The organism is Arenibacter aquaticus (assembly GCF_003957295.1).
GTDB lineage: Bacteria > Bacteroidota > Bacteroidia > Flavobacteriales > Flavobacteriaceae > Arenibacter > Arenibacter aquaticus.
The window spans coordinates 692058-749728 of the sequence record NZ_RQPJ01000001.1 but is presented as its reverse complement, the minus strand read 5'-3'; the positions used below and the strand labels follow the sequence as shown (position 1 = coordinate 749728).

The 57671-nt window shown below is 40.8% G+C and carries 44 protein-coding genes and 1 tRNA gene (2 of these 45 cut by a window edge); 22 read left to right on the top strand and 23 right to left on the bottom strand.

The window, feature by feature from the left end:
- A protein-coding gene (locus EHW67_RS02825; protein WP_126160817.1) for a porin crosses the window boundary here: on the bottom strand, positions 1-865 show its 5' portion. Its footprint begins 341 nt before the window's first position; only the first 865 of its 1206 coding nucleotides appear in the window; its start codon is at positions 863-865; its stop codon lies beyond the left edge, outside the window.
- A gap of 338 nt (positions 866-1203) precedes the next feature.
- Here EHW67_RS02825 and dgt point away from each other — a divergent pair, with 338 nt between their 5' ends.
- Positions 1204-2547: a dGTP triphosphohydrolase gene (gene dgt / locus EHW67_RS02820; protein WP_126160816.1), complete on the top strand. Its 1344-nt coding sequence runs from the start codon at positions 1204-1206 to the stop codon at positions 2545-2547.
- A 110-nt stretch (positions 2548-2657) separates the two neighbouring features.
- Here dgt and EHW67_RS02815 read toward each other — a convergent pair whose 3' ends face one another.
- Together EHW67_RS02815 and EHW67_RS02810 are read right to left on the bottom strand one after the other, a co-directional pair.
- Positions 2658-3785, bottom strand: coding sequence for a DUF3078 domain-containing protein (locus EHW67_RS02815; RefSeq protein ID WP_126160815.1), 1128 nt, complete (start codon positions 3783-3785; stop codon positions 2658-2660).
- Positions 3775-5565 carry a 1-deoxy-D-xylulose-5-phosphate synthase gene (locus EHW67_RS02810; protein WP_126160814.1) on the bottom strand — a complete coding sequence of 597 codons (1791 nt, stop codon included), beginning with the start codon at positions 5563-5565 and terminating at the stop codon, positions 3775-3777. Before EHW67_RS02810 ends, EHW67_RS02815 begins: the two co-directional genes overlap by 11 nt.
- A gap of 174 nt (positions 5566-5739) precedes the next feature.
- Here EHW67_RS02810 and EHW67_RS02805 point away from each other — a divergent pair, with 174 nt between their 5' ends.
- Positions 5740-6189, top strand: a complete 450-nt coding sequence (locus EHW67_RS02805) for a nucleoside deaminase (RefSeq protein ID WP_126160813.1) — start codon at positions 5740-5742, stop codon at positions 6187-6189.
- 83 nt (positions 6190-6272) lie between these two features.
- Positions 6273-6692 (top strand): hypothetical protein, encoded by a 420-nt coding sequence (locus tag EHW67_RS02800; RefSeq protein ID WP_126160812.1) that lies wholly within the window; start codon positions 6273-6275, stop codon positions 6690-6692.
- A gap of 84 nt (positions 6693-6776) precedes the next feature.
- Here EHW67_RS02800 and EHW67_RS02795 read toward each other — a convergent pair whose 3' ends face one another.
- From EHW67_RS02795 to aspS, 4 genes are all read right to left on the bottom strand, one after another.
- Positions 6777-6971, bottom strand: coding sequence for a cold-shock protein (locus EHW67_RS02795; RefSeq protein ID WP_126160811.1), 195 nt, complete (start codon positions 6969-6971; stop codon positions 6777-6779).
- A gap of 91 nt (positions 6972-7062) precedes the next feature.
- Positions 7063-7314 (bottom strand): hypothetical protein, encoded by a 252-nt coding sequence (locus tag EHW67_RS02790; protein WP_126160810.1) that lies wholly within the window; start codon positions 7312-7314, stop codon positions 7063-7065.
- Between the two features lie 13 nt (positions 7315-7327).
- Positions 7328-9121, bottom strand: a complete 1794-nt coding sequence (locus EHW67_RS02785; RefSeq protein WP_126160809.1) for a chloride channel protein — start codon at positions 9119-9121, stop codon at positions 7328-7330.
- Between the two features lie 54 nt (positions 9122-9175).
- Positions 9176-10924 (bottom strand): aspartate--tRNA ligase, encoded by a 1749-nt coding sequence (gene aspS, locus EHW67_RS02780; protein WP_126160808.1) that lies wholly within the window; start codon positions 10922-10924, stop codon positions 9176-9178.
- 177 nt (positions 10925-11101) lie between these two features.
- Between aspS and EHW67_RS02775 the strand changes: the two genes are divergently transcribed.
- From EHW67_RS02775 to EHW67_RS02765, 3 genes are all read left to right on the top strand, one after another.
- Complete coding sequence (locus EHW67_RS02775) at positions 11102-14074, top strand: SusC/RagA family TonB-linked outer membrane protein (protein WP_126160807.1); 2973 nt, start codon at positions 11102-11104, stop codon at positions 14072-14074.
- Positions 14075-14091: 17 nt separating this feature from the next.
- Positions 14092-15372, top strand: a complete 1281-nt coding sequence (locus EHW67_RS02770) for a RagB/SusD family nutrient uptake outer membrane protein (RefSeq protein WP_126160806.1) — start codon at positions 14092-14094, stop codon at positions 15370-15372.
- A gap of 204 nt (positions 15373-15576) precedes the next feature.
- Entirely contained in the window at positions 15577-15927 is a 351-nt protein-coding gene (locus tag EHW67_RS02765; protein WP_126160805.1) for a toxin-antitoxin system YwqK family antitoxin, read from the top strand.
- A 250-nt stretch (positions 15928-16177) separates the two neighbouring features.
- Here the strand turns inward: EHW67_RS02765 and EHW67_RS02760 are convergent, their stop codons facing one another.
- From EHW67_RS02760 to EHW67_RS02745, 4 genes are read right to left on the bottom strand one after another with little or no spacing between them, the layout of a single operon-like run.
- Positions 16178-19678, bottom strand: coding sequence for an efflux RND transporter permease subunit (locus EHW67_RS02760; protein WP_126160804.1), 3501 nt, complete (start codon positions 19676-19678; stop codon positions 16178-16180).
- Between the two features lie 7 nt (positions 19679-19685).
- A complete protein-coding gene (locus EHW67_RS02755; RefSeq protein WP_126160803.1) occupies positions 19686-20855 on the bottom strand; it encodes an efflux RND transporter periplasmic adaptor subunit in 1170 nt (389 codons plus the stop codon).
- Between the two features lie 21 nt (positions 20856-20876).
- Positions 20877-22217 carry a TolC family protein gene (locus EHW67_RS02750; RefSeq protein WP_126160802.1) on the bottom strand — a complete coding sequence of 447 codons (1341 nt, stop codon included), beginning with the start codon at positions 22215-22217 and terminating at the stop codon, positions 20877-20879.
- 38 nt (positions 22218-22255) lie between these two features.
- Complete coding sequence (locus tag EHW67_RS02745; RefSeq protein WP_126160801.1) at positions 22256-22861, bottom strand: TetR/AcrR family transcriptional regulator; 606 nt, start codon at positions 22859-22861, stop codon at positions 22256-22258.
- A gap of 161 nt (positions 22862-23022) precedes the next feature.
- On the opposite strand from EHW67_RS02745, the gene EHW67_RS02740 reads away from it, so the two are divergent.
- Complete coding sequence (locus EHW67_RS02740; protein WP_126160800.1) at positions 23023-23997, top strand: polyprenyl synthetase family protein; 975 nt, start codon at positions 23023-23025, stop codon at positions 23995-23997.
- Between the two features lie 73 nt (positions 23998-24070).
- On the opposite strand, the gene EHW67_RS02735 is transcribed toward EHW67_RS02740, so the two are convergent.
- Together EHW67_RS02735 and EHW67_RS02730 are read right to left on the bottom strand one after the other, a co-directional pair.
- Positions 24071-27478, bottom strand: coding sequence for a HEAT repeat domain-containing protein (locus EHW67_RS02735; protein ID WP_126160799.1), 3408 nt, complete (start codon positions 27476-27478; stop codon positions 24071-24073).
- Positions 27479-27546: 68 nt separating this feature from the next.
- Positions 27547-28728, bottom strand: coding sequence for a lycopene cyclase family protein (locus EHW67_RS02730; protein ID WP_238389824.1), 1182 nt, complete (start codon positions 28726-28728; stop codon positions 27547-27549).
- Between the two features lie 388 nt (positions 28729-29116).
- On the opposite strand from EHW67_RS02730, the gene EHW67_RS02725 reads away from it, so the two are divergent.
- The 5 genes from EHW67_RS02725 to EHW67_RS02705 all read left to right on the top strand — a co-directional run bounded on the left by EHW67_RS02725 (position 29117) and on the right by EHW67_RS02705 (position 32152).
- Positions 29117-29770 (top strand): metal-dependent transcriptional regulator, encoded by a 654-nt coding sequence (locus tag EHW67_RS02725; RefSeq protein WP_126160798.1) that lies wholly within the window; start codon positions 29117-29119, stop codon positions 29768-29770.
- Positions 29771-29931: 161 nt separating this feature from the next.
- Positions 29932-30753, top strand: coding sequence for a ZIP family metal transporter (locus EHW67_RS02720; protein WP_126160797.1), 822 nt, complete (start codon positions 29932-29934; stop codon positions 30751-30753).
- A gap of 105 nt (positions 30754-30858) precedes the next feature.
- Positions 30859-31290 (top strand): hypothetical protein, encoded by a 432-nt coding sequence (locus tag EHW67_RS02715; protein ID WP_126160796.1) that lies wholly within the window; start codon positions 30859-30861, stop codon positions 31288-31290.
- A 26-nt stretch (positions 31291-31316) separates the two neighbouring features.
- The gene (locus EHW67_RS02710; protein ID WP_126160795.1) at positions 31317-31730 is read left to right on the top strand and encodes a DUF2141 domain-containing protein; all 414 of its coding nucleotides are present in this window, start codon (positions 31317-31319) and stop codon (positions 31728-31730) included.
- 35 nt (positions 31731-31765) lie between these two features.
- On the top strand, positions 31766-32152 hold the full coding sequence (locus EHW67_RS02705; RefSeq protein WP_126160794.1) for a DUF423 domain-containing protein: 387 nt from the start codon (positions 31766-31768) through the stop codon (positions 32150-32152).
- A gap of 307 nt (positions 32153-32459) precedes the next feature.
- Here EHW67_RS02705 and EHW67_RS20440 read toward each other — a convergent pair whose 3' ends face one another.
- From EHW67_RS20440 to EHW67_RS02690, 4 genes are all read right to left on the bottom strand, one after another.
- Positions 32460-32609: a hypothetical protein gene (locus EHW67_RS20440; protein ID WP_202911903.1), complete on the bottom strand. Its 150-nt coding sequence runs from the start codon at positions 32607-32609 to the stop codon at positions 32460-32462.
- Between the two features lie 44 nt (positions 32610-32653).
- A complete protein-coding gene (feoB, locus tag EHW67_RS02700) occupies positions 32654-34891 on the bottom strand; it encodes a ferrous iron transport protein B (RefSeq protein WP_126160793.1) in 2238 nt (745 codons plus the stop codon).
- A complete protein-coding gene (locus EHW67_RS02695) occupies positions 34888-35130 on the bottom strand; it encodes a FeoA family protein (protein WP_126160792.1) in 243 nt (80 codons plus the stop codon). The genes feoB and EHW67_RS02695 overlap by 4 nt, the downstream gene beginning before the upstream one ends.
- Positions 35131-35348: 218 nt before the next feature.
- Complete coding sequence (locus EHW67_RS02690) at positions 35349-36023, bottom strand: SCO family protein (protein WP_126160791.1); 675 nt, start codon at positions 36021-36023, stop codon at positions 35349-35351.
- 162 nt (positions 36024-36185) lie between these two features.
- On the opposite strand from EHW67_RS02690, the gene rseP reads away from it, so the two are divergent.
- The 5 genes from rseP to EHW67_RS20305 all read left to right on the top strand — a co-directional run bounded on the left by rseP (position 36186) and on the right by EHW67_RS20305 (position 42884).
- Positions 36186-37502: an RIP metalloprotease RseP gene (gene rseP, locus EHW67_RS02685; RefSeq protein WP_126160790.1), complete on the top strand. Its 1317-nt coding sequence runs from the start codon at positions 36186-36188 to the stop codon at positions 37500-37502.
- A gap of 178 nt (positions 37503-37680) precedes the next feature.
- A tRNA-Asn gene (locus tag EHW67_RS02680) sits at positions 37681-37754 on the top strand.
- A 245-nt stretch (positions 37755-37999) separates the two neighbouring features.
- Positions 38000-39856 carry a tetratricopeptide repeat protein gene (locus EHW67_RS02675; RefSeq protein WP_126160789.1) on the top strand — a complete coding sequence of 619 codons (1857 nt, stop codon included), beginning with the start codon at positions 38000-38002 and terminating at the stop codon, positions 39854-39856.
- 228 nt (positions 39857-40084) lie between these two features.
- Positions 40085-42382, top strand: a complete 2298-nt coding sequence (locus EHW67_RS02670; RefSeq protein WP_126160788.1) for a hypothetical protein — start codon at positions 40085-40087, stop codon at positions 42380-42382.
- Between the two features lie 343 nt (positions 42383-42725).
- Positions 42726-42884, top strand: a complete 159-nt coding sequence (locus tag EHW67_RS20305) for an Arm DNA-binding domain-containing protein (RefSeq protein ID WP_158285060.1) — start codon at positions 42726-42728, stop codon at positions 42882-42884.
- 248 nt (positions 42885-43132) lie between these two features.
- Here EHW67_RS20305 and EHW67_RS02665 read toward each other — a convergent pair whose 3' ends face one another.
- The 3 genes from EHW67_RS02665 to EHW67_RS02655 all read right to left on the bottom strand — a co-directional run bounded on the left by EHW67_RS02665 (position 43133) and on the right by EHW67_RS02655 (position 48072).
- Positions 43133-43852, bottom strand: a complete 720-nt coding sequence (locus tag EHW67_RS02665) for a DUF6503 family protein (RefSeq protein WP_126160787.1) — start codon at positions 43850-43852, stop codon at positions 43133-43135.
- A 42-nt stretch (positions 43853-43894) separates the two neighbouring features.
- On the bottom strand, positions 43895-46285 hold the full coding sequence (locus tag EHW67_RS02660; RefSeq protein ID WP_126160786.1) for an outer membrane beta-barrel protein: 2391 nt from the start codon (positions 46283-46285) through the stop codon (positions 43895-43897).
- 95 nt (positions 46286-46380) lie between these two features.
- A complete protein-coding gene (locus EHW67_RS02655; protein WP_126160785.1) occupies positions 46381-48072 on the bottom strand; it encodes a serine hydrolase domain-containing protein in 1692 nt (563 codons plus the stop codon).
- Positions 48073-48352: 280 nt separating this feature from the next.
- On the opposite strand from EHW67_RS02655, the gene EHW67_RS02650 reads away from it, so the two are divergent.
- Together EHW67_RS02650 and EHW67_RS02645 are read left to right on the top strand one after the other, a co-directional pair.
- On the top strand, positions 48353-49426 hold the full coding sequence (locus EHW67_RS02650; protein WP_126160784.1) for a sensor histidine kinase: 1074 nt from the start codon (positions 48353-48355) through the stop codon (positions 49424-49426).
- Positions 49419-50129, top strand: a complete 711-nt coding sequence (locus EHW67_RS02645; protein ID WP_126160783.1) for a LytR/AlgR family response regulator transcription factor — start codon at positions 49419-49421, stop codon at positions 50127-50129. The genes EHW67_RS02650 and EHW67_RS02645 overlap by 8 nt, the downstream gene beginning before the upstream one ends.
- Positions 50130-50508: 379 nt before the next feature.
- Here the strand turns inward: EHW67_RS02645 and EHW67_RS20300 are convergent, their stop codons facing one another.
- Entirely contained in the window at positions 50509-50664 is a 156-nt protein-coding gene (locus EHW67_RS20300; RefSeq protein ID WP_158285059.1) for a hypothetical protein, read from the bottom strand.
- 3 nt (positions 50665-50667) lie between these two features.
- The gene (gene ppsA / locus EHW67_RS02640; protein ID WP_126160782.1) at positions 50668-53097 is read right to left on the bottom strand and encodes a phosphoenolpyruvate synthase; all 2430 of its coding nucleotides are present in this window, start codon (positions 53095-53097) and stop codon (positions 50668-50670) included.
- Between the two features lie 199 nt (positions 53098-53296).
- Here ppsA and EHW67_RS02635 point away from each other — a divergent pair, with 199 nt between their 5' ends.
- Complete coding sequence (locus EHW67_RS02635) at positions 53297-54178, top strand: AraC family transcriptional regulator (protein ID WP_126160781.1); 882 nt, start codon at positions 53297-53299, stop codon at positions 54176-54178.
- A gap of 51 nt (positions 54179-54229) precedes the next feature.
- On the opposite strand, the gene EHW67_RS02630 is transcribed toward EHW67_RS02635, so the two are convergent.
- On the bottom strand, positions 54230-54841 hold the full coding sequence (locus EHW67_RS02630) for an RNA polymerase sigma factor (protein ID WP_126160780.1): 612 nt from the start codon (positions 54839-54841) through the stop codon (positions 54230-54232).
- Positions 54842-54953: 112 nt separating this feature from the next.
- Here EHW67_RS02630 and EHW67_RS02625 point away from each other — a divergent pair, with 112 nt between their 5' ends.
- Both EHW67_RS02625 and EHW67_RS02620 read left to right on the top strand, forming a co-directional pair.
- A complete protein-coding gene (locus EHW67_RS02625; RefSeq protein ID WP_126160779.1) occupies positions 54954-56123 on the top strand; it encodes a FecR family protein in 1170 nt (389 codons plus the stop codon).
- Between the two features lie 109 nt (positions 56124-56232).
- Positions 56233-57671: the 5' end (the start) of a SusC/RagA family TonB-linked outer membrane protein gene (locus EHW67_RS02620; protein WP_126160778.1), read on the top strand. Its footprint extends 1984 nt past the window's final position; only the first 1439 of its 3423 coding nucleotides appear in the window; it begins with the start codon at positions 56233-56235; its stop codon lies off the right edge, out of view.

Sequence of the window (57671 nt, the reverse complement as noted above, 5' to 3'; positions counted from 1 at the left end):
CGTCGTATTTAAACATAGCATCTAGGAAGAGGGTATTGATATTGGTCTTGTGAAAACCAATATCGGTAACCATATAGCTTCCCTGGTTACCTCTGGTCTTTACGGCGTTACGGTTAAGGTTATAGGTTGCTGCCAACATTAATTTTGGCGATTTCTCCCTCTTTAGGTCGCTCCCACTGTATTCCCCTTTGCCAAGAAATTTTCCAAAGGGCAATAATTCCAAGCGTCCTGTGTATTGGTGTCCGCCCAGGTTTCCGGTGGTGATGTTTCTGCCCTCTCCCTGTGAAACGGCAATTATTTCCCTTATTAAAAAGCTGTCCGTTAAGTTGGTATGGTGTCTAAGTTGTAGGCCCATTCCCCTGTCCAAAGTGAATTGACTGTTTAGCATTGAGCGATCTACCATTTGAAGGTTCCCGGAGGAAATAACACGCTCCATATTACCAGGAAGTTTGGTTTGCCCTACCCATACTTGAAAGTTCTGATAAAAATTCCACATTACAACCGCGTCCAATATATATCTGGGGGCATTGCTAGTGTATTGTGACGCTCCCGATATGTCTCGGTTAGATAGTCCCAATTCTATTTTGTAGGTGAGTTTTGGTGAATAGGCAAATCCATCAAATTTTAACCTCGCCCGCCTAACCAAGGTATTAAAATGCGGATCTGTAAAATTTCCATTGGCATTTTCTGTCCAGTTAGAACTGCTCAATAATTGCATTCTCGCGGCAATCTTTGCGCTCCATGTGCTGTCTTTTCCCATTAAGTTAAAAAGACCCTTGCCAAATTCAGGAGCATTTGACTCCTGGGCATAGCTGCTGAATAATGAACACATAGCTAGCGCTAGTGCCAAACATTGCATTTTCATGATATCATTATTAGTTTTTGTCGATGACAAAGAACCAACATGAATGTTAAGTGAATGTTAACCCAGTAACAACTTTGTTTTAAATCATAAAAGCTGCCTTGGCCAAAGGCAGCTTTAGACTTCACATTAATAGTCGACAAAAACTAATATCTAAAATGAAATCAAATTTGTCTTAAGACAGTTGCTAAGATGGTGAATTGTCGTAACCCAAGTGTAACCTAAAGATTAAGTAAATGTTAAAATTAACGATCTAAAGTCGGGATTTGTAGGTAGGTGCCAATGGTTTTATTATGTGTTGCATTTCTAAAAATGTATCTTGCGCCCACTAATTTTACGATATGAATTGGGAACAATTACTCTCATTAAAACGCTTTGGCGACACCCATAAAAGAATAAGGAAGGAACAAGATGAAACCCGTTTGGGGTTTGAGGTGGACTATGACCGGGTTATATTTTCGGCAGCTTTTAGGAGCTTGCAGGATAAAACCCAGGTGATACCCTTATCTAAAACCGATTTTGTACATACCCGGCTTACCCATAGCCTTGAGGTATCGGTGGTAGGTAGGAGCCTGGGAAGGATTGCCGGAAAGAAAATTTTGGAAAGACATCCCTACCTCAAAGAAGTGCATGGGTATCGTTTTAATGATTTTGGGGCCATTGTTGCCGCTGCCGCCTTGGCCCATGATATAGGTAATCCTCCTTTTGGTCACAGTGGGGAGAAAGCCATTGGGGAATATTTTAAATCGGGAAAAGGCAGAAGGTTTGAAAATATATTGACCCAAAAGCAATATCAGGACATCATAGATTTTGAGGGAAATGCCAATGGATATAAATTATTGACCGAAACCCGAAAAGGGGTAGAGGGCGGGTTGCGCTTAAGTTATGCCACTTTGGGGGCATTTATGAAATACCCAAAGGAATCCTTGCCCAAAAAACCGACCAAGCGCATAGCCGACAAAAAATTTGGTGTTTTTCAGCAAAACTTGGATTCCTTTAAGGAAGTGGCCAAGGAATTGGGGCTGAGCCCTACCGGAAAAGATGGTGATATGGCGTTTTGCCGGCACCCGCTCACTTATTTGGTGGAAGCAGCAGATGATATTTGTTATACCATTATCGATTTTGAGGATGGCATCAACCTAGGCCTTATCTCTGAAGATTACGCCTTGGAATACCTTATTAAACTGGTGAAAGATAGCATCAATATTAAAAAGTACAATGAGCTGAACTTTATGGAAGATCGCTTAAGCTATCTAAGGGCCCTTGCCATAAATACCTTGATTTCCGATGCCATTTCTATTTTTATCGCTCACGAACAGGAAATTTTAAATGGAGAGTTTAACGTGGCCTTGATGGACAAAAGCAAGTTCAAGGCCCAGATAGAGGATATTATTCAATTGAGCGTAGAAAAGGTATATCAATCCCAAGAGGTAATAGAAAAGGAAATTGCAGGTTATAAGATCATTTCGGACATATTGGATGTCTATACTACTGCCTTGATTAATAAAAGGGAAAGTAGTAGCTCCAATTATGACCGATTAATGATTTCTACTTTGCCGGAACAATATAGGGAAACAGCTGGGTCTGTATATTCCATTATATTGAATACCTGTTGCTATGTAGCCAGTCTTTCGGACAGCGCGGCTGTGCATATCCATAATAAAATAATGGGAAAGCAACTTTAATGGTTTATTGAATTTTGGCTAAAAAGAAAGACCTCTTAAGAGCAATCTTAAAAGGTCTTTTTTTTTGTCTTTTAGCCACCAAAAGGTAGGCACTTCCCTTGCTGGGTTGGCTAGAAATCATAGGTGAGTCCCACTCCCAGCAATTGTTTAAACTGTACTTTCCGTTTTCCGGGGGTGGTTATGGTGCCATCTGCGGCCTTTACCTCGTCAAAAATAATGTCATGATCGTAGATCACATGGGTTCCTATGGAGGTTTTTACATACTTGTTCACGGTGAGGTCCAGGTTAAGCTCCCAGTCTATATCTATATTTCCAAAATTTTTGACGTAGTCCGAGTAGAGCTGTATCCTATGTTCTAGATTCATGTTTTTATATATCTTGCTTTCCCAAGAATTGGTGACCAGAAAACCAAATTCCAGATAAACATTCTCGCCTTCCTTAATAATGTTGCCATCCTCGTCCACGAGCGCCTTTTGAACACCAAAGGCCCCACTATTGGCCAAAGTCTGGTCTAGGACAAAGGTAGATTTAAAGGTAAGCGGAGCTAGGCGGAGGTTCAACTTTTTTCCTTCAGGGATATAGGAGGTACCAGCACCCAAAAGGGCGTATCCCGGTGCCATAAACCTAGAAATGGGTTTATCCCTATTGGGGTATTTATATCCGTTGGAGAACTGCGTCCTAAATTCGGCACTGGCAGAATAATACCAGTTGCTAATAGTATCCCTTCTAAAGGCAAAGGTTGAGGAAAAGCGCAATGCGTCATCGGATTTTCTCAATTTAAACCCTTCTTGGGCATTGAGTCCGTACCGTATATCCAAATTGTTGTTAAGTTGCACATACCTGAATTTGTAATTCCGCACAAATTTTGCACTGACCAAACCGGAGATGGAATTATTTCCCCCTGCATTCCAGTTAACAAAGGCTACTTCACTAAAATTAAATCCCAGTTTGTTTTCCTTATCCCAAAAGGAAGGTATTCTAAAGCGCCTGTATTTTTTTTCCAAGGGCTTGGTACGTTTAAAGGATACCACTGGGTTGGTGAGATCTGCTCCCCTGGGAATATACTTTATCTTATCCTGTAGTGTTCGGATCACTATAGTGTCTATTCGCATGGAGTCTACTTGCATGGAATCTACTTTGGTGGTATCCGGTTCTTGTGGGGAGGGGATAGTGTCTTGGGCAAATAAAAAATTGATATTTAGAAACACTAGGGCAACAAGGAAGATTTTACCGCACATACTTTTCAGGATTCAAAAGGTTGTTAATATAATTTTTAAGGGTCATTTGATCTATTTTTGCCATTTTTTGAAGTTCCCCGACCGTGCCGTGTTCCATAAAAATGTCTTCGATGCCAAAAATTTTAATAGGCACAAAGCTATGGATCTCGTTGGCATATTCCAAAATAGCACTTCCAAACCCACCTATTTTGCAACCGTCTTCAATGGTGATGACCTGTTTATAGGTAGACAGGATTTTGCGCAACATAACAGTGTCCAAAGGTTTTACGAAGCGCATATTATAATGCCCAATTTTGTGACTGTCGCCAAGCTCTTCCAATAAATGACTGACCATATTACCTATATGACCGATTGATAGCACAGCAATTTCCGTACCTTTTTTTAATTCTTGGGAAATTCCTATTGGTATTTTACTAAATTTTTGTCGCCACTGCACCATTACTCCCCTTCCCCTAGGGTATCTAATGGCGATGGGCTGTGTTAGCCCCAGTTGGGCCGTGTACATGATGTTTCTTAGCTCAACCTCGTTCATAGGGGCAAAAATAATAAGATTTGGTATACAACGTAAATAAGCCATGTCATATATTCCATGGTGGGTAGCACCATCCTGCCCCACAATTCCTGCGCGGTCCAAGCAAAATATTACGGGTAAGCACTGCAGGGCCACATCGTGTATTATTTGGTCATAGGCCCGTTGTAGAAAGGTAGAATAGATATTGCAATATGGTATGAGTCCTTCCGCGGCCATTGCACCGGCCATGGTAACCGCGTGCTGCTCGGCAATTCCAACATCAAAAGCCCTGTCGGGAATTTGCTGCATCATATATTTTAGGGAGCTGCCTGTGGGCATGGCTGGGGTTATTCCAACGATGTTTACGTTTTTCTTGGCCAATTCTACCAGTGAATGGCCAAATACATCCTGATATTTTGGAGGCTGGTTAAGGGCCGTTTTCGGCAACAGATCCCCGGTTATCTTATTGAATTTTCCCGGAGCATGATAAACCACCTGGTTTTCCTCGGCCTTTTTTAGGCCCTTGCCTTTGGTGGTTATGATGTGCAATAACTTGGGGCCTTCAATACGCCTAAGTCTATTTAATTCCTTGGTCAGGGCTTCAATATCATGTCCGTTCAAAGGGCCGCTGTAGCTAAAGTTTAGGCACTCAAAAATATTCTCATCCTTGGCGGTTCCTTTTTTTACATTGGTGAGGTACTTTTTTAGGGCTCCTACACTAGGGTCTATTCCTATGGCATTGTCATTGAGGATTATTAGGATATTGGCATTGGTATCCCCAGCGTGATTGAGCCCTTCAAAGGCCATGCCACTGGCAATGGAGGCATCACCAATGACCGCTATATGCTGTCTGTGGGTTTCCCCTTTTAGCTTAGAGGCCAATGCCATGCCTAGAATGGCAGAAATGGAGGTGGAGCTATGTCCCGTGCCAAAATCATCATACTCGCTCTCTGCCCGCTTGGGAAAGCCGCTGATGCCATGTAATTGTCGGTTGGTGTGGAAAATGTCCCTTCGTCCGGTAAGGATCTTATGTCCATAGGCCTGATGTCCTACATCCCAAATAAGTTTATCCTGTGGTGTATTAAAAACATAATGGAGCGCAATGGTCAGTTCTACAACCCCCAGACTTGCTCCTAAATGTCCTTCCTTGGTAGAAACAATATCTATGATGAACTCCCGGAGTTCCTTTGCTAGTTGGGTCAACTGTGGCAGTTGCAAGGATCTTATATCCTTTGGATTATTAATATGTGGTAGAATTCCCTTGGGCATATGTAAAAAGTTACACAAAACTAATGTATTTAGACATTGCTTACCTATAAGTTATGGTATCCTTTGTTGTATTTTTTTATATTTTTTTTGATTCTTGGAAGGTTGTCTTAATCTGGACTTTATTTTTTGCGCCTTTCTGAATATTGATTACTATTGTGGCGTTATACATTTCTTATGATCAACCCTTTTGATGACACCTATTTTATGAAGAAAGCCCTTCAGGAGGCGGAAATTGCCTTTGATAAAGGTGAAGTTCCCGTTGGTGCCATCATTGCGGTAGAAAATAGGATTATAGCCAGGGCGCATAATTTAACGGAGTGTTTAAATGATGTAACGGCCCATGCCGAAATGCAGGCCATAACCGCAGCGGCCAATTTCCTAGGAGGGAAATACCTACATCAATGTACCCTGTACGTCACCTTAGAGCCTTGCCAGATGTGTGCGGGAGCCCTGTATTGGAGCCAAATACCCAAGATTGTATATGGAGCCAGTGATGTGGAAAGAGGGTTTAGGGCCATGGGAACAACATTACATCCCAAGACAAAGGTGGTGAGTGGGGTCCTGGAAGAGGAGGCTTCCAATCTTTTAAAGCAATTCTTTATCCAGAAGCGTAATTTAAACTAAGTATCTACCAAAGTGTCCTTTCATAGCGCAACCATTTATAGTATTTAAAATCTTATTATGGGGTTACAAAGGCCTTTATTCTAATGAAAAAACAAGGATTTATTTATTGTATGATGTTGTCCATGTTGTTGACAGGCTGTGCGGATACTGATACCCCTGTGGAAGATGAACCTCTGAAAGGGACATGGTATCTGCTCAACATTAGTGGCGGATTTGCGGGCATGGACCAGGATTTTGAAAAAGGATCCATAATATGGGAGTTTGACCTTGAGCAGCAAAGCCTTGCGGTGATCAATAATGCCCTTTCAAATGCTTTGTATACGGGTTTGGATACAGCTAGCTATAGGTATTCTGTTCATGTTGAAAATGGTAGCTCCTATATAAGGGTAAACGATGTGGAATTTGGTGGAGTTACTTTCTTTGACTCCAAAATGGTGGTGGATCAAAATCTTGGGAGCCAAGGCAACGGAGCGGATGGTTTCGTTTTTGTTATGGAAAGGTGAAGTGCATAAGATACTTGGGTTGACAAAAAGAAAAAACCCCTGATATGGACCAAGGGTTTACATGTTTTTCAAAATAAAATCTTATTAGCCTATTACTTGCACTTGTGCAGCAACTATTCCCTTGCGCCCTTCTTCTTCTTCGTATTCTACTTTGTCACCTTCGTTAAGCTCAGTTCCGTTTAATGCCGTTGCATGAACAAAAATGTCTTTTCCTGTGTCGTCGTTGGTAATGAATCCATATCCCTTGGATTCATTAAAAAATTTTACTGTTCCAGTCATTTCAATGAAATTAAAATAATAATCGTTTAGATTACTAATTTATGTTTTTTTGCTTAAAATTGAATATAATCGAATTAAAAACTTATCAAATTTATTGATTATCAGTAGTTTCTTTGTCTTTGCCCTGCATTTTTCTGATGTTCTCTTCATTAAGCATATAGTCCTTCATTTTCTTGCCTTTGCTCACTTTTATTAGGAATAATGGCATGGCCAGCAAAAAAATACCAACGGTGCCAAAACCGATGCATTTGTTGGCCAAAATCAAATCTTCCTCCTTAATACTAAAGCCGTATATAATGGAAATAATGGATGCTATAAGAATTAGGCTGATAATATATTTCATAACCGCAAGGGGTTTATGGGGTTAAAGTTATTAATTTTCTTCTATAGGCCGTTAGCAACTTGGACTTGGAAATAAAGCCGATGTATTTCTCATTTTTTATAACCGGAAGATTCCATGCGCCGCTGCTTTGAAACTTTTCCATAATGTTGGTCATTTTATCCTTGTCCATTTCAATAACATCCGGAGGGGCATTCATGATGTCACTTGCCATCACCTCCTTGTATAGTTTTTGGTCGAACATAATAGGGCGAATGTCGTCCAATAAAATAATCCCCAGGAGGGTGCTGTCATCTTTGTCTATTACAGGGAATATGTTTCTGTTGGATTTCACTACCGCTTGGCGTACTATATCGCCCAGATTCATTTCAGGAAATATAGGTGCAAAGTTATCTTCAATAACCTTGTCTATATCCATCAAGGTTAAAACGGCGTGGTCCTTGTTGTGGGTAATAAGTTCTCCTTTTCTGCCCAATTCCATATTGTAGACAGAATGGGGGTGTACGTATTTGGTAATGGAAAAGGAGATGGCTGAGGTGATCATAAGCGGGACAAATAATTCATATCCTCCCGTTACCTCTGCAATTAGGAAAATTGCCGTAAGTGGGGCGTGGAGCACACCTGCCATAAGACCGGCCATACCTACCAGGGTAAAATTACTTTCAGAAATTTGATTAGGGAGTATTCCAAGGGCATTAATTATTTTAGCTATGCAATTGCCCATGATGCTCCCCATAAAAAGGGTTGGGGCAAAGATTCCGCCAACTCCTCCAGCACCAAAGGTTAGGGCACAAGCGATAATCTTAAAGAAGACCAACCCTGCCAGAAGGCCAATAACCACCCAGGATTCACTCAGGTCTAAATGAAAAATGTTGTTTTCCAGCACCTTTTCCGGGCTGCCTAATATAAGGTTATTGATAACATCGAATCCTTCACCGTACAGTGGGGGTACAAGATATACCAGGATGCCTATTGCAATACCGCCGTAAAGCAATCTTTTTACACCTGATTCTATTTTGTCGAATATTTTTTGGACCCGTTCATAAACTTCCGTGAAATATATAGATGTCAATCCGGCAAATATCCCTAAAATGATAAAGAAAGGAACATCTGATATAATAAATTCATCTTCGATCGTAAAAGGCAAAAGTACATCACTCCCGAAGAAAAAATAGGAGGTTATTATTCCCGACAGGGAGGCTAATAGCAAGGGCAACATGGAGGCAATGGTAAGGTCTAGGCTAAAGACTTCAATGGCAAAAATAATGGCCGCTATAGGGGCCTTGAATATGGAGGACATGGCACCTGCTGCGGCACAGCCAATAAGCAGGTTCCTTGTGGTTTGGTTTACATGGAGCATTCTTGCAATATTGGAGCTAATGGCCGCCCCTGTTGCCACAGTAGGTCCCTCCAATCCTACAGAGCCACCAAATCCTACAGTTATGGGAGCCGTTAGAATGGAACCGAACATCTGATATTTTCGCATAAGCCCCTTTTTTTTGGAAATAGCGAAAAGGGTAGATGGTATCCCATGGCTAACCTTGTTACGGATAATATATTTTATAATGAGGAAAACAATGGTTAGGCCTATAATGGGAAAGACAAAATAAAAGGCATTGTGATAGTATCTAACTAGATTACCTTCTAAAAGGTGCTGAAAAAAATGGGTAAGGTTTTTAAGGATCACGGCGCCCATACCAGAGGTGAAACCTACCAAAATACTAAGCAGGTACGTAAATTGTCTTTGGGAAATATGTTTTGCGCGCCAAACCAAAAAACTGTTCAGCCAAGATTTTTTTAGTGCCGCCATATTAATGAAAAAAATCCTGCTATGTAATGGGATAGCAGGATTTTAAAGATAAGATTATAAATCCAATTTTAGGTGTAGTTCCTGTAATTGTGTGTCATCCAAAGGGGCGGGGGCGTCTATCATGACATCGCGACCACTGTTGTTTTTAGGGAAGGCTATAAAGTCCCTAATAGTTTCCTGTCCCCCCAGAATGGCTACCAGTCTGTCCAGTCCAAATGCCAGGCCTCCATGTGGTGGAGCACCATATTGAAAGGCATCCATTAAAAATCCGAACTGGGCCTTGGCCTCTTCCGGGCTAAACCCAAGGTGTTTGAACATGGTAGCTTGTATTTGTTTGTCGTGGATACGTATAGATCCACCACCAATTTCATTACCGTTCAGTACCAGGTCATACGCATTGGCCTTTACGGCCCCTGGATCTGTATCCAGCAATTCCATTTGTCCGGGTTTGGGTGCGGTAAAAGGGTGGTGCATGGCATGGTAATGTCCTGTTTCCTCATCCAATTCCAGTAGTGGGAAGTCTATTACCCATAGTGGGGCAAATTCGTCCTTTTTACGCAGCCCCAATCGTTCTGCCATTTCCATCCTAAGAGCACTTAGCTGCGCCCTGGTTTTATTGGTGTCCCCTGAAAGTACGCATATCAGGTCCCCTGGTTTGGCGCCTGTTGCCTCTGCCCACTTGGCAAGGTCTTCCTGATCGTAAAACTTGTCTACAGAAGATTTAAAAGTGCCGTCTTCATTGTATTTGGCATAGACCATTCCTTTGGCACCAACCTGTGGCCTGCGTACCCAGTTTACTAATCCGTCTATTTCCTTCCTTGTATAGGAAGCTCCACCGGGGATGGCAATACCCACAACTAATTGGGCTTCGTTGAAGATGCCAAAATCTTTGTGCTGGGCAACGGCGTTAAGTTCTCCGAACTCCATGCCAAATCGGATATCCGGTTTGTCGTTTCCATAGCGCTTCATGGCCTCGTCAAAGGTCATTCTAGGAAATTCGTCGATAGCAACGCCTCTTATTTCTTTAAGTAGGTGTCTTGTAAGCCCTTCAAATATATTTAGGATATCCTCTTGTTCCACGAAGGCCATCTCGCAGTCTATTTGGGTGAATTCTGGCTGTCTGTCGGCCCGCAGGTCTTCGTCCCTAAAACATTTTACGATCTGGAAGTATTTGTCCATACCGCCTACCATCAATAATTGCTTAAAGGTTTGCGGCGATTGTGGCAAGGCGTAAAATTGGCCTTCGTTCATTCTGCTGGGAACCACAAAATCACGTGCCCCTTCGGGTGTCGATTTTATAAGATAGGGGGTTTCAACTTCAATAAAGCCTTGGTCGGAAAGGTGTTTCCTGACCTCCATGGTTACCTTGTGCCTAAAGATCAGGTTGTTCTTTACCGGATTTCTACGAATGTCCAAGTAACGGTATTTCATACGTATGTCCTCCCCGCCATCTGTTTGGTCCTCTATGGTAAAGGGAGGGACAATGGATTTATTTAGAATTTTAAGGTCAGAAACCAATACTTCCACATTTCCCGTAGGGATATTTGGATTTTTGGAGGCACGTTCAATTACAGTTCCATGAACCTGAATGACAAACTCCCTGCCTAAACTTCTGGCAATTTCCATTATTTCTTTGGAGGAGCGTTCCTCGTCAAAAATAAGTTGGGTTATACCGTATCTATCGCGTAAGTCTGCCCAGATCACAAAACCTTTATCCCTAACCGTTTGTACCCATCCAGATAAGGTTACCTCTGTCTGTTGGTGGGTTTCGCGCAATTCACCACAATTATGACTTCTATACATTTTTTTATTTGATCTATGAGTGGACAAATGTAAGAAGTAATAGGGTAAGCTGAAAAAATATCACCATCGGAAAATTAAAAAATGATTTTAGGAATATTTAGTTATTAAAGGTGTTGTTTTAAGAATTTTAACAAAAATTAACTAAATTGGTACATATATCTAACAAAAAGCACTGATATGAAACAAAAACTTATTAAGAAGAACATTTTGTTATTTTTTTTGATGGCTCCTTTGATGCTATTGGCGCAGGGAGTTGTTAATGGAAAGGTAACTGACGCTGGACTTGGGGATGCATTACCCGGGGTCAATGTGGTGGTAAAGGGGACTACTATTGGCACCACTTCGGATTTTGATGGTAATTACGAACTGTCCATAACGGATTTCCCGGTCACATTGGTTTTTTCTTCTCTTGGATATGCGTCCAAGGAATTACAAGTGACTACTGCCAGTACCATGGATGTGGCCTTACAGGAATCGGCAACTGGTTTGGAGGAGGTAGTGGTAACAGGACTGGCAACATCGGTTAAACGTAGTAATTCTGCCAATGCAGTTGCCTCGGTATCAGCAGATGAATTAACGGGAAGAACCCCGCCTCAAACCTTAGATGGAGCTCTGGCCGGTAAATTTGCAGGAGCGCAAATTACAGCGGCCTCCGGAGCCCCTGGAGGTGGAATGTCGGTAAAATTAAGGGGGGTAACCTCTATTAATGGACAGGGTCAGCCATTATATATTATAGATGGGGTCTACGTGAATAACAACAGTATTTTTGCTGGTGGTTTAAATGAGATTTCCAACGCCGCTGGTGGTGGTGCCTCCTCGACCGATTCACAGGACAATGCATCAAATAGGATTGCTGATATTAATCCGGACGATATTCAAAACATTGAAATATTGAAAGGTGCTTCGGCCTCAGCGATTTACGGTTCTAGGGCGGCCGCTGGTGTAATCATTATTACAACCAAAAAAGGGAAAGCAGGGAAAACAAAAATTAATTTTTCCCAAGCCATAGGATTTAATGAAGCAGTAAACCTGTTAGGTCAAAGAAATTGGACCTCTGCATTGGCAGAGAGTGTTTATGGTGAAGGTGCTCTGTATACTGCAGCTGAATCTGCAGGTAGACTACGTGATTATGAGAAGGAAATATATGGGGAAAAGGGATTTATTACCAATACTAATTTAAGTATTTCTGGAGGGTCTGATAAAACCTCTTTTTATGGCAGTTTCACCAATAATGAAGAAGATGGTATTGTAAAAAGGACTGGAGCAACCAAACAATCACTGAGATTAAATGTTGATCACAGGATAACAGATGATATTAAATTGTCCCTAACTGGAAATTATTTGGAGTCCAGTGCAGATAGGGGATTCTTCAATAATGATAATTCCAATACAACTATAGGTGTTTCCTTGTTGTTTACAAGACCTTGGGACTATTTGTTGCCAGATGCCGACGGTAATTATCCCGATCATCCAGCTAATTCATCCAATCAGATTCATACTCGTGATGTTATGACGAACAATGAATCGGTTAGCCGTTTAATCGCTGGTGGATCCTTGGATGTGAATTTGTTCAGTAATGAAAATCAAAGTTTAAAGATGATTTTAAAGGCTGGATTGGATACCTACACTCTTAAAACCACGGTTTTTTTTCCTCGGGAATTACAGTTTATGAGTCCGGCTGTAGGAGGGGTGGACGGTTTGTCATCTGATGGTACTACTCAAAACACCGATGCCAATTTTTCAGGTTTTCTAGTACATAATTTCCGTACCGATAATGAACTTAGCTTTACCACACAGGCAGGTGTAACCAATGAGCAATTTTCCCAAAATACGGTTAGGGTAACCTCCACTGGTTTAATAGCCTCTGAACAGAATGTAGATCAAGCGGCCAATGTTAAGGTAGATCAATTTAGGTTGGAACAGGAAGATGCAGGATTTTTTGTTCAAGAAGAGGTGAACTTTCAAGATAAAATAGTAGGGACGCTGGGGATAAGGGGAGATAAATCCTCAAACAATGGTGATGCCAATAAGCTATTTTATTACCCTAAGGTTTCTGCAGCAGTAAATATTCACAATTTCGACTTCTGGAATTTGGAGCAGGTAAATCAGATTAAGTTGCGTGCGGCTTATGGGGAGGCGGGCAACTTCGCACCAAATGGGGCGCTTTTTACTACTTATATAAACTCTTTGATTAATGGTAATGTTGGGATAATTACCCCTTCGACACTTGGGGATCCGTCCATACAACCGGAAAGACAAAAAGAATTGGAACTTGGTTTGGATGCAGGGTTTTTGAACAATAAAGTTACCCTGGAGTTTACTTGGTATAACAAGAAAGTGGAAGACCTTATTCTTCAGGCGGATAACGAACCCTCTTCAGGCTATACTTTCCGTTGGGCGAATGCTGGTGCTTTGGAAAATAAGGGAGCAGAAATAGGAATAAATGTTAATGCCTTTGACTCGGAGGGCTTTTCTTGGGATTCCGGGATTAGTTGGTTTAAGAACAAATCTGAGATTACTAAATTAACAGTTGCTTCATTTGACACACAAGGTTTTGGTACGGGTCTGGGTACGTTTAGAATAGAAGAGGGGAAGAGTGCTACTCAAATTGTAGGGAATGATGAAGATGGTAATGTGGTAGCCTTAGGAGACGCCGAGCCGGATTTTCAAATGTCATTCAATAATAATTTCAAATACAAAGATTTCACTTTATCTTTTTTATGGCATTGGAAAAAGGGCGGTGACAATGTAAACCTTAGTAGGTTGCTTTCTGATTTTGGCAACACAAGTGCCGATTACGATGAGATGACTCTAGACCCTTCAGGTACTTTGAACAATGGAGATTACAGAAAAAGTGCATTTGGTTCTGGTTTTGCCGGGCCCTTTGTGGAAGATGCTTCGTATTTAAAATTAAGGGAAGTAGGGTTGTACTACAATCTTTCAGAAAATACCCTTCAAGAACTTTTTAAAGGAAATGTTTCCAATGTAAAAATTGGACTTTCAGGACAAAATATCATCAATATTTTTGATTACAACAGTTATGATCCGGAGGTTTCGAATTTTGGTTCAGCAGCTGCAGGGATAGGAATTGAAGTGGCACCATTTCCATCGTCCAAAAGATTTATGTTTCACTTGTCAATTGGACTATAACATTTAAAAAAAATAATATGAATATCACAAATAAATTAGAAGTTCTATTTATGACCTTGATCGGATTGCTGGTTTTTGGTTGTACAATTGAAGATGGGAAAGATTTAAACGGACCGGAAACGGTATCTATTTCGGAAGGAGTATCCAGACCGGAACTTCCTCAGGTGGTATCTGGTATATTGGCCGATATGAGAGATCGTTTAAATACTCAAGAAGATGTTATTTCAGTAGTTGGACGGGACTATTGGAGGCATCAGAGCTCTGACCCCAGATGGACTGGTGACCTTATGACGGGTGTTTTGGATGACAACGCCTTTTATCTGACAACTCCCTATGCAGCTCGTTATGCCGTAGTCAAGGAATGTAATCTTTTGTTGGAAGGATTGGAGAATACGACAACGGATTTTTCGGATACTGAAAAGGCGGCGATTAGGGGGTTTGCAAACACCATTAAGGCACATCAATTGTTGACAGTGCTCAATATGTTGTATCAAAATGGAATACGCACTGATGTGGCCGATCCTGATAATTTAGGAAGCTTCGAGGGTTATGATTCCGCTCTTACAACCATAATAGGATTACTGAATAGCGCTGCAACTGATTTGGCTGCCGGAGGTGATGTTTCCCCAAATACCATGGGGGTATCCTATTTAGAATTCAATAGGGCCATAACGGCTCGAGCGGCTGCCTATCAAGGGAATTATTCTCTTGTTTTAAGTGCTTTGGATGAATCCTTTATGGATTTCGCGGGTGATATGTATTTGGGAGCTTATCATAGGTTTTCTGCGGCAGGATCGGATGAATTGAATCAATTATTTTTTGCTTTAAACTCTACTGGAGCCAATGCGAGAATTGCTCATCCGGATTTTGTTAATTCCGCAGAGGCAGGAGATAGCCGATTGGATAAAGCAGTCTTGAGAACCGACGGACCACTTAATATCGCTGGATTGACCCCTGGAACGCATGATGTATATATTTATGAATCTAGCACGGATCCTGTTGCGATAATTAGGAATGAGGAGCTTATTTTGTTGTATGCAGAAGCGAATATGGTAGATAATCCCGGTGAAGCTGAAATGGCGATCAACGTAGTGAGAGATGCTGCAGGACTTGATCCTGTTCTTCCCGGTACTGTAGATGAGGATAGGCTTTTGTATGAAAGAAGATATTCTTTATTTGCAGAGGGGCATCGCTGGATAGATTTAAGAAGATTCAATAAATTGGATGAGCTTGTATTAGATAGAGCAGGGGATAATAGGGTTACCCAGTTTCCTATTCCTCAGAATGAAGGCCAATAACACAACGCTGAATATTTCCTAATCATCCATCAAAATAAACAAACTCCCCATTTTGGGGAGTTTGTTTATTTTGTAATAAGTTAAAAAACAAGGGGTTGGCGCTTCAATGTAAATTTAATGTTAAGTAATTGTATATTTTTCGTAAAATATCTCTATCTTTATTTCGTTAGATAGCATATACATAAACTTAAAATCCCAAATAGCATGAAAGGAATAACATTAATTTTTGCACTTATATTTTCAGTAGTAATCAATGCTCAGGAAGTAAAACCCGTTTTCCAGCAAGATGGAGAGTTGTTAAAGGCCACCTATTTCCATGACAATGGAGAAGTTTCCCAACAAGGGCAGTTTTTAAACGGAAAGCTGCACGGGGAATGGAAAATGTTTGATGAAGATGGGAAAAAAGTTGCCATGGGTGAATATGTTAACGGTAAGAAATCTGGAAAATGGTTCTTCTGGGAAGCAAAAAAGCTTAAGGAAGTAGATTTCGTAGATAGTAAGATTGCCAACGTTACCCAATGGAGCAGTGAAAAACAGTTAGCTGTTAATAAATAGCGGTACAACTTATTGTATAAAAACCCGGCCTAACACGTCGGGTTTTTTGTTTTTTGACCAGATAGGGTTGTCGATATCCAAAATTCTTCCTTTTCCTAATATTCTTGCAACCATATAATAAAATGTATTGGTTGAATAATAGTCAGTAACCAAAGGTTTGCAGATAGCAAAAAGCGGGCGTTTAAACTAAGTTTAAACGCCCGCTTTTTTGTTTTTCTTTCCCGCTGGATTTACCTCTAGCGGATAGCCATTAAGAGGCTACTTGAGCGGTTTCGGGTTTATTGTCCGTTCCCTGTTTAGTACCTCTAAGAGCAATCTTAATGCGGTATACAATGTTGAACAATACCGGTACAATGATCAAGGTAAGGAAGGTGGCCACAATTAACCCAAAGATTACCGTCCAGGCCAGAGGTCCCCAGAAAATAACATTGTCCCCTCCCATGTATATGTGCGGGTTGAATTCCGAGAATAGGGCAAAGAAATCGATGTTGAGACCTATCGCCAAGGGAATTAGCCCCAATACAGTGGTTATAGCTGTTAGGATTACCGGCCTCAGCCTGGCCTTTCCACCCTTAACGATGGCCGCAGTGGCATCTTCCTTGGATAGCAATGCCTTTTCATCCATTCCCAGTTTTACCTTTTTACGGTCTATAAGGATCTGGGTGTAATCCAACAGTACCACCCCGTTGTTTACTACAATACCGGCCAAGGAAATAATACCCATCATGGTCATCATAATAACAAAGGACCAACCTGTGATCATTAAGCCTCCAAACACTCCTATGAAGCTTAGGAAAATGGCGATCATTATAATCAGAGGTTTGGATATTCCGCCAAATTGAAATATCAATATCAGCATAATAAGTCCCAATCCGGTAAAAAATGCCCCTACTAGGAAGAGCATCTGTTTGTTTTGCTCCTCTATTTGCCCCGTGTAGTCTATTTTTATATCTGGGGGAAGGTTTTTAAATTCTTCCATCTCATTCTGTATTTCGGCAACGATGGCGGCGGCGTCGGTAAACCCTGGTTGCAGACCAGAGTAAACTGTTACCACTCGTTTGTTGTCCCGGTGCTTTATGGCACTAAATCCAGAGGTATTACGTTCTGTAGCTACGGCAGAGACAGGGATTTCCTTTATTTGACCGCTAGACTGATCCCTAAAGATGATATTCTGATTAAAAAGAGCACTTTTATTGTACCTTAAATCCTCACTAAAGCGTACATTAATATCGTAATCTTCTCCATCTTCCTTATATATCCCGGCTTTTTCCCCAAATAACGCCCTTCTAAGCTGGTTTCCTACCTGGCCTACCGCCACTCCCAGTTCCCCGGCTTTTTTACGGTCTACTACCACTTGCATGGAAGGCTTACTCTTGTTAACATCAATCTTTAGTTCTTCAATACCAGCTATATTTTTGGTATTGATAAAGTTTCTAATGTCCTCGGCCGTATTAATAAGTTGGTCGTAGTCCTTCCCTTCCAATTCTATATTAATGGGGTAACCCGCTGGCGGGCCATTGGCATCTTTTTCTACAGAGATGGCCACCCCTGGATAAATACCACTTAAACCGGCTTGGACCTTGGCTCGGATGTCTTCGGTGTTCTTTCCTTTCCTGTACTTGTATTCACTAAAGTTAACGGTAACCTTGCCCCTATGTGGCATTTCTGCCGAGGAGCCTCCATCTGTCAACGGGTTGCCGGCGCCTTCCCCTACTTGGGAAACGGCAGAGGTCATCATAAAGTTTTCGCCATTGTCCATATATTCCTCATCATTGATGATGGCATAGACCCTTTTCTCAATATCCAAGGTGATGGCATTTGTTTTTTCTATGGCCGTTCCCTCCGGATATTCTATATAGACATATATTTCATTGGGTTTATTGTCCGGGAAGAATTCTATTTTGGTCCTTCCGCTACCCACAGACATCCCAAAGAGCATAAATACAACAACCAGTAGCATAGCGGTAATCCCAAAATACCAGTAAACGTTTTTGCCTTTCAGGGCGTGTACCAGTCTTTTTTCGTACCAGTTTTCAAAGCGGGTCATGGTGTTCTTTTGAAAGCGGATGGCCCATTTTTTTAGAGCGTATTTATAGATCCAAAACATGGCCGCTGTTACGATCATTACCGTACCCAATCCTCTTATTGCACCACCCAGGAAAAGGATCAGTAAGCCCAGTCCGCCCATAATTACACTTATACGGACCAGCTGCTTAACGGTCAGTTCCTTTTCATCGGTATCCATAAAGTTGGATACCAGCATGGAGTTCATAAAGATGGCCACGAACAGGGACGATCCCAGCACAACGGACAAGGTGATTGGGAAGTAGATCATGAACTGCCCAAATATACCTGGCCAGAGTCCTAGCGGAACGAAGGCTGCAACCGTGGTGGCTGTTGAAATGATAATGGGAAATGCAATTTCCCCAATACCTTTTTTAGCAGCTTCTATACGCGGCATGCCCTCATCCATTAAACGATACACGTTTTCTACTACAACAATACCATTATCTACCAACATTCCCAGCCCCATGATCATACCGAACAAGATCATGGTATTTAGGGTGTAACCCAGCCAAGACAGGATCATAAAAGACATAAACATGGACATGGGTATGGCAAAACCAACAAATAGCGCATTGCGGAAACCTAAAAAGAACATCAGCACGCTGACAACCAAAATAATTCCAAAAATTATATTGTTCACTAGATCGTCTACCTGGTTAAGTGTCCTGGCAGAGGAGTCGTTGGCTATGGATATGTGCAGATCGGGAGGAAAATAATTTTCCTTGGTGGTCTTTACCAATTCCCTGATCTTATCTGCAGCCGAAATGGAGTTTTGGCCTGCCCGTTTTTTTACGTCCAGCATCACCACGCTTTCCCCAAATTCCCGAGCATAAGTGGTCTTGTCCTTCTCTTCAAAACTTATATGGGCAATATCTTTTAGGTATACGGCGCCGTTGTCCGATTTCACAACAAAGTCGTTTAGTTGTGCAGGATCTTCAACTTCGCCCAATATTCTAATGGTTCGTCGTTGTCCGCCTACTTTTAAGTTCCCTGCGGACATGGTCATATTGCCATTGCCTATAGCCTGCATTACATCGTCAAAGCTTACCTTGGCGGCCATCATTTTGTAGACATCCACTGCAACTTCTACCTCCTTTTCCTGGGCACCCCTTATGTCGGCTTTTTTAACCTCAGGAAGGTTTTCTATTTCGTCCTGCAAATATTCTGCATATTCCTTTAGTTTTTCCACAGGATAGTCGCCCGTAAAGTTTACGTTCATAATAGGGACCTCCTCGGAAAAATTTAGGTCAAAAACATTGGGTTCCACTTTAGCCCCATTAAAGGTAGGCCAATCCTCACTGGCCTTTTCACTATCTACCTCATCCTTTACCTTTTGCTTGGCCGACTCAACACTTATCTCCTCATCAAATTCTACCGTAATGATGGAGTAATCCTCTTGGGAGGTAGAAATGATTTCTACAACGTTGCTGATGTTCTTAAGCTCGTCCTCCAAGGGGTCCGTAATTAGCCGTTCTATATCCTCAGCGGTGTTCCCCGGGTAAGGGGTACTTATATAGATTTTGGTTTCTATGATCTCTGGAAAGTCTTCCCTAGGCATGGCAAAATAGGCGGAAAATCCGATCCATAGAAAAATTCCTATCATTACATAGATTACCGAAGGGTTGTCTATGGCCCAAGACGATAAACTAAATTCTTTGTCTGCGTTTTTTTGTAGTTTGCTCATGGACCTATTAGTTTAGAATTTTCACCTTTTGGCCATCTTTTACGCTTCTGGCTCCTTCTTTAATAATATGATTGCCATCTTCTATTCCCGATACAATCTCTACAAATCCATCTTGTGTCTTGCCTGTAGATATGATAATCTTTTTAGCCACCGCTTCATTATTGTCATTTAGCTCTTCGGCCTTATAGACATATTGTTCCCCTTCGGCATTTTCAGATACAATACTCTGTGGGACTAGAATGGCATTTTCACTGGTATAGTCGTTTAGCTGAACCCTGGCACTTAAATTTGGTTTAATGTTGCCGTTTTTATTGGGAACAGGGATCTCTACGGTGAAAGATCTATTGCCGGGGTTGATAAAATTTCCGGTTTGCCTAATAGTGGTCTTTACACTGTCTCCCAGTACGGGGAAATATACCTTGGCCTCCTTGCCGTTTTTAATACTGCCCAAATAGGTTTCCGGTACTTCTACGTCTATATACATATCGGAGAGGTTCACTATTCTGAAAATTTCGGATCCCGGTCCTGGGGAAACTACTGTTCCTTGGTCTTTAATAACATCATCTATAATTCCGGAAAAGGGGGCGCGGATGCTAGACTTCCCCAACTGGCTCTGCATCTGTTTAACATTGCTCTCTATGGCTTCGTAATTGGTCTTTGCCTGTAAATACTGGATTTCGGAGCCAATTTTTTGTTCCCAAAGTCTTTTTTGGCGTTCAAAGGTGGTTTTGGCCAATTGGGCCTGTGTTTTTAATTGCGCTACCTGACTGCTTAATCCACCGTCATCTATAGTGGCCAATAGCTGCCCCTTGTTTACTTTTTGACCGTCCTTGACATAGACTTTTTTAAGTACCCCTTGCATTTCTGGATAGATCAATACATTTTGCTTAGTCTGTACGTCGCCCTGTAGGTCCAGATAATGGTCAAATTTCTGGGGATTGGCTACAATGGTGGTGACCAAAGGAAGGTTTTCCTGTCCGGACAATGAGCCAATGGCAGAATCCAATTTTTTAATTTCCGATTCCAATACCCTTTGTTTTTGGGAGAGTTCGCTTTTTTTGGCTCGGAGGGCCTTGAGGTCGCCACTTGGGATAAGATTATCTGTTGATTGCTGATTATTTCCCCCACAAGACACGATTAGGGTTCCCAGTGCTACTATGTGAAATATTTTTTTCATGATGTATAGGTTGATGTTTTGTTAGTTTTTGTTGTTAAGTACGGTTTCCAATTCTGTTTTTTTATTGATGACCTCTATCATGGATTGAAGGTATTCCTGCTGTGCGGTATAAAGCTGGGTCTGGGCCTGCCTCAATTCAAAACTGCTGGCAAGACCTTCTGTGTATTTAATTTGATTTTTGTGCTCTATACGTTCTGCCAAGGCCAGGTTTTCACTGGCGGTTTGGTATTCCTCAATAGAAAATAGATAATTGCTCTTGGCGGTTTTGTGTTGTAATCTTATGTTTTGTTCCGTTTCGGATAATTGGGTTCTGGCCTTTTCCAAGGCAATTTTTGCCCTTGCGGTCTTGGCACTCCTGCCAAAGGAGCTAAATATAGGGATATGTAGGTCCAGCCCCAATACAGAAGAATCAAACCAGTCTGGCTCGCCTCCCAAAAAATTAAATTTATCGCTATAGGAAGTGCTGCCGTAGTTTACAAAGGCGTTTAAAGTAGGAAGGGCCATACTTTTCTGTAGCTTAAGCTCCAGTTCACGTTGTTGGTTCAGGTTGGTTACAATCTTAAAGTCTATATTCTTGTCCAATATGAGGTCTTCTTCCAACAGGTCCAACCTTATTTGTTCCTGTGCCAAGTCGCTAAGATTCTCCTTTAGTTTTGTAGGGGCATCAATGTCCAAGCCCATAATAAGATTTAACATTTGGAGCGTAATGGTCTGTAGACGCAATGAGTTTTTTAACTGGTTGTCTACAGAGGACAGGGTAATCTGAAGTTGTTCCACACTTTCCTCGTCCCCAAGTCCGTTTTCGTATAGCTTTTGGGTTTCAAACAGATTTTTTTCCAGATTGGCCTTATTTTTTTCCAAGATGGCGACGCTCTCCTGGGATAGCAATACATTGCCATAGGCTTCAACGACCGATTTGCGTACTTCCAATTGGGTCTTTTCCTTATTGTTGTTGCTGTAGGCAATAAAGGTTTTGGCGGCTTGAATTCCCACTATGTATGATCCGTCAAATATTTGTTGCTTTAAGGTTGCCGTGGCATTCATGGTCTGGGGTTGGCCAAAAACCACTGGGATGAAGGTTCCGGCTTCCCCACCGGCCAACTCGGCGGGCAAAAGGGAAACAGGTTGTTTTAACTGGTTTTGATAACTTACGGCTCCGTCTATTTGGGGAAGTCCGGTGGCTATTGTTTCCCATTTTTGTTTTCTGGCATCCAATAGGTCGCGGTCTGCATTAATGGCCCCGTAATTGTTTTCCAAGGCAAAGTCTATTGCTTCCTCCAAAGTAAAATTATAGGTTTCCTCCTGTGCAAAGGTCCAGGTAGTTGTGAGTAGCCACATTAGAGCTAAGAGATAGTTTTTCATAAGTTGAAGTTATGTGTTGATGTCGATTTCTTTAGTTTTTACTCTTGGGTTGAATTAATTATATTATTTAGTATCTTTCTTCCTTTTGGTGTTACAATTCCACGCAAATGATATTCTAGAAAATAATCCTGTAAGTCTTTTACGGGGAAAGTTCCTTCGGGAAATAAGCGATTGTCCTTAATACTGGCTACCCCAGAAATATAAATACGGGATATAAATTCCACGTTTAAGTTTTTTCTGTAAATGTCGAGTTCCAATCCCCTTTTTATATTGTTTACAGTACATTCTTTCATAAGTTCGTAGTGTTTTTCCTTAAGGTTGTGAAAGATCTTGGGGTAGTATTTTTGCAATTGGTATTGGGGGGACGACTTCTCATCCTTTAGATGTGAAATGACGAATTTTTTAATATCGTACAACTCTTCAATAGGATTTTTGCCATTTGCACATATGATGTTTATTCCTGCGTTGATTTTGTTGAATATGCTAAGAGTAGATTCTTGGACCAACTTGGTCTTATTTTCAAAATGAGTGTAAATCGTTTTCTTGGAAATTCCCATTTCATTGGCTAAATCATCCATGGTTACGCTTTTAAAACCGTAGTTTAAAAACATATCAGCTGCCTTATCTAAAATTTTTTCCTTCATAGAGGGGGCAAAGATAGGCGTGGAAACTTTAGAAACCAAAAAAGTTTCTTAGGTTTTTCCATTTCTTAACAAATTGAATTACAACTACCTTTTTTACATTCACTTTATTTGATTATGTCAAGTGGGTGGTTTTAATGTATTTTTGAAAGAAAATTGCCATTATGCGTAGCATTGAACAATACAGGGCCGATTTTATGGCCCATTTAGAGGCTAAGACCCCGGTGAAGGAGCCTGCAAATCTATATAAGCCCATTTCCTATATCCTAAACTTGGGGGGGAAGCGTTTAAGACCTGTCTTGACCTTAATGACCGCCGATATTTTTGGGGCCGATCATAAAAAGGCTTTGGATGCTGCTTTAGCGATAGAGGTTTTCCATAATTTTTCTTTGGTACATGATGATATAATGGATGAGGCACCCTTGAGAAGGGGCAAGGAGACTTTGCATAAAAAATGGAACCTTAATACCGGTATTTTGTCCGGGGATGCCATGCTTATATACAGTTATCAACTTTTTGAGTCTTATCCCCCTGTCATATTTAAGCAGTTGTTGCAGTTGTTTAGTCAGACTGCTCTGCAGGTATGCGAAGGGCAGCAATACGATGTGGATTTTGAGGACAGGGATGATGTTACCATACCGGAATACCTGCTTATGATTAAATATAAAACGGCGGTTTTGGTAGCTGCTGCCATGAAAATGGGGGCCATTATAGCGGAAGAAAGTGTGGAAGTACAGGAGCTGATCTATGAGTTTGGCAAGCATCTGGGGATAGCCTTTCAGTTACAAGACGATTATTTGGATGCTTTTGGGGATCCAAAGCGTTTTGGAAAACAGTTAGGAGGGGATATAATAGAAAACAAAAAGACCTATCTATATCTTAAAGCTTTGGAAATGGGGTCGCCCATCCAAGCACAGGAACTGGAGCATTTGTTTTCACTTAAGCCCACTGACCCAAGCGATAAGATAAAAACGGTAAAGGATTTGTTTCATGATACCGGGGCGGTGACCCAATCGCTAAAAGCAATAGAGGACTATACGGAAAAGGCATTTAATTTTCTGGATAAGCTTAATCTAGAACCAAGTAAAAAGGAGGTGTTAAGGCAATTTGGGACATCTTTAATGAAAAGGGATGTATAATTGGTCCTAGCACTAATAAAAATGGCCCCATTTCCTGTGAAGTGGGGCCATTTTGTTGTTAAGGGCATATTGCCTATTTCTTTAAGCTGGCCAAATATTCTATTACATCACGTATTTCGCGTTTGGACATTAGGCTGCCCATAGGGGGCATTCCCGAGGCCATATTCTGTCTTTTCCCAATACGGGACAAGGCAATCTCCATGGGTTCGGCATCGGAGGTTTTTAGTATTAGTTCATCTTGGGTCTCCTCTTCCAATATTCCTGTCACCTGCTGTCCGTCCTTTAAGGTGACGGTTACCATTCCGTATCCCGGGGACAAACGTGCACTGGGGTTTATCAGGGCTTCCAATAATTGCTCCCGGCTCAAGATATTGCCAATATTGTCCAAGGCGGGTCCCACGGTGCCCCCACCTCCGTTAACGGAGTGGCAGCGAACACACTGTCCTGTAGAGTTGTTATTAAAGTATCTATAGCCCTCCCTTCTGTTTCCACCATCTAAGGTTTCGGCATAGGCATCCAAGCCGTCACCGGTAGATTTTAGCTTCCCTAGTTGGGCAATGAGCGTCTCTGATCCTGTAGCTTCTATGGCCTCCGTTAGATCCAGTATAACTGCATTGGAAAGCTTGTTGTTAATTCCTTGGTTTATTAAGGAGCTTAAAACGTCCTGACTCTTTTCTAGGGGCATTTCGCCCAGTACGCTCAGCATTTTTTGTTGCTCATTAATGGATCCGCTTTTAAAAATAGGTTCTACAGTACTAGGTAAACTTTCTTTTGGGATATCTACCTGGGTCACCAATCCCACAGCTACGGTACGGACATTTCTGTCCTTGTCCTGCATTCCTATTTTCATAGCCTCTTCAATATGGTCGTATTGTAATTCTCCCAGTGCTTTTAGCATTGCAGAACGCACCTTAGGGGAGGCATGGCGTTTCATAATATTGGCCAGTTGGGAATTGTAACCATCCATTTTTAGGGAGGTCAGGGTAAGGGCTGCGGCCTCTAAAATATCCGGATCCCTATCCTTTAAAAAGTTGGGGATATATTTTTCAATCTTGTTTCTCACCACATTGGTGTCCCTGTGTACTTCCCCTCTAAAACGACCGTCTACCCTGTCCAAAACAGAGGGGGCGGCCCATGTGCCAATGGTAGCCAGGGCTTCGCCTCTGAGGGCATTGGGAACAGTAGTTCTTTGGGCGAAATTGATCAATAGATCCAGTTCTTTCTCACCACCTACCCTAAGGGCAGCATTGATACTTCTACGCAATAAAGGCTCTGAGGTAAATTTTTCCTGCTGCAGCAAGGAGGCTAGGGCGGGCAATGCACTTTCAATAGACCAGTCGTCATTTATGGCCCTTGCGGCCTCGGTTACAATATACTCGTCACTATCTGATAAAAACTTGACGATATGTTCATTCTGAAGTCGTCTTAAGACCAGTACTGCGGCAATTCGTAAGCTTCTATTTTCACTGTCTGCCAAGGCAATAATGGGTTCGGTTTCCCCTATTCGGGATAAGGCCAAGACTGCGGCATGCCTTAGATAAATATCCTCATCATTATTGTCTTCCAACATTTTTATCAAGGGCAGAACTGCATTGCTGTCCTTTATCCTGCCTAGGGCTTGGGCGGCAAAGAAACGCACGCGGGCATGTTCATGGGCTAGCAGGGCAATTAGTTTGGGCCCTGCCTTGGTATACTTTACATCGCCAAGGATTTTAGTGGCCTGTGCTACAATTTCGGGATCACTATCCTCTAGGAGTGGCATTAAGGTTTCTGCCCTGTCCAATTTTTTTCTTGCCAATTGGCCAATGCCCCATATGCCGTGAATTCTGGCCAATTGATTCCCACCGGGCTCAATGGCCTTGCTTAGGGTCTTATAGCCTTTGTTGTTCCTATTTGCCAATTCAAACTGGGCTTTTTGGCGAATACGCATATCGGGATAGGCCAATAGTTGTAACAGCTCATTGGTGTTTTGATCGGAATAATCCAACGTCATTAATCGCTCTGTTTCCGCTCTTTCGGATTTTAGGTTGTTTTTACTCTCGGTAACATCCAATTTCCAAACGCGCCCAAAGTTTTTGGTATCCCAGCCGTTTATCCAGTCGGCTATGTATAGGGCGCCATCCGGAGCAAAACGGATTCCGGTAGGGAGAATGCCGCTGAGGATATCCTGTTCTTTATTCAACTCAAAGGAGGCTCCCTTAGGTTTAAGGTCAAAACTCCATATGTGCGATCTACTGGGGTTTCCTACAAACTCTACCAAGAAAAATTTATCCCTCCATTCTTTTCCCAAGGCGGTACCTGGGTTGTAGGCCATACCGGTAGGGCCATTGTGGAAGTTCATTAAAGGAGGAATAATATAGGCGGCTTGGTTTTCCCAACGTGGTACAAAAAGCTTTTCGTCCATCCATACATTATAGCCATTGTTTTTTGGATCGGTATACTTGCCATATTGCCAATTGGAGCGCCATCCGGCATCGGAACCTTCTACAATATATACCAATCGTTCACTTTCCCCACGGTGGTCACCGTCGTTATCGGCCGTGATTAGGTTTCCGTATTTGTCAAAGACAAATTCGTGGGTGTTGCGCACACCGGCGGCAAAGATCTCAAAATCGCTGCCATCGGGATTGGCCCTTACTATGACCCCTTGGTTTGGATATTTATGATGGGTGCCGTCCGCAGTAGTAATATTGGCTCCAATATCGCCAATACCCCAGTATATTTTTCCATCGGGACCTTCAATGGCGCCAGACATGCCATGGCCACCAAACCCAATATGTACCCCATAGCCATGGGAGATAGAGGTCTTGTTGGTCATAATACCATCCCCGTCCTCGTCGGTTATCCTCCACATATCAGGGGCAATACCCACAAACATATCGTTTTGCCTTACCAGCAGGGCTCCGGCTACATCGGATACTTCCTCATTAAAATCGTTCAGTATTCTAGTGGCAACATCGGCGTAGCCATTGCCATTTTTATCCTGTAGTTTCCATATTTCCTCTTTTTGAACGGTAAGGTCCCTCCAATCGTGAATGCTGTCGTTGTTCAAATCTTTTAACCACTGGTTTTCCTCACTTTTTTCGGTGGCAAAGGTGGTGTGTAAAAAGTTCTTTCTATCTTCAACGGATTGCAATGCAATGGAAGGTGTCATCCAATGCCTAAATCCCCTGATATCAAATTCGGAGTTCTTTTGACGGTTTGTTCTGGTCAGATATATGTTTCCATGATCGTCTACGGACATGGCAACAGGGTCAGGGGCCAATGAGTCAGAGGCCCATAAGGACAGGCTTAGGCCTTCTGCAACTTGTGCTGGCACATTTTCCCTAATCTCCTTAAATCGGTTTGCTGCGGTAGTGGAATCTTCCTTTATGACCAATAAGGGTTCTTGTGGTTTCTTTGGTTTTTGGTCACAGGATACAGCATATAGGCCAATGGACAATATGGCCAATGCAATTTTTGATGCGGTTTTGGTTTGCATAGGGGTTGTTTGGTTTTAAATAACTACATAATATACGTGTATATTTCTATATTAGAAAACATTGCTTGTTAAAAAGAAAATACCCGGCGTAGTAAGGCCAAGATAAATTCTTTCTTGGGGCAGGCCGCAATAACCTTTATGTCTTCTATTAGGGAGCTCTTTTCATCCAGAAATTTAAAAATGCTTTGTGGGTCGCGATTTTTAAACAAGGTACCAAATATTAGGTGGCCCTTACTATTGTCCCGTTGAAGAATATCCAATAATAGTAGGTCATAAAACCAAAAACGATTCTTTTTGGCAAAATTATTAAGGGGAAGGCCAGATTTTAAAAAAGGGATCAGTTGGCGGATTTTTTGCCGCGTCCGCTTAAAGGTATAGCCCGAACTTGGTTTTGCCCAGCCCCCCGCAATACCTATGTGCAGTATGTTTTTGCTGTTTTTAGTGTTGAAATTATAACAGCTCATAGGGATATTGCCACTTTCTTTGTGGATTATTTCATAATCATGGCAATCCATTTTTGTTAAAAGGTAATCGGCTATGGCGGCTTCGTATTCGGAAACGGGTAGGGGATGTTCGGAAAATAAGGTGTATTCTACCAAGGCCTCCGTTTTTGAAAAGGGCAATACGTACATAAAGCGGGTATTGCCCTTTTGGGGAATGGAAAAGTCCATAAAAGTGGCCTGATCCGCATCAAATGTCGGCTGTGGTGTTTTTACAAACCACCCTATAAAATGCTGTTGTAAAACGGGATATTTTTTTTGATTTATCAGCTCTTTGTAGTTGAAGATGCTGCTGAATACTTGCTTGCCTTTATAGGTGTCCGTATTTGTTTGCACCAAAACTGCCGTACCCTTGTCCTCCAAAGCCGTGACAGACCCTTCTAAAAAACTGATGTTGGCGTATTTCTTAATCTTGCTGTCAAGGTCATGATAGAATTCTGTTGCCCTCAGCATTTTATATTTATAGGGGGCTATAGGTGTTTTTTTGGAGTAGGTTTTATCTGAAACATGGATGTGGTCCCAGCTTTTGTATATGAGGTCGTCAAATTCACCCTTGCCCATTTCCCAAAAACACCAGGTGCGATCGTTAGTTCTATTTTGGGATTTATCCAGTAATAAAATAGATCTATCGGAAAAATAAGGGTCCTTCCCAAGCGCATCGGCCAGCATTAAACCAGAGGCCCCGGCACCAATAATAATATAGTCATATGTAAGCATGCGCGTTATCCCATGTTGAGGTAACAAAGGCATTACGCCTTTATTGTTTAAATTCAAAAGTACGAAATCTGTCTGTAGAAAAGATGAAGTGTATATTGATGTTGTGGTTCTGGCAATTGGTCCTACTTGGGTTACTACAATACCTTCTGATACCGAATGGTCTTTTTTGAGTGTAAGTTTATATGTAAGGAGGGAGTTTCCTTTGTTGGTGCTGGTATGGGCTCTGCTTGCATGGTTGATAGTATTCCATCAGTCAAAATAGCGTCCATTATTAGTTTATTTGTTAAGGAAGGGAGATGGGTTAGGGGCAGTGAAAAGCTTAGTAACTAGGTGTTTTGAATCGATTTAAAACTAGAATTTAGTCGAGCCTAAAAATTTGTTTTTATAAATAAAAATGTATTTTTGCGGAAATATGTATTTCATGACGCGTTCGGAGGAAAACTACATCAAAACCATATTTCATTTAGGGAATAAAGGTACCCGTGATGTGTCCACGAATGCCATAGCTGAAATCATGGAAACCAAGCCTTCTTCGGTTACCGACATGATAAAGCGACTTTCAGAGAAGGGTCTGGTAAATTATAAGCGATACCAAGGGGTTTCCTTAACTTCTTTAGGGACTAAAACGGCCTTGGGAATCATTAGAAAGCATCGTCTATGGGAAGTTTTTTTGGTAGAAAAACTGGATTTTTCCTGGGATGAGGTCCACGAAGTAGCCGAGCAGTTGGAGCATATTAAAAGCGATAAGCTTATAGACAGCTTGGACCGCTTATTGGCGTATCCAAAATTTGACCCACATGGCGATCCCATACCGGACAAAAACGGAAGTTTTAAGGAGAGGGATAGGAAGTTGTTAAGTGAAGTCCCGGTCAATACCGCTGGCTTATGTGTAGGGGTAAAGGATTCATCCACAACATTCTTGAAGTTTCTGGACAAAAATGGTATTGCCTTGGGGAATAGGATAAAGGTTTTGGAAATAGAGGAATTTGATGGGTCCTTGAATATTGAGATAGAGGGTAGAAAAATGCAAATTTCAAATGTTATTGCCTCCAACCTTTATATTAATGTGGAGTAATGATAATGGTTTAAAAGGATAGTGATATAGGGTAAATGAACAAATATGGGCGGCTGTTTCCTGCTATCAGTATCCAGTTATTTTGGAAAGTGAAAACGGTCTTTTTTTAAAATGGTACCCGTTTAAAACATGAGTTTTTAAGAGTTTAATTGCATAAGAATATGGAAGGAATTATTAATTATTTTGAATCTATCAACCCTATTTTGGCGGCATTTTATGCCACCTTGTTTACCTGGGGATTAACGGCTTTGGGGGCTGGCCTGGTTTTTTTCTTTAAGACTATGAACCGTGCGGTATTGGATGGTATGTTGGGTTTTACCGGAGGAGTAATGGTAGCTGCCAGTTTTTGGAGTCTATTGGCACCGGGAATTGAAATGAGCCCGGGAGAGGGGTTTGTAAAGGTTATACCGGCGGCAGTGGGATTTTTATTGGGTGCCTTGTTCCTTTTTGGGCTGGACAAGGTATTGCCACATTTGCATATAAATTTTAAGGAAAATGAAAAGGAGGGAATTAAGACGCCATGGCATAAGACAACCTTGTTAACACTGGCCATAACCTTACACAACATACCGGAGGGACTGGCCGTTGGGGTACTGTTTGGAGGTGTCGCTGCTGGTTTTGAAGGGGCTAGTATTGGTGGTGCGGTAGCCTTGGCCTTGGGTATTGGACTGCAAAATTTTCCTGAAGGTTTTGCCGTGGCCATGCCGTTGAGAAGGCAGGGGCTAAGTAGAAGAATGAGTTTTGCCTATGGTCAGGCTTCGGCCTTGGTAGAGCCTATAGCGGCCGTGTTGGGAGCTTGGGCCGTACTTACCTTTCAGCCTATTTTACCATATGCGCTTTCATTTGCAGCTGGGGCCATGATTTTTGTAGTGGTGGAAGAAGTAATTCCCGAGACACAGCAGGATAAGTATACAGATATTGCCACCATGGGCTTTATAGGTGGTTTTATAATTATGATGACCCTGGATGTAGGACTCGGTTGATGGCATTGCCCTATGTTTTTGAAAGCTATCCAAGAAACAAACATCTTTTTTGCCCGTTTTAACGTAAATTGGTCCTAGATAACAAGCAATAAAAAGAATAACCCTATGACCGGCACAAAAAAAAGACATTGGTTGTTGAACTTGCTAATTGTATTGACCCTCATACTAGTTTCCTTGGCTTTTACTGCCCATTATAAAAATTGGGTAAAGGCAGAACAGAACGATCTGCAGATTTTATCCGGGATCTACTATCGCAATATACCCTATGCCGATATGGACAGTATTGAAATGGTGGAAAAAATTCCCGGTATGGAGCGCATCAACGGGTTTTCTGTAAAGGAAAGGGAGAAAGGGGTCTTTAAAGAGGATAGTATTGGTCAGAACAAGGTCTATGTCTATGTAGATAAGCTTTCCCAGTCCAAAATAAGATTGGTGTATCAGGACTCTTTGAAGTTGTTCCTGAACTTTTCCGATAGTACCGAGACGGCATCCATGTATCAATTTTTATCGGATAAAATACATCCACCTAAAAAATAACTAATAAACTTTAATCCCTCCGCTTAATGATTAAGTATGCTTGGTGTTTAATGTGGCTGATCCCTTTCTGGGGCATGTCCCAAAATAGTCTTTCTATTGAAATACAAGGGGTGAAATCTTCCAGTGGTACTATCAATATCGCCATCTATAACCAGGCCGAGGGCTTTTTAAAGTTCGATGATGTATTTAAGGCAGAGCGGGTTGCCGCCCATAAGGAATCTACCCAATTTACCATCACGGATCTGCCCAATGGGGAATATGCCGTAGCCATATTTCACGATGAGAATGCCAATGATAAGTTGGACACCAACTGGTTGGGTATCCCAAAGGAGTCCATTGCGTTTTCAAATGCCAAGATTAAGACTTTTGGGCCTCCTAGTTATAAGGAATGTGCCTTTAATATGGATAGGGACATGGATTTAAAGATGGAGTTCAATTAGGGATTGCGGCATACGTTTTAATTAAAAGAATTTTTATGGTACTTATAGCACATTTAGCGGGTTCATTATACGGACTTTTGGCAGTGATTTTTGGAGCGTTCGGGGCCCATGCCCTGAAAAAAAGCTTGGATGGGGAACAGCTTAAAAGTTTTGAAACGGGGGTAAAGTATCAGATGTACCATGCGGTATTGCTTCTGGTATTGGGATTTAATCTTAATATGGAAACTTCTTTGGAGCGCAATATGGTCTATTGTTTAATTATAGGGGTATTCCTATTTTCTTTTAGTATCTACGGATTGGTACTTAGTGCTGCCCGTGGAAAAAAATGGAAGTTCTTGGGGCCTATTACCCCAATAGGTGGGCTGTTATTGGTAACAGGCTGGGGAATGTTACTCTATTCCTTTGTTCAAAATTATTTTTAGATTATTTGTTAGTATCCTTATAGTAGGTATTTAAAGTTGTTTATTGAGGCTGTCCTAGATGTATTTGCTAATGGGAGCGCTATACTATTAAAGAATTGATGTGTTGGATTTTTTGTCTTGCGTTAGGGACCGCAGCGGCATCCCCGCCGCAACGCAAGGGATATAGTGAAGGGCCCGCCCGACGAAGGAGGGAACGCCCAAATAAGCGCTAGAGGCCTACCCTGGTTTTTGGTGTAAATTTTGAGGTTCAAAAATGCTGTAAAAACAATAATCGGCTTCTTGGGCAGTCAAATTTGAACAGCAGTTCTTAGTGACAACCACAGTTGCCATCACCACAAGCTTTGTTGTTACGTTTTTTTCCGGAAAAGAGGGATTTGGGAATCAAAAATTTGTTGACCAAATAGCCAACGGCCAGGGCCACGGTTATATAGACCAATAGGTGTTGTAGAATATCCATGTTTATACCTTATTTTTTTTAAAAATACTTTTTAGGTACGGTGGTTATTTAAGGATCTGATAGGCTATCAATGCAACAATATACGCAAAAAGACTCATAAATACTAGTTGTGCCGCTGGCCATTTCCATGTATTGGTCTCGCGTTTTACAATGGCCAAGGTACTCATACATTGCATGGCAAAGGCATAGAACAGCAATAGCGATATTCCCGAGGCCATGTTAAATAAAGGCTTTCTGGTCTTGGGATCCACCTCGGCAGCCATTCTATTTTTTATGGTTTCTTCCTCGTCACTTCCTACGCTATAAATAGTGGCCAAGGTACCTACAAAGACCTCTCTTGCGGCAAAGGAAGTAAGTACGGCGATGCCAATTTTCCAATCGTAACCTAAGGGGCGTACAATGGGTTCTATAGCCTTGCCCATATAGCCCATATAGGAGTTTTCCAATTTGTAACTGGCTATTTCCTCGTTTTCGGCCTTTTTTTGCAGGCTTGTTTCCTTTGTTCTAAGGGAATCTATTATGGATGCCTGTCCTATTGTATACACTTTCTTGTCTATACTATCCTTTAGGGCGATGCTATAGGATTGCAAGCTGTTTTCTATGTTGGATTTGTGAAAATCAGTATACCCTTGGTTCTCAATTCGGTTTTTAACAATGGTTTCGGCATTGGTAAAATCATCGGAAAATCCGTTGGAGCCCAAAAACCAAAGGATTATGGAGATGGCCAGAATAATTTTCCCTGCTCCCAGGACAAAGCTTTTTGTTTTTTCCCAAACGGTATAGACCACATTTTTAATCAAAGGCAGTTTATAGTTGGGCATTTCCATTACAAAAAAGGTCTTGCTTTTGATGTTCATGATCTTGTTAAGGATCATGGCCGATAATATGGCCGCACCAAAGCCAAGGAGGTATAGAAGCATTAGGGTAAGAGCTTGGTAGCTTAAACCAAAAACTCTACCCTCTGGGATCACCAGGGCAATAATGATTAAATACACCGGCAATCTGGCCGAGCAGGTGGTGAAGGGGGTAACCAATATGGTAATGAGCCGCTCTTTCCAGTTTTCTATGGTCCTGGTGGCCATTATGGCCGGGATGGCACAGGCGGTACCGGAAATTAGGGGCACCACACTCTTACCGCTTAACCCAAAGGGGCGCATTAGTTTGTCCATTAAAAATACCACACGGCTCATGTATCCCGATTCTTCCAAGAGGGCAATAAACAGGAACAGGAAGGCAATTTGAGGAATAAAGATCACAATACCCCCAATTCCGGCAAGGATGCCTTCTGCAATAAGATTGGTAAATACCCCTGGTGGCAGACTGTCCTTGACCCATTCACTGGCCGATGCAAATAGTTCATCAATAAAATCCATTGGGTAGCTGCTCCAATCATAGATGGCTTGAAAGATGGTGAGCAGGATGATAAAAAAGATGGCGTATCCAAATATTTTATGGGTCAATACCTTGTCCAGGGTGGCCCTGAGGCCCTTGGCAACATTAAGGTCTACCTTATAGGCCTGTTTTAGGATCCCATTAATAAATTGATAGCGTAGAATGGTTTCTTTTTGCTGTAATCGTTTTAACTCCGATTTGGATTTGGTATCAAAAGAGGATGGAATGCTGATAGGATTCCTTTTTATGGGCATAAAATTTACATCCTGGGTAATCACCAACCAAAGTTTATATAGATCCTCATTGGGAAAGGTTGCCTTTAGTTTGTCAAAATACTCAGGAGCAATTACCGTACTATCAATATTTGGGGATATGGAAAGATTCTTATAATCGGTTATCAATTCCTTGATGCGTTCAATTCCAGTGCCTTTTCTGGTACTTACCAAGGCTATCTTGGTGTCCAGTTTTTCCTCCAAAAGGCTAATGTCCAATGATATGCCTGTCCTGGACATTCTGTCGGCCATATTGATGACCAGAATAACCGGTATTCTCAGGTCTTTTATCTGGGTAAAGAGCAGTAGGTTCCTTTTTAGGTTTTCCACGTCGCTGATCACTACGGCCACATCCGGATAATCCTTGTCATTTTTGTTCAGCAAAAGCTCTACCACCACACTTTCGTCCAAGGAGGTGGTATTTAGGCTATAGGTGCCCGGCAAATCCAAGATATGGGCTTTTACCCCTCGTGGCAATTTGCAGATACCCTCCTTTTTTTCTACGGTAATACCTGGGTAGTTGCCTACTTTTTGCTTAAGTCCGGTAAGTTGATTGAAAACCGAGGTTTTTCCAGTATTGGGATTGCCTATAAGCGCAACCTTTATCTGTTTGCTCATAGTGGGGAATCTTCAATGATATCTAATTCTATTAATGAGGCCATGGCGCGCCTAATGGCGATATGCGTACCATTAACATTAATGTATATGGGGTCTTTTAAGGGAGCCACCTGTACCAATTCTATTTCATTGCCCGGCAGGCAACCCATTTCCAACAGTTTTATAGGAAGTATCCCGTCGGCAAACTCTTTGATGATGCCTTTTTGCCCTCGTTTTAAATGTGCTACCGTAGTGGTCAATTTTTATTTAGATTGATTTTAATTAAGCACAAAAATAAAAGAAAAAGATGAGGAATTAGGGTAAAAATATAAAAAGTTGGGCCCTTTGATTGTTTTTGGGAAAAGCGGCAGATGTTACGTTGCACTTTATATGCTATACTATGCAGTCCACTTGTGCCTACAAGTATGGGTTGCATGTCCTTTAAGGCATTGTATTACAGGTTTTTTTAGCACATTACTTACTTGGCGTAGGACGATTTTAGGGTTTCCAGATCCTCTAGCAATACCTCCATTTCTTCGGGTTTGGTACCGTCATAAAAGCCCCTTATTCTCCTTTCTTTGTCTACCAAAATAAAATTTTCGGTGTGTATCATATCGTATTTTCCTCCATCGCCATCGGTCTTAACGGCCAAATATGACTTTCTGGCCAGTTCATAGATCTGTTTTTTGTCGCCTGTCACCAAATTCCATTTGCTGTCCCGTACGCCTTTTTCCAGGGCGTATTTTTTTAATTGGGGTACGGAGTCGATTTCCGGGGTTACCGAATGGGAGAGGAGCATAACCTCTTGGTCATCAAGAATTTTCTCTTGCAGGCTGGCCATGTTCTTGGTCATAATGGGGCAAATGGTGGGGCAGGTAGTAAAAAAGAAATCGGCCACATATATTTTATCCTTGTAGTCTTCCTGGGTTACCGTTTTCCCGTTTTGATTTGTCAAGGAGAAATCGGCTATGGTATGGTATTTTTTTACGTGCTGCAAGGTACTGTCCACCAATTCAAAATTCACCATGGCCGGTTGGTAAATGGGCAATATTTTTTTGGGTTGCAGCGCATTGTAGAATAGCGCAACGATCACGGCAGAAATTATAAACAGGACAATGCCGAAGAATTTAAATTTGGCAAAAAACGAGCGCATAGTTTTTTGGCAAAGGTAGGGTAGATACCCTTATTTTTCAAGTTTGTATAGGGGGTTTGCTACTAAATCTTTCTTAAAAAGAACCTGGTGGGGAATAGTTTTTTTTTTAAGACCATGTAATAATGTACTTTTGTGCGTTTTTAAAGATTAAAAAAATAGTTAATGACGCTAGCAATACAGATTGTACAGTTTGTACTTATCATATCCATTTTGGTTATCCTACATGAAATGGGCCATTTTCTTCCCGCCAAATATTTTAAGACCAAGGTGGAGAAATTTTATTTGTTTTTTGATGTTAAGTTCTCGCTTTTTAAAAAGAAGATAGGTGACACGGAGTACGGTATTGGATGGTTGCCCTTGGGCGGCTATGTAAAAATATCCGGAATGATAGATGAGAGCATGGACACCGAGCAAATGAAGCAGGAGCCACAGCCTTGGGAGTTTCGTTCCAAACCGGCATGGCAGCGATTGATCATCATGACAGGTGGGGTCATTGTTAACTTTTTATTGGCCTGGGTAATCTATACCATGCTGTTGTTCAACAATGGGGACACTTATATTCCGTCCGATAATTTAAAATATGGTATCCTAGTAGATTCTATTGGGGAGCAGCTGGGGTTAAGGACTGGTGATCAAATTCTACAGGTAGACGATAAAAAGACCAGGAAATTCAATCAGGCCGTATTGGATATCATCCTGGGAGATGAGGTTACCGTGAAAAGGGATGGTCAGGAAATAACCGTACCTCTTTCCGATGAAGGCAAGGAAACAGTCTTTGCTACACAGGGCAAAAATTTCTTGGGCTACAGATCAAAAGCTGTTATTTCCAAGGTTATAGATACTTCTGCAGCAAAGAGGGCCGGAATTATGGCGGGAGATGAAATTGTGGCCATAAACGGAAGTCCCGTTACTTTTTGGGACGAGTTTACCACTATTATAAAATCTTCCCCCAGTAAACAACTTTCTTTGGAAGTTAAAAGGGACGGCTCTTTGGAGACCATACCGTTAACGGTTCCCAAGGAAGGTAAAATAGGGGTGTATCCGGACATAGAAGACCTTTGGGTTACGGACGACTACGGATTTTTTGAAGCTATTCCTGCGGGCTATAAGCGTACCATACAGGTGTTAACAGACCAAATAAGGCAGTTTAAGGTAATCTTTAATACCAAGACAGGAGCCTATAAGCAAGTAAAAGGGCCTATCGGGATTGTAGAAATGATGCCTGTTACATGGGATTGGACGTTCTTTTGGTCTTTTATGGCCATGTTCTCGGTTTGGTTGGCCTTTTTAAATATTCTTCCAATTCCGGCACTGGACGGTGGACACGTGATGTTTTTGTTATATGAAATAATTTCGGGCAGAAAACCAAGCGAGAAGGTATTGGAAACCGGTCAAATAATTGGTTTTGTTATACTTATGGGGCTAATGCTGGTAGTGTTTGGTAACGATATCTGGAATATTGTTAAAAGGTTCCTATAGCAGAAAAATATTTTTTTAAAAAAATAGGTGTAAATCAGTGAATTTTATTTGGCGTATTTGAAAAATCATTTATATTTGCACCCGCTTAGGCGATAGTAATACACAGATCGTTAACGCCGCCCGAAAAAAATCGGGAAGTTATAAGAGACGTTCTTAAAGAAATTTATACAATATACACTCCTCCTTAGCTCAGTTGGTTAGAGCATCTGACTGTTAATCAGAGGGTCCTTGGTTCGAGCCCAAGAGGGGGAGCAAAAAATAAAAGAGCTGCACGAAAGTGTGGCTCTTTTATTTTTTACCCGTTTTTGGCGAGAAGTGTACCCTGAGCGGAGTCCAAGGGAGTCCTAGAGCGGGAGCAAGAACAACGAAAGCCACTCAAACATGTGGCTCTTTTCATTTTTAAAATCTCGGGCGAGAAGCCTGTGCCAAAGCCTAGTCACCTTCTTTTACCAAAAAGGTTGGTCATAATTGCTTATTTTTATGGTAAACCAACTACCATGAAATTATTCATTGCGGTACTTAGTTTTTTTGGCTTTTGCTTATTTTCTCACCTGTATGGGCAGCATAACCAGAAAATGGATAGTCTTTTGCGCGTATACCGGTCGCAAGCTAATGACACCTTAAAAGTAAAAACGCTCTCCAACCTATATAATACCGTTTTATATAATGATTCGGAGGCAGCACTGAAGTATGCCAGAGAAGAAAAACTGCTGTCTAAAAAACTTGGCCACAGAAAAGGGTTTGCCCTGGCCTTGTACCATTTGGGGGTATATTATAACAATTACGAAAAGCAAGATTCGGCCTACTACTACTATAGCAAATCACTTTATGAATATGAACAGCTGGGCGATTTAAAGGGGCAGGTGCTCGTAAATCACGGCCTGGCCATCCTGGAATATGAAAAGACTAATTATACGAAAGCCTTGCAAATTCTGGATAATAACATAGATATATACCTCCAGAAGCTCAATGATTCGTCAGGTCTTGCATTATCCTATGATTTTAAAGGCACTATAAATACCTTTATGGGGAATCGGAACATTGCACTCCAGGAAACCCTAAAGGCGCTCCGTATTTTTGAGCTATTGGATGAACCCATCCGAAAGGCCGATGCACTTAACCATTTGGCTACCATAGAATTCTATTTGGAAAATTATGGGCAATCCATAAAATACAACCAAGAAGCGTTGGACATATACATTGCACACAACGACCGGTATTATCAGGCCCAGGCTTTGAATGATATGGGAAATACCTACCATTACATGAAAGACTATCCAAAGGCTATCGAGTTACTTAAAGCTAGCCTTTCCCTGTCACGTGAGATGAAAATTACCGACCTGGAGGCCACGGCTCTCGGAAATTTGGGTAAAAATTACATGGAGATAAATGAATTTGATAAAGCGATCTTTCATCTAAACCAAAGTCTTGAAATTCTAGATGGAGGAGGGAACCTTAACAAGACGGTGGAAGCCCTGAACGATCTTGGTGCGGTCTATACAAGAATGGAGATTCCAGCTAAGGCTATTGAATACTTTAATAAGGCGATTGTTTTGGCCAATGGCATTCTTGCTAAAGAAAACCTAAGAATAGGCTATTATAATCGTTCAATGGCCTATGCCCAACTCAAAGCGTATGACAGGGCATTTGAGGACTACCAAAAATACAAACAAGTCAGCGATTCAATTTATGACATAGCCAAGTCTAAACAAATTGAAGAACTGCGCATGATATACGAAACCCAGAATAAGGAGCAACAAATAGCATTGAAGGAAAAGGAAATAACGGTTTTAGAGCAAAAAGCCCAAATCAGCAACCTTCAAAAATTCCTGATGGCCGTATTGCTTCTCTTATCCTTAATTGGTCTCTATGGGCTTCGACAAAAAATGAAGCGCAACCGTCTGGAACGAGAGCGGGTAAAGGCCGAGCTGGCCTTCAAGAAAAAAGAACTCACCACCCATGCCCTACATTTGGCCAAAAAGAATGAGGTCTTGGAAAATCTAAAACAAAAAGCCAGGGTGTTAAAAGCCACAGAACACAACAATAAGGCCTACCACCAGCTTATCCAAACCATTAATCTAGACCAGCAGGACGATAGGAATTGGGAGAATTTTACCCAATACTTTGAGGCAGTACATAAAGATTTTGCCAGCAATGCCGCCCGAAAATACCCGAATATTTCACGTACAGACCTACGGATGATGGCCCTCATTAGAATGAACCTGTCTTCTAAAGAAATCGCCAATATTCTTAATATTTCTTCCCAAGGGGTCAAAAAAGCCAGGCAGCGACTGCGGAAAAAGATGGATTTGTCCCGTACCGATTCCTTGGATCATACCATTATGTCCCTTTAAGGCATCCCGGTTTGGTATTTATAAGCCGATTATTGAAAGTTTTTGGACTTGTACCCTTTTTGTACCCCCACTGTTTTTTTATTCTAATAATGAGTGACTTAGGTTTGTGATGTCAAAACAAAAAATTGACAAATCAGTTTTGTGGTCTTGCCCGGCTAAATGGCAACAGACTTTTTCCGGGCAGGTTTCACAGAACATCAAAGAAGATTAACCACAAAACAATTCACCATGAGAACTTCAGTCATCTTAATCAAACAACTTTTAACAGTGCTGCTTGTAATAACGGTGTTAGCCTGCAGTAAGGAAGAGGAACGCTACGTAGAACCTGACGCCGTTGATATCTGTAATGAAAACCCCTGTGACAACCCTGCACAATGTCCCGATGCCTGTAATGCCGACAACACTGGCAACACGGGGAATACCGATTCCCATATCTCCAAGGAAGATTTCAATCCGGAAGGTAAGGTAACTGAAACAGACGATGGCTATATCGTAGAAGGAAAACTGACCATGGAAACCACATCTGACGAAACTGTGGTCTTTACCGAGGCAGCACTGGACATGCGCTTCAATGAAGATGGAACCTTAAGGAGCGTCAGCGGATCTGTGGAGATTCCCTCTCCGTCCAACTATTTTGAATTTGCCGACCCCATACGTGCAGATATTGGCTATTTTTCAGGGAAATTCCTAAATGACAATAGGGATTTTGAAATTATACTGAAAGAGGATCGTTCCTACTGGGTATTTGCCATTGCGGCCTCCTTTGAGCTAAGCTTGGGTGCCAATGACGATGAGGATGCGACCAAACCTTTGTCTATTTCACCACCCGTTGGAGGGCATATTACATATATAGCAGATTACTCGGACCCTATGTTTTTCTTTTCCCAGGGTAAAGATAGTGGGCTTGGTGGTGACAGTGGCAATGACGGCAACGGTAGTACGGGTAGTGATGGGGGAGACGGAAGTAGCTTAATGTCGGCGAGTTTCGGGCTTTCAAAAAACGCCAACCTTCTCTATGAGCCTACTATGCCTGTTGAGAACCTTGTGTCCTTCGATGCCAAAAGGGTTAGGGGAGGCACCTTCTCATTCTGGGGCGTATTTGAGGCCAGCGGCCTGCTATATGAATACAAGGAGTTTGGGGGAGACCTTTTTCTTTCCGATCCCCTGGAATCTGAAATATCCTATGACTACCGTTCCGGAATCAATGGAACGATTGATTTTTCGTTGGATATTACTTCTTTTATATCCTTTGGTTTTCCCATAGGGGCAGGAAGTACGGCTGTTGTCGCCGAAGCGGTTACGGATGGCACAATTTTGGCAAAAGCCTTTGTCAATGGTCTGGTGGACCCGGATCTCTCATGGTGGCCCGATTTTATCCCGGTAAAGCCAAATGGGCATCTGCATACCTATGGGTACGCAGACCAGACCGGTATTTTTGACATAGGTCTGTCAGGGAGGTACGAAATAGAAATGCCTTCGGGGACACAGGCGCTGGAGGGATCCATGACGGCAACCAACGATTCCTTAAACCTGAATGGTGCAGTTACCATTGAGGATGAAATCTGGGGTGCTTCTATGGTATTTACCAAAGAAGAGACCAGCTGTATTGCCAGCCAGCCGACAAACTTTGCCGATGGTATTTCTGAAACCGTCACCGGGCAAATTGATATGGCGATTGAGACCACCGAAAAAGCGTTGGAGGATGTAAAAAAAGCCAATGAAACATATGAATTTGAGTTGAGCCTACGAGGGCTGCGGGCCGCCTTGCCAACCATTATAGACGACGCAAAGGAAGCGATAGACGATGCAGTAGCCGCTGGAATTAAAAGTGGCCGTGAACAGGCCGATAAGATTCTTGATGAAAATAATCGTGCACTGTGCAGCGATAATATCTCCTCCAAAGTAAATGGATTGGTGAAACCCTATCAGGATGCCCTGGACCGATTAAAAGATGCGGTGGATGAATCCAATGACACTGCCCAGACCAGAACTGAGCTGGAAGCGGCCCTGCGCAACCTTGCAGGCCTCAACAAGATAGATAAGAGTACCACCGTTACCATTACGCATGGGAATAAGAAAATCCTGGGGGTGCCTAAATGTACCCAAACAAGCGATGCTAAACGCACCGTAAATATCAACGCCACTATCCTTAGTAGTACCCAAGTGTCCCAACTTAATGAGGCTGCCGAGAACGTACAGTACATTGCCGAAGCAGATGGCATCCGTTTTGACGCCCAACAGCTACTGGATAAATTACCCTCTATGGATGAGTTGGAGCGTTTAAAAGACAATATTGAGGCCTGTGTGGCAGAGCTTACGGATAAAATTGGGGATGTGGGGTTCGTATTCAATCATGATACTAAGGAGTTTAGGCATTTTATGGTCATTAACGGAGAAGAAAAGGAAGTGGCGGCCTTTAATATCTTCAACGGCGATGAATTGATTTCCAATGCGAGGTTGGAACTGAATATGTGCAATACCTCGGATGAACTGTTTAAGCTCAAAGAAGCGGCCAAACTTCGGTAAGGATATACGTCATTTAAAGGAAGCCCCGGGACGCAAACCAGGGCTTTTTTATTTTTTACCCGTTTTGAGCGAGAAGTTTACCCTGAGCGGAGGCGAAGGGAGCCCAAGAGGGGGAGCTTTTTATAGAAAACCAATCTATTTGTTTAGGTTGGATTTTTTTGTTTAGAGTCTTTTTTATGGGGCTTTCCATAAGAATATCCAATTCCTAAATACTTTCGCCAAGATTGTTTTAGGGTGTATATTCACCCCTAAAAAGGTACACTATTCGGTACCCTATAAAAATCTTTAGGTATCCCATTACAACTCCGGATGTTTGCCCATTGTTTAATTTAAACTACAGGGAATGAATCAGGAAAATATAAAGATCCTGTTCTTCATGAACAGGTCCAAAGAAAATTCAAAGGATGTATGTCCTTTATACTGTCGAATTACCTACTCAGGAAGACGTAAACAGTTCTCTACGGGTATATTTGTTGATCCCGGGCATCGAGGTGTATTGTGATAGTTGAACCCCTTACAGTGTCTTAGAAAGCCTATGGATATAAGAAGATATTGTTCTAAATTAACGTAAGCATATACACCCTATCCGATTTTTGCTTTACGATCATGTTCCGAGCACTACTAAAATCGGACAGGGTCCAGGCGCAATGTTCTTGGGTAAAATTTCGGTATGTGTAAGTTCCGTAAAACGATTTTTTATTGTAAAGGAGGACAAACATAATATACCGAAACCTGCCGTTGGTTATCGATTTAATCTGATAATTCTTTAATAATCAAATCTGTTCCAGAGTAAGAGTTGTCGTTTAACAGGTGCCAATGTCTTATTCGTGGGATTTTAATTCCATTTATAATTATAATTTCATCAAAGTAAATTCTCTCTCCCTCATCTGGTTTTTCTGGGAAAATAATCTCTACTCCCTTTATCCTCATATTTGATTTTGATATATATAGAATCCAATTTTTCGATATCACAGTATCTTTTAGTTCCATTTCTATTTTATAACATTCCTCTTCATTAAAAATGCTTACTGATGTATTTATAATTTCCTTGTAAGAATCTTTAAGCGACATGGGCAGACCATAAAGTAATTTATAGAAATTCTTATAGCCGATATTTCTAAATGCATCCAATCCATATTTATCAATCAATACGGTGTCAGTTACTATATTACCGTCCAACAACACAAAACTATTTCCGCTACTGTCTATTATATGTTCGGAAATATACTGATCTCTGTTTCTTGATAGCTTAAAAGAGTTGGAAGAATTGTTTAATTCCAAAATAGAATACCGATGAGGATTAGCAATCCTCGGTTCTTGGATATGTATAAAAAAATTGTTTCTACTCCATCGATTCAATGAGTCGTGCTCAATTATTGATTGATTTAAAACACGCTTTCCATCAAGTATATTTTCTTGCTTACATCCAAATATTAAAAGAGTAATAATTACTAAAAAGGTTTCTTTCATATCATTGCGTAGTAAGGTTGCATTTTTAATTCTTGTAACTATTTAAGTTCGGCTTTTTTCCTCTACTGCGCCTCCTTTATTTTTATTGACCCTCACTTTGCTGTTGCCAAAGTTGTATGAAAAGGAAAGCGTAGCAATCCTGCTATCACGAACACTGCTAAAATCTTCATTGATATTTCCAAAGTCTGTAAATCCTCTTGGATAGTATTTCCAAAATATATCAGTAATTGCAAATTTCACTTTTCCATTGCCATTGAATATTGATTTTTGAACGCCGAAATCTATTTTCCATCGTGAATAAAAACTAGTTATTCCGAAATTGTATAGGGGTTGGTAAAATCCATTGAGTTCGGTAGACCAATCGTTACCAAACTTATAGGTATTATATGACCTTATTCTAAACGCAGAACCTTTCTCGCTTAGATTAAATCCGCTAACATCCCCAAAAAATTCATTATAGAAAAACTCCAGATCCCATCTACTTGTAATCGATTTAAGAGGCTTCAGGGTTATACTCGTATTTAATCCTACATAATTGTAATCATCGATATTTACCAGCTGAACTGAAGTTGATTGGTTTTCATCATCCTGAATCAGTACTGGTATAATTCTGTCTGATGTATTACTGAAGCTTAAACTGAAATCCAACCAGTTGTCATAATTGTAGATCAATTCTATGTTACTTGCGATTTCCGGTATTAATTCAGGATTGCCAACTCTAGATGTGGTAATATCTACAAATGTCCTAAACGGGCTTAATTGATTATAATTAGGCCTGTTAACCCTTCGGCTTGCATTAAAGCCGAATGTGTTTTTTTCAGAAGGTTTATACTCTAAAAAAATGTTTGGGAAGAGTTGAATATAATCCCGCTTAAAATTGATGTCAGCATCTATTTGTTTACCTTCAATATTGGTGAGTTCAGTCCGTAGCCCCAACTGGTAAGTCCATTGGTCTTTGGACAGTTTCCAATTTATATAAGTTGCATTTATATTTTCTTGATATTCAAATTGGTTACTATAAATTTCATTAGGTGTTGTACTGCCTGCAACTACATCAAAATAATCTAAATCATTTTTGTTGGTCACAAAACTGGATTTTAGTCCGAATGACAAATCTCCAATCTTATTTTTCATTAAATTCAGGTCAACTTTTAATACTAAAAGATCTAGGCTTCCATCTATCTTTCCAGTTAAAATTTCAGAAGTTTCATTTTCTGTACTATTGGTGATGAATTTTTGAACGGCATCAGTATTGTAGGTTGCATAATCCGTGTTAAGGATAAAGTTTCCCTTATCATCTTTCAAATTGGTTTTATAATGCGCATTTACTGCAAAATTAACGCGATTGTCTTTTGAATCTGTTGCGGTCATAAATGAGCCGGTTTGAATGTTTTTGTCATCAAAAATTACAGAATTTCCATTGGCATCCTGGTCGGCTTTGGACCAATTGGTGGTAAGATCGGCACCAATTTTAGAACGTTCCCCAATACTGAAATCCATCCCTATATTTGCGAGGTAGGCATGGGTAGGTGTTTTGGATTTGGAGTCCTGATCATATGTTTGTTTCACGTTCCCATTCTCAGAGAACCTTCTCATTGTAAATAATCGGTTGTAACGCTGGTCAAAATTATGGTTAAGTCCTAAATAAAGGGACGTTTTCGAATCTCTATAATTTAAGGACAGGCCTTCTGATGTCCTATGGTAAACTCCTTGGCCATACGTTGTGTTTGCACTACCGTTGGTTCCTAAATTGCCGTTTCTTTTTAGGACAATGTTTACCACACCAGCAGAACCTTCAGCATCAAAAGCGGCCGAAGGGTTATTTATGATTTCAATTCTTTCTATTTGTGTTGAGGGAATTGATTGTAAGTAATTGTTTAGATCGGAAGCAGATAATCGCTGTTGCATTCCGTTTATTTGGACATTTACACCTGTTCTACCCCGAAGCGATATACCATTGGCTTCTATAAAAAGGCCTGGAGATCTTTCTAAAATTTCCAGCCCGTTACTACCAGTAGCTAAAATACTATTGCTAACATTAACGACTAGCATATCCGTACGCCTCTCTATTAGGGGCTTTTCTGCTGTAATCACCACTTCGTCCAATACAAGTTCATTGTTTTTCAGAGTAATGATTCCCAAGTCAATAGTAGAAGTAGCCGTGCCTATGGGCCTAACTACCTCTTTATATCCCAAGGATTGCAGTTTTAGATGGGTAGCTGATATTTGGGAGCTACTCAATATAAAGACACCATTTATATCAGTAACTGCTCCAATTATAAAAGTGCTGTCGGCTTTGAGTAGTAAGGCATTCACAAATTCCAGCGGAGCATTGTTACTATCTACTACCTTGCCTGTTATGGTTACATCTTGGGAGCTGGAGAATATTGGGAATACCAAAATTAATAGTAAAAGGGTGGACTTTACATTCATCGTTTTGGTTTTTATGATACTTTAAACTCTTCGTTCAGGGATTTTTGGGTTATATAGTAATTCGGTAGCTATAACTATAACATTAGTTTGGAGGGTTACTTTACTTTCTTAACATTCGGTATTTCCGTATTGTTTACCTTTAAGAGGTAGTGATCCTTTTGAGGGGTTATGGATAGGAGTGCCCCCATTTTACGATCTAGATTGTAAGCCTGCAATTTATTTTCCCCTATTGGGTAGAGCGATAACTCTATGGGACCAATCACATCAAAATTAGCTCCTAGACCCGCAAAGTGACCGTTTTCGGTTATTAAGCTTAAAATTAAGCATTCATCATCAAAATCTGGGTCGTCACTCAATGCCACTTGCGTTACATAGGCATTTTTATTGTTTTGGGACAAGAATGATTTTACTACTTTATATTTCGGATTTTGGAAGCCTTCCATTTTTATCTCATTTTTAATCTCTCTTTCCAATATTTTTGAGGCTTGGGTAAAGGAGAAACCGCTATAGTCATTCTCTTTGAAGGCTTTGTCAAAGGCGTTATGAAATTTTTCGTTTAACTGCATAGCCGGACTATCAGGGCCGTAATTTTCCGGGTCTGAGATTATATCCAATAGTTCCTGATTATCTACCATTAGTGCAATGGTTCCAGAATTGTCTTTTATTTTGAAATGCTGACCGGAGGGAAGTTGGTAGGTCCCTGACAAGTTTTTGGTATTCGCTTCTACAGTTTTAAACTTTGGTGGTAGGGGGATTTTCTCACCCATTGCCAGTGCTTCTATATCGCCCCGTACTACTGTAAAGCCCAATTTTCCATTGATGGTGGCATTGGTAAAGAGCATGGTTATTATATTGTCTTGTACAAACCATCGCAATTCGGCCGACAATCCTATAGTACTGCCACCATCGTGTTGTCTTAATGCACCATCATCCAATACGTCCCATCCATAACCATAATCGTTCTTGTAAGGTGTCCACATTTTTTCTTTTGCCTTATTTGAAAGTATTTCTTCGGTTTTCAATGCTTTTATCCATTTAACCATATCTGAGGTCGTAGATAAAATGCCTCCATTGCCTTTTAGATGCCAAGTAGGTTTTGTAAAACGTTCGGTGGAACCATTGTTTTTGTTGCCATTATAGATGTGAACAAAATTGGATTTATCCCATTTGGGAAGGCTATATCCTGTCTTATCCATCCCCGCAGGAGTGAAAAGATGGGTGTTTAGGAATTCTTCATAATCAACTCCGCTTAGCTTTTCAATAATTATTGCCAGTAAGGAATAGCCAACATTGGAATAGTTGAAATTCTCTCCGGGATTAAATTTTAAATCTGAATTTAAGGCTTGTTTAAGGTAGTCTTCCTTGGAAATCCAATTAAAATCACCTCCAATAGCCCCTTTTAATCCAGAAGTATGGGTAAGTAGATGGTGGAGGTTAATATCGACCTTGTCTTGAGGAACCTGTGCAAAATGAACTGATAATTTGTCCGTAGTTTTTAATTTGCCCATCATTTCCAATTTCATAATAGCAGCTGCGGTAAACTGTTTGGTTAGGGAACCGGTGGAAAAAACCGAATAGGCGGTGTTTTTTTTCTTGTTCCCCCTATCGGCATAGCCATACCCTTTATTTAATAGGGTTTCACCATCTTTATATAGCATTACTGCTCCAGAAAAACCTAAGGATTCCGCTCTATTTAGATACTCGTCCAATGTGGTTCCAACGTTTTGCTGACCGTTACAAAGAAAGCTTACTGTAATGCAAAGGATTAAGAGGATTGTATTTTTCATACTGCAGGATTTATAGATTTTTTAAGTTGAAATAGCACGGTAGACCGATAAGGGATTCCAATGGATTTGGAATGTCTTGCTCATTACAAGATTAAGAACACTTCTAAAACTTTTAAAATGTTTGTTATGTAATGAGGGTAAAAGGGCCTAAATAACGGCTGATTGTTATTTGACCTCAAATTTCCAATGCAGGTTGTTTATGGTTCAATAGATGTTGTTTGTAAAACAGTTGAAGTCATATTCACTATAAATGCTAATTTTATAGATAAACGAATGACTCATGCTTCGAAAAGTTTTCATCGTAATTTTACATATTCTCTTCTGGACCCTTAGTTATTATGTGGTTACCAGAATATTTGGGGTATCCACCGTTGAAATTATTGAAGAGGAAATTAACGGCTTGGAAGAAAAAATCCTCATAACTTTTGACCATAGATTCACCTTGGCGACAGCGATTACCGTTACACTATGTGCTTTGGTATTTTACACCAATACTATGCTGTTTTTAAAATCCTATTTCCGAGATAAAAATACCAGGTCATATCTTTTGAAAATTGGGGTTACATTTTTTTTATCGATAGGATTAAGTATTGTTTTAAATAAATACATTAGCTATTCGGAAGATATAAGAAAGGAAGTTTTCTTGTTTCCATCCTTTGGTTTACATATGGCTCTTTTTGTATTTTATACGGTGATATCCTTCGCCTATGCATTTACGTTGGAGTGGTTTAAAAATGAGAAACTTAGGAATGAGATTTCCCAGGAAAAACTTAAGACGGAATTAAATTTCTTAAAGGCGCAGATCAATCCACATTTTCTTTTCAATACCTTAAATAATTTATTCTCCATCTCCCAAAAACATAAGATTGATGAAATTACTACCGGAATAAGCGAATTGTCCAATCTAATGCGGTATATGATATACGAGAGTAATTCGTCCTTTGTGTCATTAAAAAAAGAAGTTGATTACATTGAAAGTTTTATAGAAATTCAGAAGTTGCGATATGATGAGAATGATTTTGTAATCAATTTTGATAAAAAAGGAAGTCTAAGCCAAGTAAAGATTGCACCTATGATTTTATTGCCTTTTGTGGAGAATGCGTTTAAACACGGGTTTAATATAAACGAAAGTTCCATAATAAATATGATGGTAGATGTTACAAACGGGAATATCCGCTTTAAGGTGGTGAATAAAACGTTTGCCAATAATGGTGTTTCCGATAGTGCATCCGGTATTGGATTGGCGAATGTTAAAAGACGTTTAGATTTAATTTATCCCCATTCACATACCCTGGAGATCTTAGAAACAGCCGATAGGTTTGCGGTAGAATTGAATATTGATACACATGGATAGTATAAAAGCTATAATAATAGATGATGAACCCAAGGCTATTCAGGTTTTGCAACGCTACGCTGAAGAAACGGATATAGTAGAGGTGATGGCTAGTTTTAGAGACCCGGTAAAAGCCATTGGTTATTTACAACAAAATAAAGTAGACCTTCTTTTTTTGGACATTAATATGCCAAAATTAACAGGGATGGAATTCCTGAATATATTGGAACAAAAACCCAAAGTGATTTTTACCACGGCTTATTCGGAATACGCCTTGGAGAGTTATGATTATAATAATGTTGATTATTTATTAAAACCCATAAGCCTTGAACGCTTTTTAAAAGCGGTTGCTAAAGCCCAAAATTTAATTTTCCCAGAGATCACCCTAAGAAGCAACCCGCCAAAGGAGATAGAGCGGGATAAAACCATATATATTAAAAGTGGGCCACAACTTTATAAGATCAACACCAAAGATATTTTGTACTTGGAGAAAGAAGGGAACTACTTAACGTTTCATACCAAAACCAAGAAAATACTATCCAGACAAAATATGAAAGATATTTTTGAGCTGTTAAGTACCGAGGAGTTTATTCGGGTGCACAAGTCCTATATCGTTTCAAAAAGACATATGGAAATTATTGAAAGCCATCAGATAGGAATTGGATCAATAAAAATTCCGGTTGGCAGAAGTTATAGGGAGCAGGTTATGAAAATAGTCGGATGATTTTCACTGTTATAAGTTTCTGAATCTTTTATTATCAATGATGTGAATGTTCCAAGTAATAAAAACTCGGAATAGTTACCTCTTGAGGTCTCTTGTTTTACTTGCATGCGAAATTGGGAATTGAACAGTAGACCTATGGGTTAGGTCAAATATTGTTGGGCACAGATTTTAAAAAAATCTATGTTGTAGATAGTTGGTAGTGGGATATTCTGAAGCATAGCGTGGACCCCAAAACTGTTTCTTGATTCCTAGTAGGTCAAGTACTTCTTTTTTTTGCACAAAAAGTGAATCTACCACAAACAAAGGCTCCGCATTGCTGCGAAGCCTGTTTTATCTATTCACTGTTACACATTTGTAACACCCATAACACCTAGCATCTTTAGGGTCCTACTATCCTGTCATGGGCCATTTGATATAGATCTGCCAGTTCCTTTCCAGGATTCTTTTGACGAACGGTTTCCAAATAGTGCAACAACTCTTCTCGTTTACCTTTTTTATGGGCATCGTACAATATGTCCTCTATGGTATGGCTCATATTTTAATTTTCTATTTCGTGAATTACCTTTAATGTCTTTAGCATGGAATCCGGTGTTACCGAAACCGTATCTATACCCTCTTCTATCAAGAATTGGGAGAAATCTGGAAAGTCGGACGGACCTTGACCACAGATTCCCACCTTGGTCTTATGTTGCTTTGCTGTTGTAATCAACATTTTAATCATGCTTTTTACGGCACAATTGCGCTCGTCGTACAAATGGGCAACCAAACTGGAGTCCCTGTCCAGCCCTAGTACGAGTTGGGTAAGGTCATTGGACCCTATTGAAAAGCCATCTATCATAGGTGCAAATTCATGGGCCAGGATTACATTGGAGGGCAATTCTGCCATCAAATAGATTTCCAGACCACGTTCCCCTCGCTTAAGTCCGTTTTCTTCCATGATCTGCAATACCTTGCTGAGTTCCTGCGGGGTCCTACAAAAAGGAATCATTACCGTAATATTTTCCAAACCAAATTGGTCCCTTACCATTTTAAGTGCTTTGCACTCCAAGACGAAGGCCTCTTTAAAAGTCTCGGAATAATAGCGTGAGGCTCCTCTCCATCCAATCATGGGGTTTTCTTCCTTGGGCTCAAAATGGTTCCCGCCCAAGAGATTGTAATATTCATTGGTCTTAAAATCGGACAATCTGGTGATTACCCTGTTGGGGTAGAAGGCAGCACCTATTTTCCCAATTCCTTGTGCCAATTTATGTATAAAGAAAGCCTCTTCCGATTCATAGCCTTTAATCAGGTCTGCAATAGAATTGGAAAGCGCCGAATCATTGAGCTCCTTGTGCTTTAGCAATGCCAATGGATGTACCTTTATGTAATTATTTATTATAAATTCTTCCCTTGCGAGGCCAACCCCTGCATTGGGGATCTTTCTGTATTGGAAGGCTAGTTCCGGAGAACCTATATTCATCAACACTGGTGTTTTGGTCTTGGGGAATGCGGTGTATGCAGTCTCGTGCAATTTGTATTTAATTTTCCCTTCATATACCTTTCCAACATTGCCCTCGGCACAGGAAACCGTGATATCCTGTCCGTTTTGGAGTAGGCTAGTGGCCGTGGCCGCGCCCACAATAGCGGGAACACCAATCTCACGTGCCACAATAGCGGCATGACAGGTTCTTCCCCCTTTTTCGGTAATGATGGCCGCGGCTTTTTTCATAAGGGGTTCCCAGTCCGGATCGGTCATTTCGGTAACCAAAATATCCCCCTCCTTAAAATCGGTCTCGTCGGCACTACCATCCCTTCCGTCCAAAGAAAAGATACGATGTACCTTGCCATTGCCAATCTTATCACCTACGGCAACCCCTTCTAGAATAAGCTTTTTTTTCAAGCAGCCTTCCCCTTCAATTTCATATTCCTTAATACTGGCTGTTTGCTCCTGTGAGTGAATGGTCTCCGGTCTTGCCTGCACTATGTATAGTTCATTGGTGAGTCCGTCTATGGCCCATTCTATGTCCATAGGGCACCAAGTTCCTCTTAGGGTACTATAGTAGTTTTCTATTTTTTGTACCCATTGTGCCAATTGCAAAATTTGGGTGTCCTTTAGGCAAAAGGTATCCTGTATTTTTTTATCAACCGGAACCTGTTTAACAGTCTCAAAGGGCTTATTGCCATAGACCATTTTATGTGTTTTTTTGCCCAGTTTTTTATCTATTATGGCGTTAAACCCTTTTTGTAGTGTGGGTTTGAAAACCAAGAATTCATCCGGGGAGATTTCACCACCAACTACCAGTTCCCCTAGGCCATAGGCACCGTTGATAAGCACTACATCTTTGAACCCGCTTTCTGTATCCAAGGAAAAAGCTACGCCGGAGGAGCCCAGATCGGAACGCACCATTTTTTGCACACAAACCGACAGTTTAATGATAAAATGATCGTAACCACGGGAAGAACGATAGGAAATAGCCCTATCTGTGTAAAGGGAGGCAAAGCAACTTCTTATGGCTGTTAAGAGCATTTCTCCCCCACGGATATTCAAATAAGTGGATTGTTGACCGGCAAACGAGGCATCTGGCAAATCTTCTGCAGTGGCAGAGGAACGTACAGCAATATCCGTAGCTTCCTGATTGTATTCTGCAGATAGGGCATAGTAGCATTCCAAGATGGCTTTTTCAACAGAAACAGGAAATTTACCATTGGAAATCAGTTTGCGAATGTGGGAACCAGTCTTGCGCAACTGAATAATATCCGTGGTATCCAACCCTTCCAAAGCGGCGTTTATCTTTTCCTTTAAATGGTTTTCATCAATAAAAGCATCAAAGGCATCCACTGTGATGGCAAAGCCATTAGGGACTTTGATATTTTGGGCCGTAAGATGTTGAATCATTTCCCCAAGGGAAGCGTTCTTGCCGCCTACCCTGGGTAAATCATCTATACCTACCTCACTTAACTTCTGGATGTACTTTTTTGCATTGCTCATAGGTCTAATTTAGCTGTTGTTCTTTTTACGAAATCGTTTGCGTAAAGCGATAAAAAAATTATTTCACTACAAATTTTCGCCAATTTGAACAGCTTACCAACCTATAATATGACTAGTTGTAGTACTTTTTTTGCTCGTGAATTGGTTTGTAGGGATTATGTGGATTTTTAGTATTATGTTTATAGGGATTTTATAAGTCATGAAACTCCAATTTGCCGATAGAAGTAATTTTAACAACAGCTCCTTTACCACCAAGGTGAAGAAGTATCCCTATTTTCTAAAAATATGGCACTATCATCCCGAACTGGAACTGGTGGTGGTATTAAAAAGTGAGGGAACTTGTTTTGTGGGCGATTCCAGTGAAAAATTCCATGAAGGGGAGATTGTATTGCTGGGCGAAATTTTACCGCATATGTGGCTGAGCGATGAGGACTACTTTCAATCCAATCCCAACCTATCCGCAAAAGCCTATGTAATGCATTTTAAAAGGGATTATTTGGGAAGTAAATTTTTTGAAACCCCGGAAATGCAGCATATCCATAGTCTGTTTGAAAGAGCTAAAAATGGAATAAAGTTTTTTGATATAGACAAGGAACTAATACAGGAGGCTAGGGATATGTTGAAGTTGGAGGGTTTTAATAAGACCGTTGCGTTTTTAACCATATTGGATAAGCTGTCTAGGCACAAGAGTTATAAATTATTGGCGAGCCAAGGCTTTTTAAACACCTATGTATTATCACAAAACAAGCATTTGGACAATGTACATGCCTATATCTTTAAAAATTTTTACAAAACTATAACCCTTAAGGAAGCAGCGCGCATTGCCCATATGAATCCTTCTGCCTTTAGTAGATTCTTTAAACGTTCCAAGGGCACAAGCTTTACGCGTTATGTAACCGGGATTAGAATTGGGTATGCCTGTAAATTACTATTGGGAGGGGAGTGTAGTATTACTACTGTGTGTTATGAATCCGGGTTTAATAGCATTTCCAATTTTAATAGGCAGTTCCGCTTAATTATGAACTGTTCACCGTCTGATTATTTAAGGGAGCACAAAAAATCTGGCAGCGATTATGAATAACCACCACGTATTATTGGATATTGGATATAGCAAGAGTGAATAGGTTATGCTTTATTCTCCCCCAAAAGCAGGCGTATCACTTTTTAATGATCTGAACATTAGGAATAGAACCTGATGCATTTCTTCGCCAATGGATTGTCTGAGAATGGAAAAAGCCTTGGTAATATGGGCCTCTACCGATTTAATGGATAACTGTTTATATTCGGCAATCTCTAAATTGGTGAGTCCGTCTTGTTTACTTAACATAAAGATTTCCTTGCACTTTGGGGGTAGGTCCTGTATGGACCGTTTTACAAGTTTTATTTTGCGCTCTAAGGCATGTTCATCTTCATTTTCCATCATAGTAGTAAGCGCATCAATATATTTTTTCTCTAAGGGAACTACTAATTTCTGTTTGCGATATTCATCTATAAATTCATTGTAAACCGACTTATAAAGAAAGCTTCTGATTTCAAAATCGGGCTTTAATCCGTTTCGTTTTTTCCAGGTACGGATAAAAACGTTTTGCACAATGTCCTCAGCGGCCTTCTGGTTATTTATAAGGCTGTAGGCATAAATACAAAGCTTATGGTGGTAGGTATCTACTAGAAACGTATACGCTTTGGGATCACCAGCTTTCAATGCTTCAATAAACTGGGGGGTGTTTAAATAGTTGTTGGGCATATGGTAATTTGGTAATAATTGGCGGTTATTTTGGGCAAAGTAAAAAAAAACCATCAAAAAAGTTAGGGTTATGTAAAATCTATACGTATTAATTGTAAATAGTACGTTTCTAATGAACCATAATATATCAATGGACCTAATTACCAAATTCCTGACCCATCAAGCCTCGGCAGATGAGTTGGATACCTTAGATGAATGGTTGCGGGATGATGAAAACGAAAAATTATTCAACGACTATGTCCAAACTAATTATGCCATTGATTACCAAATGAGACAATTCGACGCCAATAAATTAAAAAGTAAGTTGCAGGATTTAATGGATGAAGAAAAAAGGACTTTTAGAATAAAAAAAACACGTAATATTATTAGTTATTCCGCTGCAGCGGTTGTATCTGTTTTATTATGTACAAGCTATTTTTTCAAGGATAGTATTTTCTCCAAGACCATTGAAACCAAACCAAGAATAATAAGCAATAATATAGTTGTAGGTTCTGATAAGGCTACCTTAACCTTGGAAGATGGCTCTCAAATTGTCTTGGGAAAAGGGAACGCCTATGAAACACAAAATGTTCATAGTTCTGGTGAGAAAATTGTCTACAGAGAAGACAGTAGCAATAGTGAAAAAGAGGTCTATAACTTTTTAACTATACCAAGAGGGGGGCAGTTTCATCTAGTATTGTCAGATGGGACAGAAGTTTGGTTAAATTCCGAATCCCAACTTAAATATCCAGTGTACTTCAAAAAAGGGAAAACCCGTGAGGTAGAACTGGTTTACGGTGAAGGTTACTTCGCCGTTTCCCCTAGTACGGAGCATGAAGGTTCAAAATTTGTGGTTTCCAATCAATCCCAAGAAATAGAGGTGTTAGGAACCGAATTTAATATGAAGGCCTATAAAGGGGATATTAATATATATACCACCCTGGTAGAAGGCAAGGTTGTGGTTAGTACCACAAATGGAAAACGCGAACTGCTACCCTCACAACAGGCGAACCTAAATCTTAATGATAACAGCATGGACATTGCTTCTGTAAACGTTTATAATGAGATTTCTTGGAAAGACGGCGTTTTTAGTTTTAGAAGAAAGCCGCTAGGGGAAATTATGACGGTGCTGTCGCGCTGGTATGATATGGATGTGGTTTTTGAAAATCCTGACTTGGAAAAAGCGGGGTTTAACGGAGTGCTGGATAAAGATCAGAATATAGAGGATATATTAAATACTATAAAGAATTTCAAGGTCATAAAGGACTATGAAATAATTAATAAAACAATACTCTTAAAATAAAAATAATTTTTAATAAAAGGGAGCGAAGGAGAACATTTAGCGGTGCATCAACTTCGTCCCTTTAGACTGTATTATTTAAACCAATGTCTAACCAATACCATGTAAATTTATGAAAATTAAATTAATCAAGTCCCGGTCGTTTGTCCGGATGCGGGTGCTAATTATGATGATGAAAACCTTTATTTTTCTATTGTGTACAACCGTTTTTGGGATAACTACAGAAACATCATTCTCCCAGGAGAAAGTAACCATAGAGGCCGATAAGGTAGTCTTTGTAGATGAGGTTTTTGATATTATTCAAAACCAGACCAAGTATCGTTTTTTATATCCAGACAATCTGTTTGCGAACGCTCCTGAAGTACAATTGAAAAAAGGAGAGATTGGGGTAGATGAGCTTTTAAGACAGAGCTTATCCAAGAGCGCTGTTGAGTTTGAGCTGTCCAGAAAGAATCGTATTGTGATCCGTGAACGGTATAGCAATGCCGAGCCTACCGCAGAAATTTCGCTGCAACAGCAACAATACCTAGTTACAGGTACAGTTACTGATCAGGAAGGACAGCCCTTGCCGGGTGCCAATATTGTGGAAAAAGGAACATCCAATGGGGTGACGGCCGATTTTGACGGGAATTTTTCAATTCAATTGGAAAGCGAAAATGCCATATTGGTTGTTTCGTATATCGGATTTGCTTCAAAAGAAGTGCCGCTTAACGGACAAGCTTCAATAACTATTGTCCTGGAGGAATCTGCAGCCGGATTGGAAGAAGTTGTAGTTGTGGGTTATGGTACTCAGAAGAAAGAGACTGTTACCGGGTCTGTGGCCACCGTTCAGTCCGAGGACGTTACGGTAACGCCCTCTCCTAATCTACAACAAAACCTTCAAGGAAGATTACCCGGGTTAAACCTGAGCCTAGGGCAAGGGCGTCCCGGAGCCGATGGTTCTACAATAAATATTAGAGGTTTTGGAGCCAATGGTTCTGGGGGTAATCAGGGAGAAAGCCCCTTAGTTATTGTTGATGGCTTTCAACGCGACTTCTCACAACTAGATCCAAACGAAATAGAATCGATATCTGTTTTAAAAGATGCGGCAGCAGCGGTTTACGGAGTTAGGGCCGGTGCAGGTGTTATTTTGGTTACTACTAAAAGAGGTAAATTGGGAAAGCCTGTGGTTACTTATAATACCACATATTCACTTGCTGATTTTACTAGTTACCCTGAGTTTGCAGATTACCAAGGTTACTTGAAAGCTGTTATGCAGCATAGGGATGGTAGTAATGATGGAGTTGTTGATAATATTACCAGTGAAAGATTGGCATTGCTGGAAGCTGGGGATCCTGGTACAGATTGGTTTGATGTAATTACCAATCGTTTTGCACCACAGGCCCAGCACAATTTAAATGTGAGGGGAGGTAGTGAAAAAATAAAATACTTTACCTCAATAGGCTTTTTAGATCAAAAGACAATATGGGCTTCAGGGGATTTCGGCTATGAACGTTATAATGGCTCTATGAACTTGGATTTTGAGATTTCAGACAATCTTTCAGCTGCTGC

Coding starts and splice junctions, on each gene's coding strand:
- EHW67_RS02705 (WP_126160794.1), top strand. CDS start 31,766: ATGGTACTTATAGCACATTTAGCGGGTTCATTATACGGACTTTTGGCA.
- feoB (WP_126160793.1), bottom strand. CDS start 34,891: ATGAGCAAACAGATAAAGGTTGCGCTTATAGGCAATCCCAATACTGGA.
- EHW67_RS02795 (WP_126160811.1), bottom strand. CDS start 6,971: ATGACTGGAACAGTAAAATTTTTTAATGAATCCAAGGGATATGGATTC.
- EHW67_RS02720 (WP_126160797.1), top strand. CDS start 29,932: ATGGAAGGAATTATTAATTATTTTGAATCTATCAACCCTATTTTGGCG.
- EHW67_RS02650 (WP_126160784.1), top strand. CDS start 48,353: ATGCTTCGAAAAGTTTTCATCGTAATTTTACATATTCTCTTCTGGACC.
- EHW67_RS02670 (WP_126160788.1), top strand. CDS start 40,085: ATGAGAACTTCAGTCATCTTAATCAAACAACTTTTAACAGTGCTGCTT.
- EHW67_RS02725 (WP_126160798.1), top strand. CDS start 29,117: ATGACGCGTTCGGAGGAAAACTACATCAAAACCATATTTCATTTAGGG.
- EHW67_RS02765 (WP_126160805.1), top strand. CDS start 15,577: ATGAAAGGAATAACATTAATTTTTGCACTTATATTTTCAGTAGTAATC.
- EHW67_RS02775 (WP_126160807.1), top strand. CDS start 11,102: ATGAAACAAAAACTTATTAAGAAGAACATTTTGTTATTTTTTTTGATG.
- EHW67_RS20440 (WP_202911903.1), bottom strand. CDS start 32,609: ATGGATATTCTACAACACCTATTGGTCTATATAACCGTGGCCCTGGCC.
- EHW67_RS20300 (WP_158285059.1), bottom strand. CDS start 50,664: ATGAGCCATACCATAGAGGACATATTGTACGATGCCCATAAAAAAGGT.
- EHW67_RS02815 (WP_126160815.1), bottom strand. CDS start 3,785: ATGTGCGGTAAAATCTTCCTTGTTGCCCTAGTGTTTCTAAATATCAAT.
- EHW67_RS02770 (WP_126160806.1), top strand. CDS start 14,092: ATGAATATCACAAATAAATTAGAAGTTCTATTTATGACCTTGATCGGA.
- EHW67_RS02710 (WP_126160795.1), top strand. CDS start 31,317: ATGATTAAGTATGCTTGGTGTTTAATGTGGCTGATCCCTTTCTGGGGC.
- dgt (WP_126160816.1), top strand. CDS start 1,204: ATGAATTGGGAACAATTACTCTCATTAAAACGCTTTGGCGACACCCAT.
- EHW67_RS02635 (WP_126160781.1), top strand. CDS start 53,297: ATGAAACTCCAATTTGCCGATAGAAGTAATTTTAACAACAGCTCCTTT.
- rseP (WP_126160790.1), top strand. CDS start 36,186: ATGACGCTAGCAATACAGATTGTACAGTTTGTACTTATCATATCCATT.
- EHW67_RS02785 (WP_126160809.1), bottom strand. CDS start 9,121: ATGGCGGCACTAAAAAAATCTTGGCTGAACAGTTTTTTGGTTTGGCGC.
- EHW67_RS02760 (WP_126160804.1), bottom strand. CDS start 19,678: ATGAGCAAACTACAAAAAAACGCAGACAAAGAATTTAGTTTATCGTCT.
- EHW67_RS02750 (WP_126160802.1), bottom strand. CDS start 22,217: ATGAAAAACTATCTCTTAGCTCTAATGTGGCTACTCACAACTACCTGG.
- EHW67_RS02800 (WP_126160812.1), top strand. CDS start 6,273: ATGAAAAAACAAGGATTTATTTATTGTATGATGTTGTCCATGTTGTTG.
- aspS (WP_126160808.1), bottom strand. CDS start 10,924: ATGTATAGAAGTCATAATTGTGGTGAATTGCGCGAAACCCACCAACAG.
- EHW67_RS02690 (WP_126160791.1), bottom strand. CDS start 36,023: ATGCGCTCGTTTTTTGCCAAATTTAAATTCTTCGGCATTGTCCTGTTT.
- EHW67_RS02660 (WP_126160786.1), bottom strand. CDS start 46,285: ATGAATGTAAAGTCCACCCTTTTACTATTAATTTTGGTATTCCCAATA.
- EHW67_RS02740 (WP_126160800.1), top strand. CDS start 23,023: ATGCGTAGCATTGAACAATACAGGGCCGATTTTATGGCCCATTTAGAG.
- EHW67_RS02805 (WP_126160813.1), top strand. CDS start 5,740: ATGATCAACCCTTTTGATGACACCTATTTTATGAAGAAAGCCCTTCAG.
- EHW67_RS02665 (WP_126160787.1), bottom strand. CDS start 43,852: ATGAAAGAAACCTTTTTAGTAATTATTACTCTTTTAATATTTGGATGT.
- EHW67_RS02625 (WP_126160779.1), top strand. CDS start 54,954: ATGAACCATAATATATCAATGGACCTAATTACCAAATTCCTGACCCAT.
- EHW67_RS02810 (WP_126160814.1), bottom strand. CDS start 5,565: ATGCCCAAGGGAATTCTACCACATATTAATAATCCAAAGGATATAAGA.
- EHW67_RS02715 (WP_126160796.1), top strand. CDS start 30,859: ATGACCGGCACAAAAAAAAGACATTGGTTGTTGAACTTGCTAATTGTA.
- EHW67_RS02745 (WP_126160801.1), bottom strand. CDS start 22,861: ATGAAGGAAAAAATTTTAGATAAGGCAGCTGATATGTTTTTAAACTAC.
- ppsA (WP_126160782.1), bottom strand. CDS start 53,097: ATGAGCAATGCAAAAAAGTACATCCAGAAGTTAAGTGAGGTAGGTATA.
- EHW67_RS20305 (WP_158285060.1), top strand. CDS start 42,726: ATGAATCAGGAAAATATAAAGATCCTGTTCTTCATGAACAGGTCCAAA.
- EHW67_RS02630 (WP_126160780.1), bottom strand. CDS start 54,841: ATGCCCAACAACTATTTAAACACCCCCCAGTTTATTGAAGCATTGAAA.
- EHW67_RS02790 (WP_126160810.1), bottom strand. CDS start 7,314: ATGAAATATATTATCAGCCTAATTCTTATAGCATCCATTATTTCCATT.
- EHW67_RS02735 (WP_126160799.1), bottom strand. CDS start 27,478: ATGCAAACCAAAACCGCATCAAAAATTGCATTGGCCATATTGTCCATT.
- EHW67_RS02645 (WP_126160783.1), top strand. CDS start 49,419: ATGGATAGTATAAAAGCTATAATAATAGATGATGAACCCAAGGCTATT.
- EHW67_RS02675 (WP_126160789.1), top strand. CDS start 38,000: ATGAAATTATTCATTGCGGTACTTAGTTTTTTTGGCTTTTGCTTATTT.
- EHW67_RS02730 (WP_238389824.1), bottom strand. CDS start 28,728: ATGCCTTTGTTACCTCAACATGGGATAACGCGCATGCTTACATATGAC.
- EHW67_RS02755 (WP_126160803.1), bottom strand. CDS start 20,855: ATGAAAAAAATATTTCACATAGTAGCACTGGGAACCCTAATCGTGTCT.
- EHW67_RS02655 (WP_126160785.1), bottom strand. CDS start 48,072: ATGAAAAATACAATCCTCTTAATCCTTTGCATTACAGTAAGCTTTCTT.